Raw genomic sequence first — 57225 nt, forward strand, 5'->3', positions numbered from 1 at the left:
CTCTATTAATCTTTTCTTCTGCATGATTTTTTACACAAGACAAATCTCTTTGTGTGCAACTATTAGTTCTAAAAAAATCGATGATCTGTTCTTTGGGCCAGAATATAGCGAGTATACAACTTCTCATCGCATCCGTTATATCTTTAGGAAAGGTAGGGTTCATCGTTGCAACTCCTTAGAATTAATTGGCATAGCTAGAAACCAATTAGATTATATCATTCAATCCACCCTCAAACATACACTGAAGTAAAGTTGGTGATTCATCCTAAACCACAATGAACACCATCAGTGACTGTCACTGGTTACATCAACACCAATCGCTTCAATCCCTTATGTATCAAGCCTTTCTAACCGCAATGTACCCCTTAATCATCCACAAAACGCAGAAAAGACCGCCTTTTCAGGCGGTCTCACTGATCGTACATATGGAGGCGAGGGGAGTCGAACCCCTGTCCGAAGGCAACGCAGCATAGGCTTCTACGGGTGTAGTCACAGTTTTGATGTCACCCGAGTATCGCCCCGTAACCGGCTATACGTTGGGTCAGCCTGATTATCTTCTTCCGTTTACCCCCAGGCGGAGACTAAACGGCGTATCCCACTATAGGTTGGGCCCTCATCCCGGCACATGGGCGATGCTGAGCGAGAGCACGCATCACAGTTTCTTAGGCTGCGAAAGCGTAGTTGTTTTGTTGTTTGCCATTTAATAGGCTTTAGCGTTGATGAAGTAGCCGCGTCCCTACTACCCGCTACCCATGCCCGAACTACCCCCGTCGAATCCATAAACGCCCCCTGATGCGAAAAACGGGCAAGCTCCGAAGCGGAGAACAAGCATCCATTTTTCTAAAAGGGAACTTCCGGATTAAAGGATCGTCGCTGGGGAACCGCAAGGTTCCGGCACGAGCCGCAATTCTAAAGTTCATGCAGCGCCTTTCCCTCCATAAAAGAAAGGACTGCCCGCGATGATGCATCGCACTTCTCGCAGACTTAGATTATACCATAATCTGAGCCGCAATGGTAGATTACCCGGGTCGCCCCGAGACAAAACTTAGAAAATTCTTCCTACCTGACTGAGTCCATCCGAGCCGGCTGCAAGTCCCGTGCTTCTCTAGCGTTGACGAGACTTGAGCGCCCGCTGGATATCCCGCTGCGCGTCGCGCTTGGCGGCGGTATCGCGTTTGTCATGCTGTTTCTTGCCTCGGCCGAGGCCGATCAGCAGCTTGGCGTAGCCGTTGCGGACGTAGACTTTGAGCGGCACGATCGTGTAGCCTTCCTGCTTGGCTTGGCCGATCAGCTTGCGGATCTGCTGTTTGTGCAGCAGTAGCTTGCGCGTGCGCGTCGGGTCTTCCGGATTGCTGCGATTGCCCTGCTCGAACGGGCTGATATGCATGTTATGGATAAAAGCTTCGCCGTTTCGGATCGTCGCGAACGCGTCGCCGATATTGGCGCGGCCTTTACGCAGCGATTTGATCTCCGTGCCGGTGAGCACCAGTCCCGCCTCGTACGTATCCTCGATAAAATAATCGTGGGACGCCTTCTTGTTCTGCGCGAGTAGTTTGCCTTGTTCCGTGTTCTTCTTCATGTCTTGCACCTCCTTGCCGGACAGATCGGTCATCATTGAGGGATGGATCTTTCTAGATTGTAGCAAGCTTGATTCGGAAAAGGCAAGGCGGAGGACAGTCGGGCGTAAGCAGGAGCGTTTCCTGAGAAACCGAAACCGAATTTTCTCCGTCTTGTTGGCTTCTCCTTCGACCGTAGAGCGGCAGCGTTGAGCGCTAACGGATCGAGGTGACGCTTAGAGCGGAATTTTGGCGTTGTTCCGATTCTAACGGAACCAGATGACGCTTAGAAGGAAAAAGACGACGGATTTCGCTTGATTCGGCAGGTTTTCGGCTTCTAACGAATCTACGTTCCGTTACGCGCCGATCCCGAGCCGGAACGAACGCAAACGCCGCAAGCCAGAAGCTTGCGGCGCAACGTTATTGCCTAACCGACCGTTTCCGCCGCTTTACTTCTTTTTGCTGCCCGAAGGCGAGCTTTTCGCTCCGCCCTTCTTCGGCTTGCCGCTGCCGGACGCGCCGGAACCGGAACGGCTTCCGCCGGAGCGGCCGCCTTTGCCGCCGCTCGGGCGGTCGTTGCCGTTGCGCGAGAACGTCGCCGTCTCGCCGCCGTAGCCGCCCGTGCCGCTTCCGAAGCTGAAGCGGCCTTTACCCGGCTCGCGGTCGCTAGTCGCGCCGCTTCCGCCTCCGGCAGAGCCGCCGGCCCCGCCGCTGCCGCGGCTCGCCCGGCCCGTGCGCCCGCCCTTGCCCGGCGGGCGGTTGCTCCACTCGCCGCCTGCGTCCGGCGAGCCGTTGTAGACATCTCCGCCCGCTTGGCCGGCGGAGAGCTGGATGCCGCCGCCTTTGCCGCGGCGGCTGCCCTTATCCGGCTTCGCCGGATTCCCGGCCGCGCCCAGCTCGGCCGGCGGGCTCGTGAACGACCACTCGCCGTCGCCGCTGTTCGCTTTGCGCGAGCGGCCCGCTTCGCCGCTGACTGGCGCGGCTCCTGCCGCTCCGTTGTCGCCACGAACCGGAGCGCCGCTGTCTCCGCCGGCGCCTTTGCGCTTCCGCGAGCGCTTGCCTTTGCCTCCGGTTTCGCCGCTGCCCGATGCGGCCTCTACCGCTGCGCTTTCGCCCCGGAACGGAGCCGCGGACGCGTTCTCCGCCGCGGCTGCGCCTTTGCGTTTCCGCGAACGCTTGCCTTTGCCTCCGGTTTCGCCGCTGTTTGCCGCAGCGGACCCCGCTTGTTCGGCCGATCCTTTGCCTTTGCGCGGCGTGCTTCCTGCCGCCGGAGCCGTCGCTGCGCCGCTATCGTTCGGCCGGAACACGTCGCCTCGTTTGTTTTTCTTCTTGTCTTTTTTGCCCTTGCCTTTGCCTTTATCTTTGCCGAACTTTTCTTTGCCCGTCTTGTCGCCGCGTTTGAACGAATCGCCGCCTTCGCCCCGGCGTCCGCCGCCGCGATTGCCGCGGAAGTTGCTTTTTTTCATATCGACCAGTTCGAAATCGATCGTATGCTCTTCCATGCTGACCTTCGAGACGCGGATCTCGACCACGTCGCCGATCCGGAAGACGCGCGACGTGCGTTCGCCGACCAGCAGCATCTTGGCTTCGTCGAAGTGGTAATAATCGTCGGTCAGGTTGCTGATATGGATCAGGCCTTCGACCGTATTCTCCAGTTCCACGAACAGGCCGAAGCTGGTCACGCTGCCGATGACGCCTTCGAACGTCTCGCCGACCTTATCCAGCATGTATTCGGCTTTCTTGAGCTGCGCCGTGTCGCGTTCGGCATCCACCGCTACGCGTTCGCGGATCGAAGACTGCTGCGCGTAATCCGGCATGCGGATGCTGAGCTGCTCTTCGCGCTGCGGCGACAGTTTGCCGCCGCCCGACAGTACTTCCCCGATCACCCGGTGAATGACCAGATCGGGATAACGGCGGATCGGCGAAGTGAAATGGGTGTAGAACTCGGCAGCCAAGCCGAAGTGGCCGAGATTCGCCGAATCGTATTTCGCCTGCTTCATCGAACGGAGCAGCAGCGTGCTGATCGCTTTCTGTTCCGGCGTATCCTGCACTTCGTCCAGCAGCGACTGCAATTCGCTCGGTTGAATGCTGCCGCCGCGCGTGCCTTTGACCTGATAACCCAGATTGGCCGCGAACGCCGCGAACAGCTCCAGTCTTTCTTGGTCCGGGTCTTCGTGAATCCGGTACAGGAACGGCACTTTGGCTTTGCTGAAATGCTCGGCCACCGTCTCGTTCGCCGCCAGCATGAACTCTTCGATGATCCGTTCCGCGATGGAACGTTCCCGTTTGACGATATCGATCGCTTTGCCTTGGTCGTCCAGCAGGACTTTGGCTTCTTCGAAATCGAAGTCTACCGCTCCGCGCTTCATCCGGCGGGCGTTCAGTTTGAGCGCCAGTTCGCGCATCGTATGGAACGTGTCGACCAGATAGCCGTAACGCTCCAGCAGTTCCGGATCTTCTTCTTCCAGAATGCGGCGCACGTTCTTGTACGTCATGCGCTCGACGGTCTTGATCACGCTCTTGAAGATGTCGTAACGCACGACTTTCATCGAAGCGTCGAACTCCATCTCGCAGGAGAGCGTCAGCCGATCCACGCGCGGATTCAAACTGCAAATGCCGTTGGACAAACGCGGCGGCAGCATCGGGATGACCCGGTCGACCAGATACACGCTGCTGCCCCGGTTATAGGCTTCCTGATCGAGCGCGGAGCCTTCCCGCACATAATAGCCGACGTCCGCGATATGCACGCCCAACACGTAGTTGCCGTTCGGCAGTTTCTCCACGTTAACCGCGTCGTCGAGGTCTTTGGCGTCTTCGCCGTCGATCGTCACGATCTGCTTATCCCGCAGGTCGCGCCGTCCTTGACTGTGAATCTCTTCGTCGGTAATCGTCTCCGGCGCGGCTTCCGCTTCGGCCAGCACTTCTTCGGGGAACGATTCCGGCAGTTGGTGCTTGCGGATGATCGACAGGATATCGACGCCCGGATCGCTGTTGTAGCCGAGCACTTCGATCACCTGACCCTGAGCGGCCGAACGGCCTTCCGGATACGCGATGATCTCCACGACGACTTTCTGTCCGTTCAACGCGCCTCCGGCGCGGCCGGCAGGAATGAACACATCGCGCGTAATGCGTTTGTCGTCCGGCAGCACGAACCCGAACGATTCTTCGTCCTGATACGTCCCGACGATCTGCGTGATCGCGCGTTTGACGACCCGCACGACTTCGCCTTCCATCCGCGCGTTCGACGAACGACGCGACGCGATGCGAACCAGCACGGTGTCTCCGTTCATTGCGCTCAGCATATCGTTCGCATTGATATAGACGTCGGCATGCTCGCGGTCTTCAGGAATCAGGAACCCGAAGCCTTTGGCGTGCGTCTGCAGCCGTCCGCGCAGCAGGTCCATCCGTTCCGGCACCCCGTAGCGCTGGGTACGCGTCAATACCACTTCGCCCGCTTCTTCCAGCGCGTTCAGCATGTTCATAAATTCCCGGAATTCTTCCGCATCTTCGATGCCGAAATGCTGTTCCAGCTCTTGGTACGTCATCGGCTTATAAGCGTCTTCGCGCATAAAGCCCAACAGCGACTCTTTCGTTATCATTCTTATCACCTCTAAATGGCTCGGGCTGCCGGCAGACCGCCCGGTCGGCTGCAGATCGCGAACTGAATTTGTTATTCTGTCACAACTATCATTATACGCTAAAAGTACCCGTGTAGTGAGTTGACCAAACTTAATCGAAGGTTTGCGTTCATTGAAACGACGATACGCAAAAAAGCCTCCGTCTCCCTTGAAACCAAGGATTCACGAAGGCTTCCAGAGCGGACAGCCGCTCCGATCCGCTAGTCCCTTATCAACACTAAAGGTGAGGTCACCTTTGATTCAGAGTTGAAAGGGTACTCCATTAATTGGTCAAAGCCGTAGCCAAGATCGCCATGACGAAGAAACAAACGCCCAGCACGATCGTGATGCGTTCCAGAACCAAGTCCAGACCGCGCGCTTTCGTTTTGCCGAACAGATGCTCCGCGCCGCCCGAGATTGCACCGGCCAGACCCGCGCTCTTGCCCTTTTGCAGCAATACGACCGTAATCACGCCGACGGAGAAGATCAACAGCAGTACCTTCAGAAAGATTTCCATGTAGTTCCACCTCCTAAGCATAAACAGCATATCCTGTATATAAGTGGGTTAAACCAGTTGCTACGTCGTTGTCTCGTTTATCGTGCTTTTCTGATACTTTGAACAGAAAACAGCACTTTCATTCTATCACAGCCCCCGGTATTTGACAATCGAGCAAATTCGGCCGAAACCCGCTTTACGGAACGTTTATACGCTAAAAAGCCGCGCTGCGGCTGAAGCGCCGGGCGCGGCTTGTCGATTCGGGAATCGATGCGATGATAAACGATGACGTAAAGCGTCCAAGCGAACCTTAGTGGCGCTGCTGTTTGCCTTGGACGTTGTTGCGGTCGGTCCACAGAATGTATCCGGCGGATACGGCTGTAAGAACCAGAATGACCATGATGATCATGGCATCCGACATGCTCTCTTCCTCCTCTGCTGATCTGAATCTGGATGTGTGGGGCGCCTGCGCGCGAGTCGAAACCATAGCCTGCGGTTCGATCGGCGGACGCTCGGATGGAATTGCCTTTTTTCGAAATGAATGAATGCTGAAAGGAAAGGTCACCTCTCCTGTTTCTGCTTACGAGGTTAGCTGACGGATTAGGGCGCAAGAGTCGCCCTGCCTGACGCGACGTCCGAGACCGGACCGGCGTAAGGCTTCACCCCGCGAGAGCCATGATCGGCATCCCGTATTGGTTCCCCCGTTTTCGAGTACAAAATTCAGCAGTGAGTTCCGATTGCGAATGTTTGAATAGTGACGAATCCCATCATCCTTTCCGAAATGTAGGCGGCATGCCGGTACCTTCGATTCCTCTTCGGAAATCGGGTGCCGCGAAGCAGCGGTCCTTCTGCTTAAAATAGGCGATCGAAGCCCGTTCCCGTTAGGCTTAAGCAGATCGGTGCGGCTTTCATGAACCGTATCTTAACCCCTGCTGACACCTTATGTAAAGGTTGAACTTTACCTGTTTTTGGTGTTTAGAAGGCTAATCGTTGACATGTGAAACATACACGAAGCCGGATCTTTCATTATCGCGAAAAAGCTCGACTTTGCGACGTTTCTCGCGATTATCGCTGCCGGAAAGCCGCTTATTCGCAGCCCGACGATCCCTCGTACGCGCAAAAAGATAAAAGAACGGAAAAAGTTAACGTTTTCATCGTCCTTCCCTGCCTCGTTCGGGTCTTCGGCTTGTCGGCGTCTAGCCCCGCGGCTCGTTCAAAATGCGCCAAGCGCGCCGAAGTTTATCGTTGTACGCCGGATCGTCCGCCGAATTCATGAACCGGATCTTTCCGCTTCCTCCGCCGAGCGAACCTTGTTCGTCCAGAATGCGCGTCAACCTCCGAACCGTGCCCGCGCTTCCGTCGATGACCCGGATATGCGGCGGCAGCACGTCTTCCAACAGCTGCGTATAATACGGATAATGCGTACAGCCGAGTACAAGCGTGCCGTATTCGTCGAGGTCGAACGGTTCGAACTTGCGCCGGAAATAAGCGCCCAGTTCGTCCGGATCGAAATTCAGCCGCTCGCAATATTCCACCCATTCGGGCATCGGCAGCGAATCGACGATCCCGTGATCGTCCACGCGCGATACCAATTCGATGTATTTGGACTGGCTCAAGGTCAGTTCCGTCGCCAACACCAGCACGCGGCGGCCGCTGGCCCCGTTCATCTCGACGGCCGGCTTCACGGCCGGCTCCATGCCGATCACCGGAACCGGATAGCTCCGGCGCAGCTCCGCCGCAGCTACGCTGGTAGCCGTGTTGCAGGCGAGCACGAGCGCTTTGACGTCGCATCGCAAGATGCGTTCCGCCGCTTCGCGCACGTAACCCGCGACCTGCTCCTTCGTCTTGGGCCCGTACGGGACATGCAGCGTATCCGCGAAAAAGATAAAGTCTTCATTCGGCAATCTGCGAACCGCTTCGCGCAGAACGGTCAGCCCTCCGATTCCCGAATCGAAAAAAGCGATAGACATGCGTTTTCCCCTGCCGTTTCGTAATTTCGTCATGATGGCACGCCGACCGAATGACATCTGAGGTTCGCGTTCCGGCGGAGCGTAACCTCGCATGGTTATCGGTCGACGCAATGGTCTTACGATCTTTATTTAACCTTCTAAGATTATAGACCTCTCAAAGACAAAACGCCAAACGGAGCGGCCGCCTTAACGGAAAATCTTCTTCTGCCCTTCGGAGACCGCGAAGATCAGCACCGGACCGTCCCAATCGGGTTCGCGCGCCTCGACGAGACCCGATGCGGCTTCGCAGCCGGCGATCGCGCGCGTCCAGAAAGCAAGCGCGGGCGCGTTCTCCTCCATGATCTTCAGTTTCCATAAGCCCGGGAACCGCAGAAATAAACGCTTCGCCGCCTCGCGCCCCAACCCGGATCGCCGATATTTTTTCATGACGAAAAATTCGACGATCTCGTGCCCGGCTTGTTCGGAGCAGCCGGAATCGGCCGCGAATCGGCGAATCAAAGCGAATCCCGCCAACCTGCCGTCCGCGCGCAGCAGAAACGGATAATGGCCGGAACGGTTCCAATACGCGTCCAGATCCCGGTATTCGTACCGTCCTTCTTCGTTTACGTCTTCGGGATCGTAATCGGTAAAATCGTATTTGTACAATTCCAAAAGCTGCCGCAGCGCCGTTCGGTGTTCGTGACCGGCAGGCTCGCAGGTCAGCTCGAATATTCCTTCATGCGTCAAAGCCGTGTTCTCCTTTCTATCGCGTGAATCACCGGTTCGGATCTATGTCTCAGAATCGGGCCTCTTGTCCGCTTTGCGCTTCCGCGGCGATCCGCCCGAGCATCTCTTCGGCAAAATCGATCAGCGCATTCTCCGGCACGGACATCGGACCGGCGACCGCACCCGTGTACACATCAAGCGCCGCCTGCACGATGTGCCGCCGCTCAGGCAGAGCCGCCGCGCCCCACTCGCCGCCTTCTTTTTTCGACACGACATGGCCTTGCTGCATAAATAACAGAACCCGGCATAAATTCAAAACGACGTACATCGGATTGCGGACGATCGCTTCTCTCGCGTCTGCCACGTCATGTAGGATCGAACGTACGTAGACCTCTCGCGAAACGGCAGGCATGCGTTCGCGCAGCGGCCGTCCGTAAAGCGTAAATCCGCGCTCGTAAGCTACGACGATCTGGGAAGCCAAATCGGGATCTTCGTAGCGGGCGCACAAGTAACTCGAATCCGCTTCGTACCTCGGCCGGTGCAGCGAAGAATAATGGTAGACGGCCGGCGTCGGGTAGACGACGTCTTGCAAAGCCTTTTCTTCCGCTACGGTGTATTCGATGTTCCGCCCGGCTTGCAGCCTTGCGTGCAGTTCCAGCGTCAGCCTCGTCAGGTCGCGCAGCTTCTCCAAGCTCGGAGAGGCCTGCACGATGACCAGCAGATCGATATCGCTCGACGCCGGGTTAAACCCGCCCATCGCCAGCGAGCCGTGCAGATAAATGCAGGAGACGTCGTCGCCCAGCGCTTGCAGGCATCGGGCTGCCAGTTCTTCGGCCGTCTTCAGCGCTTCGCGAATTTCGCCGCCGAGGCGGCCGTCCGCGTCGCGCGAACGAAAATCCGGCAAAATAATCTTCGGTCGAGTCTTGTCCATATGGTTATTCCTCCTTGTGCGTTGGTTGTCCGCGTCTCGGTCATGATCCGCGTTCGGGTTCGGAACCTTCGTGCTTTCATTATAAAAGACCGCTTCTTCGCTCCATAGGCCGTATACGGTTCAACCTGTTCGCGACATAGATTCGGATTACGATCGACGAAAACTCCGCTCCCGGCTCGGTCGGCGCGGCCGAGGTTACGATGGAGGCCGGCGCCGAAGAAAGGCTCCGGCGATCGCTCGCGAAAAAGGCCCGAACTCCGCAGCGATACGGGTTTCGGGCCTTGATCGAGAATCGCCGACGATTATCTCCGGCGTTCTACGGTTTCTTCTTCTCGCTCGGCGCGCGAATAGCAGATGCGCCGAATCCGCTCGACGGACAGCGCATAACGATCCGCCAATTCGTCGATCGGCACGCCTTCGCGGTGCAGGGCGCGAATCTCGGCGTTGCGCGCCTGAAGTTCGGCGCGCAGGCCGGAGCGCTCGCCCCATCCGATCTTGCGATCGGCGGGAGCCGGCACGTAAAGCGTTTCTCCTCCGGCATAACGTTGAAGTTCGCGCAGCAATTCCGGCGGCAGGCAATCTGCCGCGTTGCGATAAGTACGCCGGACCGTTTGAGAGTCCGGCAGCCGATTGCGATGATCGGACATACGGCTTGCTCCTTCCCGAATCGAATAGTCGGTTGGAAACAAAGCCTGTCCGGGCGAGCCGCCGATCAATCCGGCGCGTCGACCGATCACCCTGTAAGGTTACGGTGATTGAACTCGGTCAACGCAGTCACTCCATGCAGAGGGCGGTTCGCGCCTTTACAGGCTTTGCATGGAGCCGGTCGGATGCGTGTCCCGTACCGTGTCGAGCTTCAATATCGCGAGTCTCATGGTCCGAACCCTCCTTCGATCATGTAGTGTTGGATCGGTTTATTCATGCGTTTGGGCATGAAGCGAAGCGAGGCCGACAGCCTTCTTCGGTTCTTCATTCTTCGACCGCTGCGTGCAGCGCGCCTATCGCGCCGCAGTAAGCCCCGCGTTCGGGCATCTCCGCTTCGCAGCCGAGCATCTCCGTAAAGCGCGCGGTCAAGTCGCGCAGCAGCGGATTGTTCTCGTAAGACGAGCCGACGTACACGATCCGGCTCGTGCCTTGCATTTTGGCGGCCTGCGCCGCGACCGTCACGACGATCTCCGCGACCATGCCGATCACGGCAGCCGCATAGTCCTGCGGCTGCGCGCCGGCGGCGGGCGGCACGGGCCGCGCGAAGTTCGCGGCCGTCAGGTCTCCGGCGATCGGCGGCTCCGCCGGGGCATAGATCTGCCCCACCGTCAGATCGACCGCTTCCCGGTCGCCCAGCGGCGCGATCCGCGCGATGGCTTCGTAATCGCGCAGCCCGCACAGCAGGCCCGTCAGGCCGACGATCGTGCCTCCGCCGAGGCCGATCCCGCCGAGCCGCGGCCGCTCGGCGCCTTGAACCAGATGCAGCGACGTCCCGGTGCCGACGTTCGCCAGCACGAACCGCTCCGCCGCCGCGACGGCTCCGCCCCGTTCGTAGGCCCGAATGCGGACGGCGCCTTCGGCCGTCGCCGCGAACTCCGGCACCATGACGGCGTTCGCGTACTGCGGAAGCAGGCGGCGCAGCCGCTCCGCCTGCCCGCCGGTATACCCGATCCGCGCATCTTCGGGCAGATTCGCCCGCACCCAGTCCGCCGCGTCTTCGAGGCGCGACGCGGCGAACTTCAAGAGCGTCGGCGCGCGCAGCCCGCCCACTGCTTCGCCCTGTGGGCGTTCCTGCCGCGACGCGTCCGCGCCCGTTCCGTCCGAGCGCGGAAGCCGGCTCTCCGCCTTTTCCCACGCTTCGCTTCCCGCATCGCTAAGATAAGCGATCTTGATCAACGTACCTCCCGCGTCGATTCCCGCCTGCATCGTCATGCCTTTCGTCCTCCCGACCGCGCCGCGAAGCAGCGCCGCTCCCGGCGGCTCGGCTTCCGAAGATGCCTGCGCGACCGATGCCGGGATTCTTTTTCTTCTATCATAGTCTCCTTTTCTCCGTCCGCCAAATTTTTTGCGGCTTACGCGTTTTCCCTCTTGATCTTTGCTTGACAATCCTTTACAGTAATACGAGTTGACATTGTATACCTCAATAAGACGGTTTGAGGGTATCTACCGGGGACCATATCTCCCGACTACAAGTCGCGCCATCGGCGCCCTTGGAGTCGGGAGTTTTTGCGTTCGCGCACCTCCCGCTCGACAAGGACGCGCCAAACTTGTACAGAAAAGGAGCTATGTCGCACCATGAATATCAAAGTTCTTGTTCTGACGCTCGCCGCCTTCACGGTCGGTCTCGTCGAACTCATTATCGGCGGCGTGCTGCCGCTCATCGCTTCCGATCTGGGCGTATCCGTCAGTACGGCCGGCCAACTGATCACCGCTTACGCGCTGGTCTACGCCGTATCCGGCCCGACGCTGCTGGCCCTGACCGCCAAGATCGAGCGCCGCAAGCTGTACCTCTTGTCGCTGGTCGTCTTTATCCTCGGCAGCCTGCTCGCGTTCTGGAGCCCGAACTTCGGCGTCCTGCTCGCTTCCCGGTTCGTGACCGCGGCCAGCGGATCGCTGATCACCACGCTGTCGCTGACCATCGCGGTCAAAGTCGTGCCGGAGAACTTCCGCGCGCGCGTCATCGGCATCGTATCGATGGGCATCAGTTCGGCGATCGTGCTCGGCGTGCCGCTGGGCGTGCTCGCCGCCAACCATTTCGGCTGGCGCATCCTGTTCCTGTTTATCGCGATCTTCGCCCTGCTGGCGATGTTCGTCATCTATAAGCTGATGGAGCCGATCGCCCCGCAGCAGGTCATGCCGCTTCGTCAGCAGTTGGCTTCCCTGAAGAACGTCCGTATCGCGGGCGCGCATCTGGTTACGCTGCTGCTGCTCGCGGGCCATTACACGCTGTATGCTTACTTTACGCCTTTCTTGGAAAACGTCATGCATCTGAGCGCTTCGTGGATCAGCGTCGTGTACTTCTTCTTCGGTCTCGCGGCCGTAGCGGGGGGCATGATCGGCGGCGTGATGTCGGATAGTCTCGGCGCCAAAAAAAGCATCCTGATCGTCGTCGGCGTATTCGCGCTGTCGCTGTTCATCCTGCCGTTCACGGCGAAGATGATTCCGCTGTTCGCGATTCTCGTTTTCGTCTGGGGCGCGCTGAGCTGGGCTTTGTCTCCGGCGCAGCAGAGCTATCTGATCCAAGTCGCTCCCGAGACGTCGGAGATCCAACAGAGCTTCAATTTCTCGGCGCTGCAAGTCGGGATCGCGGCAGGTTCCGCGATCGGCGGCGTCGTGATCGACCGCGCGCCTTCGGTAACGTACAACGCATGGGTAGGCGGATTTATCGTCGTTCTCGCTTTCGGCGTGGCTATTTATACGCTGTACCGCAAGACCTCGACCCGTCGTCCGCAGCAGGAGAAGCAGAGCGGTTCGAAACTCGAACCGAACTTCGGCGGAGATTGATCGAAAGCCAAAAAGAATTCGTCGGCAAAACGCCGCGAACGGCCAAACCGTTCGCGGCGTTTTTTTCTTTGGAACGGTAACGCTGCTCCCCTTCATTAAGCAGCCTGCACGCCTTCTCTTTCCCTATTGTCCGAATCTGCCGATAATTTAGATGCCGGCAGATTTTTTTCGGCCGGGTGAACTATTTGTCCTTCTTGTTCGTCTCTATTAACGAATGTTGACGAAAGGCGGATTCGGAGATGAGAAAGAAAACGATCTGTTGGCTGGCGGTCCTCGCGATCAGCCTTGCGGCGCTGCTGTCCGGCTGCGGAGAAAAAGGTCCTCCTCTGGTAAGAGTCGGGTTCCAAGGAACCAAAGATACGATCGAGTTCGACGAAAGCAAAGTCGTGGAAGACCCGCATTCGGTCAAAGAATTCAAAACGCTGATCGCGGGCGCCAAACCGGAAGCCGACAACCCGAAAACGGAAGAAACGGAGATCGACAAGCCGTATATCGCGATCATCGATGATCGGGACGGCATCACGCGCACGTTATGGTTGAATCTCTGGCCGCAGCGCGACGGTTCGATCGTGTTCAAAAAAAGACAAGGCGGCGACTCGCGTTATTTCCTGCTGGACCGCAAAGCCGGAGCGCGCGTCACGCAATTACTGTCGCTGAAAAGGTAGAACCCAAAGAAAAAGACGCCTTTTCAGGCGTCTTTTTCGGCTTTCTCAGACCGGTTCCAGTCCCTCCATGATCTCGCTCAAGCTCAATTCGGCGCACGCCGTCGAAGTATCCGCGGCTCCGTAATACAGCCTTACGGTGTCGCCGTCTACCGCCGCGCCGCAGGCGAACACCACTCCGCCGAAGAAACCGTCGGTCTCGTACGGCGCTTCCGGCTCCAGAATAGGCCGCGCCGAGCGGGCCAATACGCGCGACGGATCGTCGGCGTCCAGCAGCACCGCTCCCATGCAGTAGCGGTGTTCCCGGGTCGCGCCGTGATACAGCGCCAGCCATCCCTGATCGGTACGGATCGGCACCGCGCCGCCGCCGATGCGGCCGCTGTCCCAATGCTCCGGCCGCAGGCCGAGCAGATGCTTGTGATTGCCCCAATACAGCAGATTGTCCGATTCCGCCAACCAGATTTCCGGCCTGCCGGTGCTCGGCGTGGTCGGGCGATGCAGCGCGTAATATTTGCCGCCTACTTTTTCCGGGAAGATAATGACGTCTTTGTTGTCCGGCCCGAAGATCATCCCGTGATGCTCCGCATGCACGAAATCCGTCGTGGAGACGAGGCTCTCGCCGATGCCCGCGGGCGAGACGGCGGAGAAATAAATATAGTACGTATCGCCGATCCGCGTCACCCGCGGATCTTCGATCCCGAACGTCTCCAGCGTCCCCGAAGGATAAATGAACGGCCGATCGTCCACGGTAAAATGCCGGCCGTCCCGGCTGCGCGCGATCCGGATGTACGACAGCGAGGTCAGATAGGCAAGCGCGCCTTCCGGTCCCCGCTCGCGGATCGTCCGCGGATCGGAGAAATCGTAGCGCGGATCGTCCAGTCGCAGCTCTTTCACTTCGACTTTGCCGCTGACCGGATCGATCATCGGCGCGCCTACCGTGCCTTCCTCGCGCGGCAGCGGACGTTCCGCTACCCGGAGCAGCAGCAGCGTTTCGCCTTCGTGCACGGCGACGCCCGCGTTGAACGCGCCGATCACCTCGAATCCTTCGTGATAAGGCGCGACGTCCGCCGGCGCGATCAGCGGATTTTCTTCGTAACGGTTAACCTTCATTCCCTCAGTCCTCCTCGGCTTTCGAACGTCCCGAACGGATCGTCCACTTCCAACACCTGCGCTTCCGCATCGCTAACTCCCGCGTACAGCAGCGCTCTGCCGCCGCTCTGCCGAATCAGTCCGCCGCTGAACACGACGTCCCGCAGATCCGGCCGTTTGGACGGTCCCGGCAGAAAGTCCGCGCGCACGGCCAGCAGCCTGATCTCCGTATGCATTCCCGTTTCCGGATCGAACACGAACGTCATCGGATAATAATGCCGGTCGCCGTGATCGTCGAAGCAGGCGATATGCCCGAGCACGCCTAACCTCCCGTCCGCCAGCAGATGAATCTCGTTGGCTCCGCCCCATTCTTCGTCGTCGAACTGAGGCTCCAGCAGCGGCGCTTGCTCGATGTCGTCCGCGTTCAGCTCGTCCAGCGCCTCCAGACGCAGAAAGCCGATCTTGCCGCGTCCGCCTTTGTCGCCTTGAGGCCGCGTGAACACGCCGACTCCGCCGTCCGTAAGCCGCGTCAGCCGCAGATCTTTCATACGCTCCGGGCCGCGAAAAAAAGGCTTCAGATCGGCGATTTTCGTACCCCGATGCAGCACCGTACGCCACAGCAGCCCGCCCGGACGATCCGGATCAGGATACGTTTCCACGCCTCCGATCAGCAGCTCGCCGTCGATCTCCGCGCGGAACGGGTCTTGAAGCCGCAGGACCGGCGCGCCTTCGCGCGGCGTCCACACGCCCTCTTTTTCCGTAAAAAAGACGATCTCCGATTCTTCGCTGTCCCGCCGTTCGACTCGCCCGGCGATCACGGATTCTCCTTCGTCTTCGAACGGCGCGGCGATATTGTAGACATCCCGTCCGCCTACGCCGCCGAAGATCAACTTGCTAGCCGCGCCCGCCGAAGCGGCACGGCGCTCGTACGCTTCCAGCAGTTCGCGGCACTTTTTCGGCTTCGTTCCGTTCGCGAATTCCATCTGTTCCCGACACTCCTTTTTTCGCCGAGCGGCTTATTTGAGCGTAACCTGCATGCCTTCTTGAAACTTTTTCCCGAACACGATAAACAGCACGAGGATCGGCAGCGACAGCAGCACGGAACCCGCATACAGCGGACCCGGATAACTGCCGTACGGCCCGAACATCTGCGACAGCAGCACGTTGAGCGTCAGCATCCGATCGCTGCGCACCATGATCATGTCCCAGAGCAGCTCGGTCCACCGTTCCATCAGGATAAACAGGAAAATGACGCTGGTAATCGACTTCGACATCGGCAGCATGATCCGGTACAGAATCTGAAAGTCTCTCGCCCCGTCGAGTTTGGCCGCTTCGATAAAGACGTCCGGCACGGCGCGGAAAAAGTTCGTGTACATGAAGATCGCCCATAGACTGATCCCTTTGGGAATGATCAGCGCCCAGTACGTGTCGTACCAGCCGATCCGCTGAATGATCAGGAAGCTCGGAATCAGCAGGATGATGCCCGGGAAAAACATATGGAACAGCAGAAAGTTGTTGATCGTATCGCGTCCCCGGTAACGCAGTTTGGACAGCGAATACGCCACCATGACGCCGAACAGCATCATCAGCGCGGTCGACGCGATCGACACGATCACGCTGTTGGCGAACGCATGAATCCAAGGCCGCGCGACTCCCGCTTCTCCTCCGTTCAACAGCCAAGCATACGATTTGAGCGTGAACGAACTGGGAAGCAGCCTACGGTCCACCTGATTCCAGTCGGCGAACGAATTCAGCACCATGTAGAGATACGGATACACCATGATCAGCAGCAGCACGAACGCCAGCGCGTAGCGGACCGACAAGCGAAACCGCCGGCTGCTCCGCGTATGTTTAGACCCACCCATTGCGCTTCCCCCACAGTTCCAGCAGTTTGCGGATCAGGAAGATCGACGCGAACGTCGCCAGCGAAGCCAGCAGCGCGATCGCCGATGCGTATCCGGCCTGCAAATTTTTGAACGCTTGACTGAAAATCTCCATCTGCCACGTATTGGTCGCGAAGTTCGGTCCGCCGCCGGTCAACTGGTACACTTCGGTAAAAATGCTGAACGTGACGCCGAAAGCCAGAATCAGCGTCGTATACAGCGCGGGATAAAGCAGCGGCAGCGTGATGCGCCAGAAGCGCGCGGTGCTCGACACGCCGTCGATCGCCGCCGCTTCGTAGATTTCCCGGTCGATATTTTCGAGTCCGGACGTCAAGATCAGCGCGTAATACCCGGTGAATTTCCAAGCCATGATCAAGCCGACCACGAACAGCGCCGACCACGGGCCGCCGAGCCAATCGATGCCGATCCCGATCGCGCGCAGCCCTTCGTTCAGCGGGCTGTTATAAGACAGGAACCCTTTGACGATCAGCGCCGATACGACTCCGGAAGACAGATACGGCAGGAAAAAACCGATCAGGAACAAGCTTTTGAATCGCGGCAGGCCGTGGATCAACACCGACACCACCAGCGACATCGCGACGACGAGCGGCACGAACACCAGCATGAATTTGTACGTGACCCAGAACGCCGACTGCACGCCTTCGGAGCGGAACGCTTTGGCAAAGTTGTCGAAGACCACGAACTCGTAGGTCGGCGCGATCATGTCCCAGTTGGTGAACGCCAGATAAAACGACCAGAGCAGCGGTCCCAAGAAGAAGACCAGCGAATAAATCAGGTAAGGGCTGGCGAACGTCCAGCCCAATCTGTTGTTGTTCGAATTCATCGGCGAAGACTCCTTTGCAGAACTTCGTTGTCGTTACTGAAGCTCTCCTTCGATCGCTTTCTTCATATTGTCCCAAGCCGTCTGCGGATCGATCTCGCCGCGAACCACTTTGTTGAACGCTTCTTGGCCGATCAGCGTCTGGATTTCGTTGAACTTGGCGTTGTCCATCGACGGCACGGCGTTCGGCACGTTGGCCGCGTAAGGCTGGAGCTGAGGATTGGCTTCAAGGATTTTCTTGAACGCTTCGTTATCCGAGAGATCGTCGCGCGCCGGCGGAAGCATCGTTTTCTCGAACCATTTGGCGTCGTTCTGCGGGTCGGAGTAGACCCATTTCGCGAACGCCAGCGCCGCTTTCTGCGCTTCCGCGGGGGCTTGGGCATAGATGACGAGGCCTTTGGTATCGGCAAACGTTTTGGAGTCGGCCGGGTCCATGCCGTCCGGTACCGGAGGCATCGACAAGGTGTAATTGTCGCCGTATTTCATCTCCGGGAACTTCTCCGCCCAAGTGGTGAACATCCACGGTCCCAGATCGGTGAAGACGCCGACCCCGGTTTCGAAAGGATCGGTGACGTTCTGCGCGAGCAGGCCTTTGCTTTGGCGCAGTTGATCGACGAAAGTCAGCGTCTCGACGCCTGCTTTGTCGTCGCCGGTGAATTTGTCGCCTTCGACGAATTTATTGCCTCCCGACGCCGCGTCGTACAGCATGAAGAAGTCGAACCAGCGTTTCCAAGCCGTCGGGTCGACCAGATCGGCTTTGGCCCACAGATACTTGTCCGGATATTTTTCTTTGAGCTTCTTGGTCAATTCCAGCACTTCGCTGTACGTCTTCGGAGGCTCGTTATAACCCAGTTCTTTGAGCGTATCGATCCGCCAGCCGAACAGCATCGCGTTCGAGTAGATCGGCAGCACGTACTGATGGCCGTCGGAGAACTTCCAAGACTCGATCGTATTCGTCATGCTGCGGCTTTTGACCGCGTCGTCGAAGCCTTCGAGCGTATCGAGCGCGACCAGCGCTTTGCTGTTCGCAAGCTGCGCGGCGAAGCCGCGGTTGATGTTCTCCGACATCGTCGGCACGTCTTTGCCCGCGATCGCGGCCTGAATGCTGGCTTCCGACGTCGGCGATTCTTTGATCGCGCTCACGTTGATCGTAACGTTGGGATTTTCTTTCTTGTACGCTTCGGCCATCTCCTGCCAGAACGCCTGCTGCGTCGGATTCGGCGCGGCCCAGAATTCGACCGTGACTTTGCCGTCCGCGGACGGTGCCTGCGTATCCGTCTGCGCCGAAGGATTGCCGGTAGAGCACGCCGACAGCATAACCAGAGACAGCGGCAAAGCCCATAAAGCCGTCCATTTTCTTCTCATCGCTTTGTTCCTCCTCGAAGTTCAAAGATAAAAGATGAATGTCGCCTGCAAACCCCTTTTTGTAACGTGACAAAAACATGATTACAGATTATGAAAGCGCTTATATAACGTATTATTAAGGCGATATTCGGTTTTGTCAAGTGATTAAAGCGATACAATGAGCAAATTACTTTACATAGTAATTTTGTAACGTTACAATGAAGGAATAACGAAATGCCTCAGCCGACGAACGGCCGACTCGCAGAAAGGGTGTCAGGGGATGGACCAAACGAACAAAAATACGCCGACCTATACATCGAAAAGCAAAGTCACGATGCAGGATATCGCCGATCAGCTCGGGATTTCCAAAAACTCGGTCTCTCAAGCGTTGGCCGGAAAAGACGGGGTCAGCGAGGAAACGAGACGGACGATCGTGCGGACGGCGGCGGAAATGGGCTACGCTTATTCGGAGAACCGGGGACGGCGGCGCGAAGAGCCGCCGCAGGAAAGCGGCAGCATCGCGCTGATCGCTTCGGATTTCGCGTTTTCGCAGAAAGGCTTTTTCGGAGAGATTTATTTGACGATCGAAGACGAAGCCGCCAAGCGCGGCAAAACGCTGCTGATCCAATCGGTCAGCCGTCAGGCCGCGGACAGTCTGACGCTGCCTTCGTTTATCGAAAACGGCAGCGTGGAAGGCGTGCTGATTCTGTCGCATATCACGACGGATTATATTCGCAAAGTGCTCGATACCGGCATTCCGGCCGTGCTGATCGATCATCATCATCCGTTTATTCAAGCGGACTGCATCTTGACCAATAACCGTTTCAGCGCTTACGAAGCGGTGCATCATCTTGCGCGGCTCGGGCATAAACGATTGGGCTTTATCGGCAATACGGCGCTGTCGCCGAGCTACGACGAACGGCTCGACGGTTTTCGGCTGGCGCAGCGCGAACTGGGTCTGCCGGAAAGTCACGAAGCGTGGATCGTGCGCGATGCCGAAGAAGACAGCGAGTTCGTCGGACGACTGGTGCAGCGCTTGGCGGCAGCCGAAAATATGCCTACGGCTTGGTTCTGCGTCAACGACGGGTTCGGCTATTATCTGAATACCGCGCTTCAACAGGCGGGATTGCGCGTACCGCAGGACGTGTCGGTCGTCAGCTTCGACAACGGTTATCTGTCGAGGCTCGCGGTTCCGCCGATCACGACGCTCGACGTCGATCTGGCGCTGTACGGCCGCCGCGCGGTGGCTCGGCTGATCGAGCGAATCGAACAGCCCGACGAGCCGTTCACGGAGCTGCTGCTGCCGACGAAACTGTTGGTTCGCGGTTCGAGCGGTCCTGCCCCGGAATCGGGGCAAGCCGCGGAAGCTTCCGCCGCGCGCAGAACGCGGGGGTCCTGAAGAGTCGCCGCCCGAAAGGGCAGCACGCGCAGCAGCCGCTTAGGCGCTGTTTGGCTGCCGTCCGTACGGTCTCCGTACGGTCTTGAAACGCAAAAAAAGAGACGCCGCGTCCGGCGTCTCTTTTCTTTTGCCTCCCGCTTCTCGCCCTGGCGTCCCCGGGCGAAAGCGATCGGCGGACGATTCGCTTTGCGGCGAATCGTCTTCGTCCTATTCAAGTTTCAAGCGAAGCTTTGATCGGAACTCTTGCTGAAAGATCTTATTGGAATTTCTTTTGATCGAGGTTGTAGAACGATTTCAGGCCGTTGTATTGAGCCAGTTCGCCCAGTTGGTCTTCGATGCGAAGCAGTTGGTTGTATTTCGCAACGCGGTCCGTACGGGAAGGAGCACCCGTTTTGATTTGGCCGGCGTTGGTCGCAACCGCGATGTCCGCGATCGTGCTGTCTTCGGATTCGCCCGAACGGTGGGAAACGACAGCCGTGTAACCGGCGCGTTTAGCCATTTCGATCGCGTCGAAAGTCTCAGTCAGCGTACCGATTTGGTTGACTTTGATCAGGATCGAGTTACCGATGCCTTCTTCGATGCCGCGGCCCAGACGCTCGGTGTTCGTTACGAACAGGTCGTCGCCGACCAGTTGGACTTTGTCGCCCAGTTTTTCGGTGAGCAGTTTCCAACCTTCCCAGTCGTCTTCGGAGCAGCCGTCTTCGATCGTGATGATCGGGTATTTCTCGACCCACGAAGCCAGCAGGTCTACGAACTCGGCCGAAGTGAAGGATTTGCCTTCGCCTTCCAGTTCGTATTTGCCGTCTTTGAAGAACTCGGTCGAAGCCACGTCCATACCCAGGAATACGTCTTTACCTGGTGTGTAGCCGGCTTTTTCGATCGCTTCGATGATGGTCGACAGTGCTTCTTCGTTCGAACCGAAGTTCGGAGCGAAGCCGCCTTCGTCGCCTACTGCCGTAGCCAGGCCTTTGCTGCTCAGTACGGATTTCAGGCTGTGGAAGATCTCGGCGCCTGTACGCAGAGCTTCTTTGAATGTAGGAGCGCCTACCGGCAGAACCATGAATTCTTGAACGTCTACGTTGTTGTCGGCGTGCGCGCCGCCGTTTACGATGTTCATCATCGGAACCGGCAGTTGTTTCGCGTTGAATCCGCCCAGGTATACGTACAGCGGCAGGTCCAGAGCGTCAGCTGCTGCGCGAGCTACAGCCATCGATACGGCCAGGATCGCGTTAGCGCCCAGTTTGCCTTTGTTCGGCGTTCCGTCCAGAGCGATCATCGCTTTGTCGATGCCCAGTTGGTCCAGAGCGTCCATGCCGATGACTTCAGGAGCGATTGTTTCGTTTACGTTTTTAACGGCGTTTTCCACGCCTTTGCCGAGGTAACGGCCTTTGTCGCCGTCGCGAAGCTCAACAGCTTCGTGAACGCCGGTCGAAGCGCCCGAAGGTACGATCGCGCGGCCGATTGCGCCGGATTCGAGGTACACTTCAACTTCTACTGTAGGGTTACCGCGGGAGTCGAGGACTTCGCGTGCATAAACGTCAGAAATAATCGTCATTTTAAGTAATCTCCTTTGAGTTCGTTTTATTCAAGGGACGCCGAGAGTCTTCGCGCCTTGCGGAGAAAACTCTCGAAGCATCCCATGTTAACATGCCAAGATCAAGCTCCACCGTTAACTATGCCACATTCACGGCTTAATGAGAAGTTTTGCGTCCGGAAATCACGGAAGTACCCGTCATTTCGGCCGGCTGCGGAACCTGCATCAGATCGAGGATCGTCGGCGCGATGTCGGCCAGAATGCCACCTTCGCGCAGGCTTACGTCTTCGCTGGTCACGATGAACGGAACCGGGTTCGTGGTGTGCGCCGTTTGCGGGCGTCCGAACTCGTCGATTTCCGTTTCCGCGTTGCCGTGGTCCGCCGTGATGATCGCTACGCCGCCTTTGGCAAGAACCGCGTCAACGACGCGTCCTACGCACTCGTCGGTCGTTTCGACCGCTTTGATCGTCGGCTCCATCATGCCGGAGTGTCCGACCATGTCCGGATTCGCGAAGTTCAAGATGATGCAATCCTGTCTTTCGGCTTCGATCTCGGCCACGCAAGCGTCAGCCACTTCGCGAGCGCTCATCTCCGGCTGAAGGTCGTATGTGGCAACCTTCGGCGAGTTGATCAGGATACGCGTTTCGCCTTCCAGCTCCACGTCGCGTCCGCCGCTGAAGAAGAACGTCACGTGCGGATACTTTTCCGTCTCGGCGATGCGAAGCTGCGTCTTGTTGTTGCTGACGAGCACTTCGCCCAGCGTGTTGGTCAGGTTCTTCGGCGCGTAGGCCACGCTGCCCTGCACGTTGACGCTGTAAGTCGTGAACGATACGAAGCTCAGCGTTTCCGGTTGGCCTTCGCCGCGTTCGAAACCGGCGAAGCCCGGGCTGGTCAGCGCTTCGGAGATCTGAATCGCGCGGTCCGGACGGAAGTTGATGAAGATGATCGAATCGCCCGTTTGGATCTTCGCGGTCGGCTGTCCGTCTTTGGTGATGACCGTCGGCAGGACGAATTCGTCCATGACGTCTTTGGCATACGAAGCTTCAACCGCCTCGACTGCACTTGCGGCAAACTCGCCTTCGCCGTAGATCATCGCGCGGTACGCTTTCTCTACGCGCTCCCAACGTTTGTCGCGGTCCATGGCGTAGTAACGGCCTTGTACCGTCGCGATTTCGCCGACGCCGATCTCGGCGATCTTGTCGACGAGCTGCTGCATGTATTTCTTGCCGCTGTCCGGAGCGACGTCGCGTCCGTCCATGAAGGCATGAATGTATACGTTATGGAAGTCCATCTTTTTCGCCAGTTCGAGCGTCGCGAAGAGATGGTCGATATGGCTGTGCACGCCGCCGTCGGACAGCAGTCCGAGGATGTGCAGCGCTTTGCCGTTATCTTTGGCCGATTGAACGGCACCGACCAGCGTCGGGTTCTCGAAGAACTCGCCGTCGCGGATCGACTTGGTAATTTTGGTCAAGTCCTGATACACGATGCGGCCCGCGCCGATGTTCAAATGACCGACTTCGGAGTTGCCCATTTGGCCTTCCGGCAGACCTACGGCTTCGCCGCATGCCGTCAGCGTCGTGTGCGGGTATTTCGCCATGAAACGTTCGTAGTTCGGCTTTTTCGCTTGGGCTACCGCGTTGCCTTCTTGACCTTCGCGCAGACCGAAACCGTCCATGATAATGAGAGCTACAGGTTTTGGAGCCGTCATTACTTCGCCCCCTCAACCAGAGCTACGAAGGAGTCGGGCTGAAGGCTTGCACCGCCGACGAGCGCGCCGTCGATGTCGCTTTGGCCGAGATATTCGGTTACGTTCTCAGGTTTTACGCTGCCGCCGTATTGGATACGGATCACGTCGGCCGTCGCTTGATCGTACAGGTCCGCCAGAACGGTACGGATGTAAGCCGTCACTTCGTTCGCATCCGCGGAAGTGGACGATTTGCCTGTTCCGATTGCCCAGATCGGCTCGTAAGCCACGACGACTTGCGCCGCTTCTTCTTTGGACAAGCCTTGGAAAGCACCTTCGGTTTGGACTTTGCAGACGTCTTTCGTTTGGTCGGCTTCGCGCTCTTCGAGCTTTTCGCCTACGCATACGATCGGAGTCAGGCCGTTGCGGAACGCCGCCACGACTTTTTTGTTTACGATCTCGTCGGTTTCGCCGAAGTACTGACGGCGTTCCGAGTGACCGATGATGACGTAGTCCACGCCGAGTTCTTTCAGCATTACGCCGCTGATTTCGCCCGTGAACGCGCCGTTGTCTTCAAAGTGCAGGTTTTGCGCGCCCACTTTGATTCCGGTGCCTTTGACGGCTTCAGTCAGGGCAGGGAGGTTGGTGAAAGGTGCGCAGATGACGGTTTCCACGCCTTCTACGACAGCTTTGCCTTTTACCGCTTCGGCAAAGGCCAGCGTTTCGGATACGGTTTTGAACATTTTCCAGTTGCCGGCAATGATTGGCGTTCTCACGAAATATTCCACTCCTTTTGGTGACTTCTCCGTTTGCGGGAAAAAGGGACTTCGACGAATGCTGAGACGCTGCGAGTTGTAGGGAGCTTCGATCGCCGTCGAATCCCGATTTCTCTTATTTGAAGCATAACAGAGGTGGAAATCAGGATTCAAATGCGAGCGCTCCGCTTCTCTGCTTCCCTACAACTCTCCGCTGGGTCAGCGGTTGCGCCGACGTAACCCTTTAAGCCCTTCAACGGTTCGTTACGAAAACTCGTTCCACGGGGGAAGGCAGGATCGGTTAACGCGATCCTACGGCTCCCTAGGGTCGAGATTTAAAAGATTTTGAAGCGATCGTTCTATGTGACGATTCCGGAGGGGAATCTCGGTCGTTCGAGGCCCTCCGCCAGCCGCCAGGCGGCTCGGAATCGGATCTTACTTATCGTTCAGGGCTACGACGCCCGGGAGGGCTTTGCCTTCCATGAACTCCAAGGAAGCGCCGCCGCCTGTGGAGATATGGTCCATCTTGTCGGCCAAGCCGAATTTCTCGGTTGCCGCCGCGGAGTCGCCGCCGCCGATGATCGTGTAGCCTTCGGTTGCCGCGCAAGCTTCGCCTACGGCGCGAGTGCCGTGGGAGAAAGGCTCGATTTCGAATACGCCCATCGGTCCGTTCCAAACGACCAGTTTGGATTTCGCGATGACGTCGGCGTACAGTTCGCGAGTCTTAGGCCCGATGTCGATGCCTTCCCAATCGGACGGGATGCCTTCTTCGACGTTGATGATCTTCGTGTTGGCCGAAGCGCTGAAGTCGTCGGAGATCACGATGTCGACCGGCAGCATGAAGTTTTTGCCCAGTTTTTTCGCTTTTTCGATAAAGCCCAGCACGACGTCGAGTTTGCTTTCGTCGAGCAGGGATTGACCGATTTCATAGCCTTGGGCTTTGAAGAAGGTATAAGCCAGACCGCCGCCGATCAGCACGTTGTCGGCGATGTTCAGCAGGTTGTCGATGACGTCGATCTTGTCTTTGACTTTCGATCCGCCGACGATCGCCGTGAACGGGCGTTCCGGGTTCGACAGCGCTTTGCCGAGAACGTCGAGTTCTTTTTCCATCAGCAGGCCGGATACGGCCGGCAGGTGGTGAGCGATGCCTTCAGTGGAAGAATGGGCACGGTGAGCGGCGCCAAATGCGTCGTTTACGAACAGATCGGCGAGCGAAGCGAACTCTTTGGCGAGTTCCGGATCGTTTTTCTCTTCGCCTTTGTGGAAACGCACGTTTTCAAGTACCAGCACGTCTCCGTCTTTGAGCTCGGCGATTTTAGCCTTGACCGTCTCTCCGATCGACTCGTCCGTTTTAGCAACCGGTTTGCCCAGCAGCTCGGACAGGCGTTCCGCGGCAGGAGTCAGACGCATCGACTCGACCACTTCGCCTTTCGGACGTCCCAAATGGCTCGCCAGCAATACTTTCGCGCCTCTTTCGGTCAAATATTCGATCGTCGGAATCGTTGCACGGATCCGCGTATCGTCCGTAATTTTTCCGTCTTCGAGCGGAACGTTAAAATCGACGCGCACAAACACGACTTTGCCGCTTACTTCTACGTCACGTACACTTTTCTTATTCATAAATTAATCCCCCATGCCCTCAAATTTAGAATTCAGGAATCCAAGGAATACGAATCTCGCAATCTACGACGGCAACTTAGAAAAAGCGGAAACAAAGAACCTCTGTTTCCGCTTTGTCTGCATCGACCGGGCCGAACGATTCGAACGATTCGTTCGGCACAGCCGAGAAAGCTATGAATTTGCCGCTCTTTTGCGAAAATGTCCGGAATTACTGAGCTTTTTTCGCGAAGAATTCAAGCGTGCGAACGAGTTGTGCCGTGTAAGACATTTCGTTGTCGTACCAAGCTACCGTTTTAACCAGCTGCTTGTCGCCGACAGTCATCACGCGAGTTTGCGTAGCGTCGAACAGGGAACCGAAAGTCATGCCCTTGATGTCGGACGATACGATTTCGTCTTCTGTGTAACCGTAAGTTTCCGGGTCTGCAGCAGCTTTCATAGCCGCGTTGACTTCGTCAACCGTTACCGTTTTTTCCAGAACCGTTACCAGCTCTGTCAGGGAACCCGTAGCAACCGGTACGCGTTGAGCGCCGCCGTCGAGTTTGCCTTTCAGTTCCGGAATAACCAGACCGATTGCTTTTGCAGCGCCGGTCGAGTTAGGAATGATGTTTTCTGCTGCTGCGCGAGCGCGGCGGAAGTCGCCTTTCGCGTGCGGAGCGTCCAGCGTGTTTTGGTCGCCGGTGTAAGCGTGGATCGTAGTCATGAGACCTTGAACGATACCGAATTTGTCTTGCAGCGTTTTTGCCATAGGAGCCAGGCAGTTCGTTGTGCAAGATGCGCCGGAGATAACCGTTTCCGATCCGTCGAGGATTTCATGGTTAACGTTGTAAACAACGGTTTTCATGTCGCCTGTAGCCGGTGCGGAGATCACGACTTTTTTAGCGCCAGCCGTGATGTGCTTTTCAGCGCCTTCTTTAGTCGTGAAGAAGCCTGTGCATTCCAGAACGATGTCAACGCCGAGCTCTCCCCAAGGGAGTTCTTCAGGGTTGCGGTTCGCCAGAACCTTAACTTCTTTGCCGTTAACTTTGAAGAAGCCGTCGTGTACTTCGACTTCGCCGTTGAATTTGCCTTGAGTTGTATCATATTTCAACAGGTGAGCGAGCATTTTCGCATCGGTCAAGTCGTTGATTGCGACAACCTCGATACCTTGCACGTCTTGAATGCGGCGGAAAGCCAAACGTCCGATACGACCAAATCCGTTAATCCCTACTTTTACAGTCATTGAACAGTTCCTCCTAAGTAGATGGTTTTTGAAGAAATGTTTTCATTTATTCAAGGCGAGCTTTTCGAAAAAAGACTGCGCCATGAGTAACTATACCAGATTAGGCGCTCTCAAGCTCCCGCACGATCTCCAACGCGGCCGCTTCGTCGATCACCAGAATATCTTCCTGACCGAAACGCAGCACGGCGTGAATGGCTTTGGCTTTCGATTTGCCCCCCGCGATTCCAAGCACGACGTCCGCCGCCTTGATATCGTCGAGTCTGAGTCCCAGCGTCAGCATGTTATGCACGACGCTGCCGTCTTCGTCGAAGTAATAACCGAAAGATTCGGCTACCGCTCCTTTTTCCGCAAGCTCACGAGTCGTCGCCTCGTCGAGTTTGCGTCGTCTCGCCATATCCACCGCGTTCCCGATGCCGTGCACGATAATTCGCGCCGTTCGGATCTCGCGTACGATCTCCTGAATGTTGGGATCGTGGACCAGCGATTCGTAAGCGTCCCGACTGAGCAGGTCCGGTACGTGCAGCAGCCGGTAATCGGCGCCTACCCGTTTGGCCATGGTGGAGGCGATCGTGTTGGCTTGGATCTCCAGGCTCTCGCCCAGACCTCCGCGCGCAGGCACGAACCAGCTTCCTTTGAGCGGCGCGTTGACCGGATGGGTCAACTGTTCCGCCATCTCCGCCAATGTCGTTCCGCCCGTGACGGCCACGACGTCCCCGCCCCGCATGACGCTGAGCAGAGCCTTGGCTCCGGCCTTGCCGAGTTCCCGCTTGGACAACGGCGATTCTTCGCAATTGCCCGGTACTACGACGACTTTCGTCAGTCCGTAGCGACGGCGGATCTTCTCTTCCAAGTTGGACAATCCCACTAATTCCTTCAATACCGGTTCCAGACGCTCAAGAAGGATTTGTCCGGCATCGCTGATCCGCATGCCTGCCGTGTCCGTCTCGATCAAGCCTTGGGCTTTCAGCAGATCGGTCTCGGCCCGGAGCACGCGTTCGGTCATCTGCAAGGAGTTGGCCAGCGTTCGGCGCCCCGTCGTGCCCGTCAGCATGATCTGGTGAAGGATCGTGTACCTTTTCTTGAGAGTTTCCATGAGATCGGGAAGCAGCTGCTGCTGGATTTCAAGAATGTTCTGCATGCGTTCCACCTCTGCAAACTTCGTCTGCCCGTATATTTTAAATTAATGGACATTTATTGTCCCGGGAACACTTTTTATGTCCCACAGCTATCTTAACCAATTTGACGCCGCGATGCAAGCTTTGCAGGAAGGTAATTTTTCGACCCATGATCAAAAAAGAACCGCTACTAGATCTAGGTAAAAACCGGCACAGAGAGCGCATGATCTAGGGCCTTTCTTGTCCTCTTTTTCACAGCTCAAAGAGGGCTTGCAATTTTTCATGCAGCCTTATATAATCATAATTGCTGCTGTTTACGAATACGCGCCCGTGGTCCAATGGATATGACGTAGGCCTCCGAAGCCTGAGATCCAAGTTCGATTCTTGGCGGGCGCGCCATTTTATTTGCCAAATGCTTGCCAATACAGGCAGCCCGTTTATTATTTAACTGTATTTTTTGTTCATGACGCCGATAAGGCTATTTTTTTTGCAGAAAGTTTGACTTTCTTTGACTTTATGTTTGGAATTGTTTATCATATGGGTAATACCAGCTAGACGTTTACCGGACCGCCTTCTTACCGGGGTTCGGCAGGCCACCCAGCATGGCATCCATCCCAAATATTAGGACGGATCGCATCCGTTCACAAGGAGGTTTTTCACTATGGGTTATATTCCTATGGTCGTTGAACAAAGCAACCGCGGCGAGAGAGCGTATGATATTTACTCCCGTCTGCTGAAAGACCGGATCATCTTCCTCGGCACCGAAGTCAACGACGTCGTGGCCAATGCGATCATCGCGCAGCTCCTGTTCCTTGAAGCGGAAGATCCAGAGAAAGACATCTACCTCTACATTAACAGCCCAGGCGGTTCGATCACGGCCGGCATGGCGATTTTCGATACGATGCAGTTCATCAAAGCGGACGTGTCCACGATCTGCGTCGGCATGGCCGCTTCGATGGGCGCGTTCCTGCTGAACGCCGGCGCCAAAGGCAAACGTTTCGCTCTGCCGAACAGCGAGATCATGATTCACCAGCCGCTCGGCGGCGCTCAAGGTCAAGCTTCGGATATCGAGATCCGCGCCCGCCGCATCATCGCGCTGCGCGAGAAGCTGAACCGCATCATGTCCGAGCGTACCGGTCAACCGATCGAACGCATCAACAAAGACACCGATCGCGACTACTTCATGGACGCGGCGACGGCTGCCGAATACGGCATCATCGACAAAGTCATCGAGAAACCGGTTGCCGAGCTCGGCGCGAAGTAATCCGGATTTCGAACCGACGCGCAAACGCAATCGGGAAGCCGCCCCTCGGGCACGCTTCCGACCCGACCGTCCGGCTGATGCCGGGCGGTTTTTTGGTCCGTTTTCGCAACCGGAGGAGCCGCAACGCGTATATTCCGTCAAGACAGCATCCTACATACGCATCCTATTTCGCACATCCCCGAGGAGGACGACAGCATGCAGTTTCGCCATAACGACTTTCGGATTTTCAGCTCGGTCAAAAGAGACAACCTGATCATCGAGATCATGCAGGCGGGCGGTCTGCCGGAGAATTACAACGCCGAGCTCGCCAAAGCGATCAACCATCACGAGCACGACCGATTCAATTGGCAGCAGGTTCGCATCCTGATCGAAGACACGTCCGTCATTCTCGAAGCGGGCGCGCTTCAGTACATGTTCGGCAATATCGAGATCGAGAACAAGTCGGGCGGCGTAGGCGGGTTCGCCAAGAAATTCGTGGGCAGCGCGGTGACGGGCGAAACGGCGAGCAAACCGATCTACCGCGGATCGGGCGAGATCTATCTGGAGCCTAAGCGCGGAGAGTTTACGTTTATCGAACTGGCGGCCGGCGAAGAGATCATCGTCGACGACGGACTGTTCTACTGCGCGGAAAACACGGTCAAAGTGGGCGTGGCCAAGCAGGGCAACGTCTCGTCGGCGGTGTTCGGCGGCGAAGGGCTGTTCCAGACCAAGATCACGGCTTCGGCCAACAGCTACGTGGTCTTGGACCTGCCGGTTCCGGAATACGAGCTGGTACGCTACGAACTCAAAGGCGAGACGCTCAAAGTCGACGGCACGTTCGCCGTTCTGCGCAGCAGCACCATCGATTTTACCGTCGAAAAATCGACCAAGTCGCTGCTCGGCTCCGCTTCGTCCGGCGAAGGCATGCTTCAGACGTTCAGAGGACACGGCGAAGTCTGGCTCGCGCCGACGCTGCCGATCCGCAAACAGCCGTTCGGCATGTAAACGGACGCGGCCGCGACGAATCGGTGCATGCAAAAAGGCCCGTTTCCCCGGTGAGGGAAACGGGCCTTTCGCCGTCTGCCGCATGTCGTTCGGCGCGTCAAGCGACGAACAGGACCTTGCTTAGCGGCCGGCCGCCGCGAAGAAGTCGGGCAACTCCAGGCCTTCCAACTGCGAGATGTCGCCGGCGACGTCCGCCACGGTCGTCCGTTCGAGGACCTGCTCCATCGCGCGCTGCGCGGCGACGAAGATCGGATTCATCGCCGCCTGAATATTGCGCCCGACCTCGCAGTTCGGGTTCGGACTCTCGTGCACGGCGAACAGCTCGCCTTCGCCCATCGCGTTCACGGCCCGATAGACGTCGAGCAGCGTGATGTCGGCGAGCGCTTTCTTGAGCCGCGCGCCGGCGACTCCGGCCCGGGCTTCGACCAGTCCGGCGCGGCCGAGCATTCCGGTAATCCGGCGAATGACCACCGGATTCGTGTTCACGCTCGACGCGATCATTTCCGACGTCGCCGTGCCGGGCGGCGAGACGCTCAACAAAATCAGGGTGTGCACGGCGACCGGAAATTTGGTGCTGATATTCATGATGTCTCCCTCCCTTCCGGCCAGTGTCGTCGAATCGAATTCGGATAAGCTTAGTACCTTGTCAACACTAAAGGTAGGAATGCGTCCCCCTGAGAATTCGTACCTGACCCGTGTACGAATTCTCCGACGGAATCGCACCTAAAGCGTGTGCGTTTCAGTGAAACGTAAACCTCCGATTAAGAGTTGAAAGGATACTTGCTTTGTGAAACTATTCTAGTTACAAGTCCAGAAAATGTCAACCCTGCGACGTTTCTGCGCTGCATACCGTCTGCGTCCAACCGAACCGGTCTTCGATCTCGCCGCGCTGCAGAGCCGTCAGCTCGTTATACAACCGCTGCGTCCATTCGCCGGTCTCTCCGCTGCCGATCTTGTACGTCTTGCCGTTCCAGCCGATCTCGCCGATCGGGGAGACGACCGCCGCGGTTCCCGAACCGAAAGCTTCGAGCAGCGTGCCGTCTTCGGCATACGCACACAGTTCGTCGATCGTGATCGGACGCTCTTCGACTTCGATGCCGAAATCGCGCAGCATATGGATCGCCGAATCGCGCGTGATCCCGTTCAGGATGCTGCCGCTGAGCGAAGGCGTGACGACTTTATCCCCGATCCGGAAAAATACGTTCATGCTGCCGACTTCTTCGACGTATTTGCGATGCACGCCGTCCAGCCACAACACCTGCGAATAACCGGACGCATAAGCGTTCTCCTGCGCCTGCATGCTCGCCGCGTAGTTGCCGGCCGTCTTGGCTTCGCCGACGCCGCCCGCCACCGCGCGCACGTCGCGCGTCTCCACGTGGATGCGTACCGGGTTCAGGCCTTCGGCGTAATAAGCGCCCACCGGCGACAAGATGATCATCATCTTGTATTCCAGCGACGGGTTCGCGCCCAGATGGTGTTCCGTCGCGATCGCGAACGGACGGATGTAGAGCGACGTGCCCGGAGCGGAAGGCACCCAGCTCCGATCGATTTTGATCAGTTCTTTGAGCGCGTCCAGCACGAAAGCTTCGTCGATCTCCGGAATGCTCATCCGGCGGCAGGAGCGGTTGAAGCGCTCGAAGTTCTTCTCCGGACGGAACAGACGGATATCGCCGTCGGGACCGATATAGGCTTTCATACCTTCGAAGATGGTCTGGCCGTAATGGAACACTTTGGCGGCCGGGTCCATCGGGATCGGGCCGTAAGGCACGATCTTGGCGTCATGCCAACCTTCGCCCTTCTTATAGTCCATCGTGAACATATGGTCGGTCATATAAACGCCAAACGACAGATTGGCGGTGTCCGGTTTTGCTTTGCGCTGCGTCGTTTCTTCGATCTTCAGTCCCTGCATGATGCACGCTCCTCTTTTTTATTGAATCCTATCATTCTCTTCCCTATATTAATAATATCCTTTTCGTCGGTTCTGCATACCCCAAAAGTATGAAAGGAGCAGAAAAAAGATGGATCTTCGCCAGCTTCGCTACTTCGCGGCCGTCGTTCGGGAAGGCCAGATCACTTCGGCGGCCAAAAAATTGAATATGGAGCAGCCTCCGCTCAGCCGCCAGATGAAGATGCTCGAGGAAGAATTGGGCACGCCGCTGTTCGACCGGACAGGCCGGAAATTGGTGCCGACGGAAGCCGGACGGCGGCTGTACGAACGCTCCGAGCAGCTGCTGGTGCAGCTCGAGGAGGCGCTGCTCGAGATCCGCGAGCTGGGCGAAGGGGTCGGCGGCACGCTGGCGATCGGTGCCGTGGTCTCCTGCATCTCGCTGCTGCCGAGCGCGATCGAACGTTTCGGACGGGATTACCCCGCCGTCGCCTTCAAGATTCAGGAAGGCGACCATTTTCAGCTCGCCGAGCTGCTCCGCAAGCGGCAGATCGAGCTGATCGTCGCGCGCCTGCCGTTCGAGGCGCCGCCCGGCGCGGACGATTACGGCATCGCGCCGCTTCCGGCCGATCCGCTGGCGGCCGTCGTTCCGGCCGATTGGCCGGAATACGCCGGACGAGGCACGGTCCGGCTGAACGAGCTGTCCGAGCGTCCGTTCCTGACGCTCAAGACGGACCGGACGACCGGCATGCATGAACGCATCATGCACGAGTTCGCGGCGCGCGGAGCCGCGCCGCGCATCTTCTGCGAGTGCTCCAGCGTCGCGGTCATCTTGGCCCTCGTCGCGCAGGGCCTCGGCGCGTCGCTGCTGCCGCGGTCGGTCTTGTCTTCGTTCCGCTCCGAGGACTTCCGCGTCCTCGAACTGGAAGACGCCCTGCTGCAAGCCGACGTCGGCTTGATCTGGCTGCAAGGACGTTATCTGTCCCGCAGCGCGGAACGCTTCATTCGCGAGCTGTTCGGCGGCACGCCCGAAGGGATTCGCGGATAAGACCGCCGAGCCGGCCGCGGCCGGCTGGTACCTTGCCAACACTGAAGGTACTGGTTTCGATGGCTTTCCGGCCGGTCGACGCCCGTTCTTCGACGGGTCTTTTCGATCGAGAAAAACCCGGCTCCGGCGCGCAAGGTTTCTGCGCGATCGGATGCCGGGTTTTGAGTTGAAAAGCGTTCGTTTCGTATATCGGAGCCGCCGAACGATCGGCGATTACGCGATTACAATCCGCTGAACGGGTTCGTGCCTTTCGGCAGCAGGGAAGCGAAATCGAAATCGAAAGACGGGATGCCCGCCGCGTAAGGCGTGTATTCGTACTGTTGGAAGAAGATCGTGAAGCCGCCGTTTTTCACGTAGAAGCTCGGATCTTTGCCGATCGTTTTGAAGCCGTCCGGTTCGAGCAGCGAACCGTCCTTCTTGAACTGAGCGGCGATTTTTTTGTCGACCGCGCTCATATAGTTCGGGTTGGCTTTGAGCAGTTGATCCAGCGTGACTTCTTTGCCGGTCTTGATATTGAAGTTATAACCGGTCTGAAGCGTACCGCCGTGCGCGCCGCCGTAGAAGCTGTAATCTTGCGTGACGACGCTCAGCAGGCCGTCCCGGTTATAAGCGATCATGTAACCGCCGTCCGCTTCGTAATGCATGTCGCGGTCGTCGTCGAGCGGACCGAAGTCTTTGACCTGAGCTTTGAAGTCGTTCAGGAAGTCTTCCGCGTGTTTTTTCAACGCGGCGTTGATCGCCGGGATCCCTGCCGCGTCGCCGGAGAGTTGCGGATAACGGATATCGATCACCGTGCCGTTATCCGTGCTCTTGATCACCTTCTCGGCGACTTTGATTCCCTGTTTGGCGGACGGCTTCAAGGCTACCGTACGCGTCGAAGCGTTCCAGACCCCGTCGATGCCGGCATAGTCGCGCAGCACGGACAGAGGAACGTAAGTCGAACCTCCGACGACGCGGCCTTCGCTTTGCAGGCCGACGCCGTTGGCGCCGATCCAGACTTCGCTGCCGTAAGGCGACAACACCAAAGTGTTCGGGGAAGTGCCCAGCGTATACCAACCGCTCGTTTTATCGTAAGTCAGCGAGATGCCGGATACTTTCGACAGCGCTTTGACCGGTACGTACGTATCGCCTGCCGCTTGGAAAGCGTTCGCTCCCAGCGCTTTGCCGTTCCAAGTCACTTTGACGTTGGCGGCGGCTTTGGTGCTTGCGGTCGCGGAAGCGGCATAAACGCCGTGCGTGCCGACGACGGCGGCGCTCGGCAGCAGCAGTCCTGCCGTCAATACGGCGGCCGTGACCATTTTCGTTGTTTTGTTCCATGTTTGTTTGGCGTGTTGCATATCCATTCAGCTCCTTCGCGTCTTCGCGTTCTCTCGTATGTCTATCCATACGTGATTATATAAGCCGCGAAGAGAGAAAGTGTGACAATCCTCATTACAGTATTGCAACTCTCGGGAAGGCTTTTTTACAAAATTGTCAAAGTTGACAACCGGTACGCTCTTGAAAATCGATTTATAGTTCGGAAAGCGGCTTGGCCGCGCTCATCAGGCTGGACAGTCTTCCTCCGGGCGGAGCAGGACGCATCGGGAAGTCGAGTTCGAGCACCATCATCGGCAGTTTGCCGATCTCCAAGTCCCTGTCGGCGAAATAGCCGTAGAACGAATAGAGAGAGCCGCAAGGATAATTGTCCGCGTCGGACTCTTCGTAAATGCGGAACGCCGCGTCTCGGTCCAGATCGCCGAACTCCGGATTGAGCCGCATTTCATGGGCGTAATCGGTGCCCGCATTCAGTCCGGTTCCGATTTCGACGCGATCGGTGAACCATTCCAACATTTTCGCCAGCTCTTTGGCCGGCCGATGCGGCGACGCGATCAGAATTTCGGGATGCCCGAAGCTGTATTCCAATCCGATCGTGAACGCATAATTCATGCCTTCGTCCGACAAGACGATCGGCGCCCAACCGCGCTGCATCAACTCCGGAATGTACGAGAATCTTTTGCGCGTGAAATCGGTATATTCGGTGCAGAACAACGAGTACCGTTCGACCAAATTCCGGGCTGGATTTTCGTGAAGAAGTTTTCGGTAATATTGTTTTCGGCTTTCGGGAATGTTTAATGTTTCGATCAATGGAATCACCTCGCTTTCCGGTACCGAAGAATTTGTAACCGCGTTCGTTTCTTACTCCTTTTATAAACCTCACATTCGATTCCAAACAGTCAAAGCGGTATTTTTCGTAAAATATTCATGGACTGCATAAAGAAAAAATCCTGTTCTGTCGCACTTTTAAGCAAGAAAGCCGCCTTCGCGGGTTTGCGAAAGCGGCTTTCTCTTATTTTCCATTATTAACCTTTATTTGCATCGCGAAAACGCTTCGCTCTCCGCCGGTTTTACTTCATTTCGTACTGAACCGTCAGCTGCGCCGTAACCGTGATTTCTCCCGGTTCGATCGACGTTTGCGGCGCGGCGGCTTCGCTGCTCGCTTTGGCCATATTGCCGTCGTACTGCGCGTACACGATCGGCGTATCCGCTCCGTTCAAGCTGATCGATACGGCTCCGCCCAGCGTGCGGCCTGCGGCTTTGGCGATCGCGGCGGCTTTTTTGCCCGCGCTGGTCATCGCTTTGGCAATCGCTTGTTCTTCGTATTGTTCCGGATTCTCGGATGCGAAGCTTACGTTCTGGATTCGGTTGGCGCCCGCGTCGGAAGCGGCATCCAGCAGTTGGCCGATCTTATCGAGGTCGCGGTACGTTACTTTGAGCATGTGCGTCGAGCTGTAATCTTTGACTTTCTGTCCGTCTTTCTCGTTGTACGTATAGTTCGGCGTGACATAGAATTGATCCGTCGAGATGTCTTTGGCCGCGATCTTCCAATCGTTCTTGAGCAGAGCGTTGAGCTTGGTCATGACGGCAGCCGTTTGTTTCTGAGCGGCCGCTGCCGTACCCGCGGTCGATTCGACGCCGAGATACAGATAAGCGACGTCCGGCGTAACCTTGATTTCTCCGTTACCTACGACATTGATCGAATTCATCGCTACGACCTCCGCGGCATGTGCCTGATTGACTCCGAACGAAGCGGGCAGCGCCGCGCCTCCTACCAGCAATGTTCCGGCGAGCAGCAAACTTCCCATTGGCTTCATCCACATTTTCATGACCGATCCCTCCAGTTATTGTTGAATACTCTCTAAACGACAACGGTTCGCAAAAGGTTGCAGAGGCCGGATCGGAATTTTTTGCGCAAAAAAGCCTTCCCCGGCTCGTTCCCGATTTTCGGGTTCGAGCGCAAGGAAGGCTCGGGCGGAACTATCAAGACAGAAGATTCAACCGATCAAGCGGCAGGCTCTTCGCTTGCTTCGGCATCGTCCAAATGCATGGCTCCGGTCAGCGTGCTGGTCAGCAGCATATCGTTGATCGCCGCGTTCTCGGCGCGGGTCAGCACTTTTTTGGATTGGAAATCGGCCGCGCCGGACGCGTCGAATTTGACTTCCGGCCCGTGATAGCCCAGCATGACGGCCAATTTCACGGCAGGAACCGCCCATTTGTCGGTCTTGCCGGTCAGATCGACGACGTCGAGCAGTTCTTCCGGATACAGGGACGCGATCGAATTATAGATGATGACCGCCGCTTCTTGACGCGTGATCGGACGGTCCGATTGGAACATGCCTTTTTCGTTGCCCGAAATCAGTCCGTATTCGTAGGCCGTCTGGATAGCCGCGGCATACGGACTTCCGGCGACGTCTTTGAGTTCCGGCTCGTTCTCGGACAGCGGAATAGCCGAAGTGCGCATCAGCATGTCCACGTATTCGCCCCGGGTCACGGCTTGATCGGGTCCGAACGATTGATTCGGATCGTTCGGGTAATAGCCGAGCGATTGCAGATCGAGGATATACTGCGCGTACGGATGCGTCGACGGAATGTCGTTGAATCCGGCCGGCTTCAGCCCTTTCTGCTCGTAACCCGCAGGATTAAGATACGGTTCTTTGAGATACGATACGCTGCCGTCGGCTTCCGTCTTGAACGCGACGAACAGTCCGGTCGCGTCCACGAACAGTCCCGGCCCGACTTGGCGCAGCGCGCGTTCGCCGGTCAGCGGATCGGAGATGATGACCCGGCCGCGCGATTCCGGTCCGACTTTGGAGACGAGGCTCTCCACGCGCAGGTCTTTGTACAGTCCCGAATAGCGCGCGAGCTGCTCCGGCGATTCGCCGGCGTAATCCGGCAGCTTGGCCGCTTCCGCGTATTGCGGGAAGAAACGGTCAATGAACGCCGCATAGAGCTGTTCGCGCAGACCGCCGTTCTGGTTGTAGACGACGAAGACGCCGGTCTTGTGTTCCGGAATCAAGAACATGAGCGAGCTTGCGCCCGGCACGTCTCCGGCTTTGGTAATCACTTTGCTGCTGCTGCCCGCGCCCGGGAGCTGCGAAGGCGCTTCGAATCCGTACGTCGTGTCCGGAAGCAGCGGATGGATCATCGAGCGGTACTCTTCCATCGAAGCGACGGTATCGGCTTTGAGCAGCTGCGCGCCCGATGCGGACTTGCCGTCGTTCAGGAAAGCCAGCATGAACTTGGCGATATCGTCCGAAGTGGACAGCATGCCGCCCTGCGGCATCACCGTCGGACGCAGCGCGTACGGATCAAGCGGTTCGCCTCCGGCATAACCGGTCGCGGCGCGCGCTTTGAGCACGTCGGTCGTCAAGAAGCTGCTGCTGTCCATGCCGAGCGGAGCGAATACCTGCTGGTTCATGTAGGTCTCGAACGGCGTGCCGCTGACCTGCTGAACGATGTAGCCGAGCAGCAGGAAAGCGAAATTGTCGTACATGTAAGCGGTCCCCGGTTCGCGCACGACGTCCGGCATATGTTTGCCGATGTAATCTTTCATGCTGACGTATTCGCTCAGATCGGGACTGATGTCTTCGGCCAGCACGTCTTGAATCTGAAAACCGCTGCGATGCGTAAGCAGGTCGGCGACGGTAACCGGCTCCGCGAACGGGTTCTTGAAAGTAATATCGCCGAGATATGTACGAATATCCGCGTCCAAGCTCAGTTTGCCTTGTTCGACAAGCTGCATGATCGCTACCGAAGTAAACGTCTTGGAAACGGAAGCCATGCGGAATACGTCTTTTTTCGGATCGACGGCGCGTTTGCCGGCGACGTCGGCGTATCCGTATCCTTTTTGCGCGAGGATCTGACCGTTCTTGACGACGACCACGGCCGCTCCCGGAGCCAATTCCTTAATGCTGTCCTGAGCGAAAAAGTCATCCAAAAACTTGACGGCCGACGAAGCGGTCAAGTCCGTGCTTACGCCGGCTGCCGAAGCCGCCGAAGGCGCGGTCGGGTTCTCCGCCGCGAACGAAGCCGCCGGAGGGAGCAGCGTCAGCGCAAGCGCCGCGGCCATAGCGGCTTTGGTCCATTTGACCGATGCCGTTTTCCATATGTTCGTTTTTCTCAAACTGTATTTCCCCTTCCTTTTGTCGAATGGTCGTGCGCCGATTTTCTAAGGGGAACCCGGCTGTGCTCCGAGAAGGAACACCGGGCATGCGTAGCGAGCGTGTCGGCACTCTTTTTTAACCTTGCCGCCTTGCGCCTCAAACGTCATAAAGGTGCGGAAGAAAAAATTATTTTTGCGCAAAATGGAATATTATGTATGAATTTATTTTTCCGCTAAAAAACGTAAAGCCCTCTGAGAATTCAGAGGGCTTCGTGTGCGAATAAAAAGGATGCGCCGGACAAGAAAAATTATTGGTTCTCGAGTTCTTCTTTGCTGACCAGACTGATTAAAGCGTTTACAGCCTGTTCTGCGTCCGCGCCTTCCGCGCTGATGTGGATTTCGGTGCCGGAACTGATGGCCAGGCTCATGATCCCCATGATGCTTTTGGCGTTTACTTTCTTATCTTCCTTCTCTACGAAAATCTCGGAAGAATATTTATTTGCTTCCTGAACGAACAAAGCCGCAGGTCTGGCGTGCAGCCCCGTCTTCAGTCGAACGACTACCGGGTGCTTGGTCATGAGCAATCTTACCCCCTATGCGAAATGAAGTTCCTGACGAAACGCATTATTATACTCAGTATAACATAACTTCGGTTGCGCACACTAGTATAAAACCCTTTGCGTCATTTGCCAACAAAAAAAGGGGCAGCGTCAACCGCCCCGTATTTTCTCTGCCATAATGTCGAGTTTGCGAAGCCGATGGTTCACGCCCGACTTGCTGACGGTCCCTTTCAGCATCTCGCCGACTTCTTTGAGGTTGATCTCGGGATGCGCGAGCCGGATTTCCGCGACTTCGCGCAGTTTCTCCGGCAGATTCTCCAGCCCGATCTCTTTCTGGAGGAAACGGATGTTGTCGATCTGCCGAACGGCAGCGCCGATGGTCTTGTTGAGGTTGGCCGTCTCGCAGTTCACGATCCGGTTGACCGAATTGCGCATATCGCGCATGATGCGGACATCTTCGAATTTGAACAGAGCCTGATGGGCTCCGATAATGTTCAGCAGTTCGATAATCTTTTCGCCCTCTTTGAGATAGAAGATAAAGCCTTTCTTCCGTTCGATGCAGCGGGCGTTCAAGTTGAATTCGTTCGCCAGATCGACGAGCGATTGGCAGTGTTCTTCGTACATGGAGGCGATCTCCAGATGGTAAGACGAGCCTTCCGGATTGTTGACCGAACCGCCGGCCATGAAAGCCCCGCGCAGGTACGCGCGCTTGCAGCAGTTCTTCTCGACGATCTCCGGACTGATCCCCGGCAGGAATTGGAATCCTTCGGACGTGATCTTGAGCGCGGCCAGCAGTTCCTGCACGCCGGCCGGAATCCGAACGATATAGACGTTATTTTTTTTGAGCCGCATTTTTTTGCGCACCAACAATTCGGTATGCACCTTGAAATGCTTTTTGATCAAGGAATAGATTCGACGAGCGATTGCCGCGTTTTCCGTCGAAATATCGAGCGTGACTTTCTTGTTGGACAGCTGGACCGAACCGTTCATTCGGATCAGCGCCGACAGTTCCGCATTTTCGCAGCAGGCGTCCGCCTCCACCATCGTCAATTCCTTTTTGGTTTGAGCCGCGAACGACATGGACCGTTCACCCCTTTCGCATCATCCAATCTTCGACCAGCCGATTGATGTGTTCGCTTAATTTATCCGCGTCGTGGCGCAGGTAAGTTCCGTATTTGACAAACGTATCCGCGATGACCGTGCAGTTCGTGCCGGCCATCTCTTCCAGATCCAGACGGACCGGGGTCGCGCCTTCTTCCGCGTACCGCTGCTGCACTTCTTCGGGAATATGCCCGCTGTTGACCAGCACGTAGTCGAACAGATGGCTGCCGACATGGTCGTGCACGGCTTGCAGATGGTCCGCCACGCTGAATCCGTCGGTCTCGCCCGGCTGCGTCATCACGTTGCAGATGAACATCTTGACCGCGCAGGAAGCGACGAACGCTTCGGACAACTGCGGCACGAGCAAGTTCGGCAGCAGGCTCGTATAGAGACTGCCCGGCCCGAGCAGAATGGCGTCGGCGCGCTGGATCGCCAGCACGGCTTCCGGCAGCGCTTCGACTTCCGCGGGTTCCAAGAAGATGCGTTTGACCCGGCCGCCGTATTCCGGAATGTTGGATTCGCCGGTCACGATCGTGCCGTCTTCCATTTCCGCATGCAGGATGACGCCTTCTTTCGCCGCCGGATAGACGCGTCCGCGAACGGCGAATACCCGCCCCAATTCGCGGACGGCCGTCACGAAGTCTCCCGAGATGTCGGTCATCGCGGCTAAGATCAGGTTGCCCAGACTATGCCCGGCCAAGCCGTTGCCGGTCTTGAACCGGTAGCTTAACATCTCCGAGAGCAGCGGCTCCACGTCGGCGAGAGCGGTTAATACGTTTCGAATATCGCCCGGAGGCGGCATCTGGAGTTCGTTTCTCAAGATGCCGGAGCTTCCGCCGTCGTCGGCCACCGTCACGATGGCGGTGATATCGAGCGGCTGCTCTTTGAGCCCCCGCAGCATGACGGACAGACCCGTCCCGCCGCCCATCACGACGATGCGCGGACGCCTAACGGGCCGCTGCGCCGGTTGTTTCGTATTCATGATCATTCAACTCCTCAGTGGCGGTCCCGATCGGCATCGCGGTGATTGACGCGGACTTTCTCCGTTTCGCTTGCTCCCAGCATCCGTCCCAAATATTCGGAGATCGCGACCGAGCGATGTTTGCCGCCCGTGCAGCCGATCCCGATAATCACCTGGCTTTTGCCTTCTTTCCGATACTGCGGAATCAGGAAATGCAGCATATCGAGCAGCTTGGTCAAAAAGGTCTGCGTTTCCGGCCATTTCATGACATAGTCGTACACGTCGCTGTTCTGTCCGGTCAGCGGCCGAAGCGTATCGACGTAATGCGGGTTCGGCAGGAAGCGCACGTCGAAGATCAGATCCGCGTCTATCGGCACGCCGTATTTGAACCCGAACGACGTTACGTTGACGGACAAGCGGTTGCTCTCCATATGCGCGAAGCGGGAAATGATCTTCTCTTTGAGCACCGCGGGCTTCATGTTGGTCGTATCAATGATTTGCGTCGCCGAATTCTTGAGTTCTTCCAGCATTTTGCGTTCGAGGCGGATGCCGTCGAGCGGCATGCCGTCCGGCGCGAGCGGATGGCGTCGGCGCGTTTCTTTGTAACGCTGCACGAGCACCGCGTCGCTGGCGTCGAAGAACAGGATTTCGCTGTGGATGGTGAAATGATCTTTCATATAAGCCAACGATTCGGACAGCGCCGCGAAAAATTCGCGTCCGCGCAGGTCGATCACCAGCGCGACTTTGGCGATCTTGCCGTTCGACTGTTCGATCAGCTCCGCGAACTTGGGAATCAGCACCGGCGGCAGATTGTCGACGCAGAAGAAACCCAGATCTTCCAGGCTCTGCACGGCGATCGTTTTACCGGCTCCCGACATTCCCGTGATGATCATCAGCGTCGCGGCCGAAGCCGACGTATTCTCGTTTGGAAGCTCGGACATGAGGGATTCCTCCTTAACTGGCTTGACTGGCCGAAGGGCCGACATTCAGGCAAACGGCCCGTCCGCCCGAAGTAATCGGACGGACGAGCCCGTCGTAAGCCTTAGCGAATCATGAGTCCGGCCGCGCCGATCATGCCGGCATCGTTGCCGAGCATGGCCGGTACGATCGTAACGCCTTGCTGGAGCGGAGCCGGGGTCGACTGCACGAACGTCTCGCGAATCAGATCGAACAAGAGGTCGCCCGCTTTCGATACGCCGCCGCCGACGATGAAGCTCTGCGGATTCAAGACCGCCGCGACGGTCGCCATCGATTTGCCGAGATAGAACGCGGCGCGTTTCACGATGCGCAGCGCCACTTCGTCGCCCGCTTTCGCCGCGTCGAACACGGTCTTCGCCGTGATCTCGCTCGCATCGGCGATAAAGGTACGCTCGCCGCGCTCTACCGCTTCTTTCGCCATGCGGATGATGCCGGTCGCCGAGGAGACGGTCTCCAGGCACCCCATCTTGCCGCAGCCGCATTGAATCGCTTCGAGATCCGGCACTACGGAGATATGGCCCACTTCTCCGGCCATGCCCGCGAAGCCTTGATAGATGCGGCCGTTAATGATGATGCCGCCGCCGACCCCGGTTCCCAGCGTATAGCATACGCAGTTCTCCATGCCCGCTCCGGCACCGCTCCAAGCTTCGCCGAGGGCCGCGACGTTGGCATCGTTATCGATCCGTACGGGCTTGCCGAGCCGCTCCTCGAGAATGGCGCGAATCGGAACGTCCTTGAAGCCTATGTTCGGTGCCATGACGATGATGCCGTCACGAACGTTCGTGAATCCGGCGACTCCGGCGCCGACTCCGGCCAGTTGCTCCCAAGAATAGGAGGACTCTTCGACGACCCGGCGAACGTAGTCCGCCATGTTGGAGATGACCGCTTCCGTACCTTCGGCTACTCCCGTGGGCCCTTCGTAAGTATGCAGCAGAACGCCGCTCTCGCTGCACAGACCGACCTTGATCGTGGTGCCGCCCAGATCCATCCCGACGTAGACATTTTCAGACATAATACAAGCCACCTTTTTTCTTTTGTGTAAGTCCAAAAGCGTTTCCTTCGTCTCCCACTATAAGCGAACACCCCCGTTCGGTCAAGCGAGCGCGGCGGCGCGCAAAGCCTTGCCCCGCAAGGGTCGAAAGCCCTTTCCGGCCTCGGCCCGTTCTCTGCTTGGCCGTTCGCAAGCCACGCGGCACGCCCGGGGGCGTGGAAACCCCTTGCGGGGCGCGGGTTCGCGCTCGGCCTCTCCCTTTTCCGCTTCGGAAAAAGGCAGCGAATTTCCGACGAACGACCCCTCCTCGCCGCCCGCCGTTCTTTTTCCGTACGCTTCCGTCGCTTCGTTCGTTCCCGTTCAGTCGTCGTCTTGCAGGAGCTGCTCCAACATCTGCTCCCGGCGGTTCAGAAACTCGCGCGTCACGATATAATGCTCCGTGTCCTCCACGCCGCATTCCCGGATTCCGCCAGCGGTGAGATTGTACAACCGACAGTGCGGATACGACATTAGCAGCGGAGAGTGGGTCGAGACGATAAACTGCCCGCCGCTTCGCGCCAGCTCGTGGATCCGAGTCAGCATCGCCAACTGCCGTACCGGAGACAGCGCCGCTTCCGGCTCGTCGAGAATATACAGGCCGTTCGGCCCGAAGCGCTGCATGAACGTAGCGAAAAAAGCTTCCCCGTGCGATTGTTCGTGCAGCGAGCGCCCGCCGTAACTGTCGATGATCCTCGGAGCTTTGGAGACTTCGCGGTCCAACTCGTCGATGGTGGTCGCCACGTTATAATAACTCTCCGCGCGAAAAAAGAACCCGTCTTTCGGCCGCGAAGTCCCCCGGATCAAACGGACATGCTTATGAAGTTCGGAATGCGTTTCCGCCGTCGCGAAATTGAAGTTCAGCGTGCCGCCTTCCGGATTGAATCCCCATGCGGCCGCGATCGCTTCGAGCAGCGTGGATTTGCCGACGCCGTTCTCCCCGACCAGATAAGTCACGCGTTCGTGAAAGTCGAGGCTCTCCAACTCCCGCACCGCCGGCAGATCGAACGGATAGCGGTCCGGATGCTCGATCTTCTCGCGCAGCAGCTCCGCCCGCCGCAGGTAACGACGATCCTTTCCGCCTGAAATGCCGCTGTTCATCTGCTGTCCTCCTTTCTCCGTCTTCAAAAAAGAACGCGCCGACAAGAGACTCCGTGATCGGATTCCTGTCTGCGCGTTCTGCCGTTGATTTGCTTATGCGGTTCTGTCAAACCAAAACTTAACGGTCGAGCGTCTCGCTCCAATCGTGCACGACGCTGCCTTCGAGATATTTCTCGCAGTCCATCGCCGCCATGCAGCCGCTGCCCGCAGCCGTAATCGCTTGACGGTATTTCGTATCCTGCACGTCGCCGCAGGCGAATACGCCCGGGATCTCGGTCTCGGTCGTTCCCGGCTTCACGATCACGTAACCGTGTCCGTCCAGCTCGAGATGCCCTTGCAGGAACGTCGTGTTCGGCGTATGGCCGATCGCCACGAACACGCCGTCCGCTTCGATCAGCTCTTCTTGACCGGTCTCGTTGTTCAGCACTTTCAGCCCTTTGAGCCCGGTATCGCCCGCCACGACTTCCAGCGGTTTGCGGTTGAGCGCCCACGAGACTTTCTCGTTCTCTCTCGCGCGGTCCTGCATGATCTTCGAAGCGCGCAGCTCTTCGCGGCGGTTCACCACCGTCACTTCGGTCGCGAAACGCGTCAGGAAGCTGGCTTCTTCCATCGCGGAGTCGCCGCCGCCGATGACGATCAGCTTTTTGCCGCGGAAAAAGAATCCGTCGCACGTCGCGCAGGTGCTGACGCCGCGTCCGATATTATCCTGCTCTCCCGGAATGCCCAAATAACGGGCCGAAGCGCCGGTCGAGATAATGACCGAATCCGCTTCGATCGTGCCGGAGCCTTCGACCGTGATCTTGAACGGACGCTGCGAGAAATCGACCGCGTCTACCCAGCCGTTCATGAACTCCGCGCCGAAGCGTTCCGCTTGTTTGCGCATATTATCCATCAATTCCGGTCCCATGATGCCGTCGGGGAAGCCCGGGAAATTCTCGATATCGGTGGTCGTCGTCAATTGCCCGCCCGGTTGAAGCCCTTCGATGACGAGCGGGCTCAGATTGGCGCGGGCCAGATAGATGGCCGCGGTCAGACCGGACGGTCCCGTTCCGATTACTACGGTTTTGTGTTTCTGCATGCAGGCATCCTCCTCGGGTTCTGTGGTTTATTGCTGTAATCCTTTGCGATGATTCTGGCGTTCCTTGATCTGGCAGACTTGATCCATGCGCTTGACATAGCGGCCGATCGTCGAAGACGATACGCCGTAACGGCGGCCGAGCTCTTCGTAAGTCGAATCGCCTCGGCGCAGCTTGTCGGTCAGGTAATCGAGCGCCGCCGCCCAGCCTTCGACATGCGAGAGCGCCGGCACGTCCGGATACAGACGGCGCAGGAAATCGGTCCAGAGCGCCTCCAGATCGCGGCGCAGACCGAAATCGCTCGGCGTGCACGACGCGCGGATCGCCGTGTCGAGCACGTCCTGCCAGCGCTTCTCCCAGACCGGCAGCTCCGCCGGATCGCGGGAGAACGGCGGCGCGGGAGATTCTTCGCCCTCGAACGAATCCGAGCGTTCGGATTCGTTCTCGCCCAGCGCCTCGCGCGCGAGTCCGCGCAGTTCCGAATCTTCGCTTTCGTCGCCGGCCAGCGCCCGCAGCGCGTCGGCCACTTCGTCGTCGCCCTGCGGACGACAGGCTTGAATCGCGCTTCGCTTATCTTCGTCGCTGCCGGAACGCAGCGTCCGCAGCAGACCGGCGCGGATCGCCGGCGACTCCTCCGGCGGCCGTTCTTCCCAGCGCCGGTCCGATTCGGCGCGGCGCGATACGTCCAGCCGGTATTGGTAATTCACCGGTTCGCCGACTCCGTTCTCGCGCCATTCCGGCAGGCGTTCGAGATAATAAGCCGCCGCGTCGGCTTCCGGATCGAGCTTCAACGTCTGCTTCCACAGACGTTCCGCCGCGTCGAACCGGCCGCTGTGCAGAGCGGCCACGGCTCCGTAATGGTGAACCGAAGCATCGCCCGCCTCGTCTCCCCCGCCGGCCAGAAGCCGGCGAAAATGCCCGTAAGCCGCTTCGTGCTCGCCGAGAATCCCCAGCGTCGTCGCCAATTTGAACGCGTGTTCCTGATGGAACGGCATGACCGTCGCGAGCCGGCGCGCGAGCCGCACGGATTCTTCGAGACCGTTCAGCCCGGAATACCGGCGGAAGATCGCCAGATTGCATAGTCCGTGCAGATTGCCCGGATCGCGGCGAAGCACTTCTTCGACCGTTTCCAGCGCGCGCTCCGTCAGTCCCATGTAATAATAAGCCAACGCCAGATTATTGGCCGCCGCCGCGAAATCCGGATATTCGCCGAGCACCTGTTCCAGCATCTCCGCCGCTTCCGCGAACCGGCCTTCTTCGAGCATGGCCCGAGCGCGGTCATGACGGTCCGTTCCGCGGCGCGCCAGCACGTTATGGTCGCGAATCTTGCGTTTGAGTTCGTTTTGCAGCAGCGAGATCATCTCTTCGGCCTCGTGCAGGAACTGCCCCGACTCGTCTTGTTCGAGATAAGCCAGCAGCGCTTCTTCAGCTTCTTCGAACCGCTCCATATTGGCAAAGTTGTTCGCCATGTAGAACCGACACTCGATCATGGTCGGATCGACCTGTTCGAGCACATGGATCAGCACGGCGTTCGATGCTTCGTAATCGCCCATCTCTGATAATATACCCGCCATGTTGCAATGGTTCACCGGATTATTCGGTTTCAGTTCCACCGCTTTGCGAAAATATTTTAACGCCTTGTCATATTGGTAGCGATCCAGCGCGCGGACGGCTCTCTCGAAGAAAAAGCTTTCGTCCATCGACAAAGAAACCACGTCGTTGAGCCTCGGACTCTCTTCACGCTGATAGTTCCCGTTCACCTGAGCAAGGCCCCCTTTTTTCTCTGCTTGAAATGTGAATCCCACCCAGTATAGCATACTTCCATTCCGTCGACTTCCCGGCCGATCGTCCCGCGCTTTTTGCGTCTGCGCTCCTCCGCTCGCGGACATGCGCCCGACCGCAACAGCGGCAAGTACAGAAAGGCGGCGGCTGCCCGGAGGCTTCCGCCGCTTCTTTCGGCATCGTTTTGCGAAGCTCGGCATCCGAACGTCGCCGAATGTCGAGACAGGCGTAACGCGCGGATCAGATCCCCGAGTCGCTGAACAGCGTCGCGAGCGATCCGCCTTCCAAGATGATATGGATCGCGCGCGCCAGCATCGGCGCGACCGGAAGCACCGTAAAGCGGGAGGAATGGTCCTCCGGCAGCGCGATCGAATCGGTAATCACGACTTCCGCGATGCTCGGATGATCGAGACGCTGAACCGCCCCGTCCGAGAATACGCCGTGGGTGGCGCATACGATCGGATCTTTGGCGTTGCGTTCTTTCAGTCCTTCGACGACTTTGAGAATCGTGGAGCCGGTGTCGATCAAGTCTTCCATGATGATCGGCGTCCGCCCTTCGACCTCGCCGATCACGTGCGTGATCATCGCTTCGTTATGCGACGGACGCTTCTTGAGCATGATGGCTACCGGCGAGTCGAGCCGGTTCGCCAGCTTCTCCGCCAGTTTGGCGCGTCCCGCGTCCGGCGATACGACGACCGGATCGACGATGTTTTTGCTGCGCAAATAATTGGCGATCAGATCGAGCGTAGTCAGATGATCGACCGGAATATTGAAGAATCCTTGGATCGCCGCCGCGTGCAGCTCGATCGTCACGACGCGGGTCGCGCCCGCCGTCGTCAGCACGTCCGCGACCATCTTGGCCGAGATCGGCTCGCGCGGCGCCGCTTTGCGTTCTTGACGCGCATAACCGTAATACGGGATCACCACGTTTATGGTACGCGCCGAGGCCCGCTTGGCTGCGTCGATCATGACGAGCAGCTCCACGAAATGTTCGTTGATCGGATGGGAAAGCGACTGCACGATAAAGACATCCAGATTGCGGATGCTCTCCTCGTAATGAACGTAGCTTTCTCCGCTCTTGAATTTGGTCAACTTGACCTTGCCCGGCGTAACGCCCAGACTGTCGCAGATCCGGTCCACCAGGCCCGGATTGGACGATCCCGAAAATACACGCATCCTGTGCTGCATGGCACCCTCCCGCATCTCTTGATTAAAAATCGCTTCGGAACCGACGAACGCAGCGTTTCGGAAGCTTTCCTTCCGCTTCTTTGCCGCATCCGTCCGTTCCGTCATCAACCGGCCGACCCGCCTCGTGCGGGTCGGCAAACTTAACCTGCTTTTGATTATACCCCAATCGCCTGTAGCGCAAAAGTAAAGGCTTGAGGATTTCGGCATCTATCGATCGGGACGAACGTCCATATCGCTTGACCGCGCCGTTTCGCGTCCTGCCGAACGGCCGGGCTTCGCTTGGCGCACGACGCCAAACAAGGCTGACGGGGTTATCCCCGCAGCCTGCTTGGCTTGGTTCAGACGTCGCACCGCTCGCCTGCCTGAACGTTCCGGCCCTCGGCGGCGATTCGCGCGGTTCCGAACGGACCGTCGCGATTCGTCCGCCGTGCCGGTCCGAACCCGTAAGGCCTACTCGCTCAGCGGCACCATCGTCCGTACCCGGCGATCGAACGTCGCGACTTCGCTGACTCCGAGCGAAACGAGCTGCGAACGGGCGACGTCCAGATTCTCCGACAGCTTCGCCGGATCGTGCGCGTCGGACCCGAGCGTCAGCGGAACGCCCAGCGTCAGCGCCCGGCGCAGCAGCGTTTCCGATGGGAACATTTCCGCGCAGGGCTTGGTCAGTCCCGACGCGTTCAGTTCCATCGCGATGCCGCTTGCGGCAATCTTCCGCAGCGCGGCTTCTTCCATCGCTTCTTTTTCGGCCGCTTCTTCCGGCGCGGGCGCGAAGCCGAAACGTTTGATCACGTCGAAATGGCCGACGATATCGTAGAAGCCGGTACCCGACGCGCGTCCGATCGCGTCGTAGTAAGCCCGGTAGACGTCGAGCGGATTCCGTCCTTCCCATCCGGCCGTCTGACGGAAGTCCGTAATGTCCCATTCCCCGAGAAAATGCACCGAGCCGATCACGTAATCCCACGGATACGCGTTGACGATCTCTTCGATCTTATCTTCGTACCCTTCGATATAATCGCCTTCCAGACCGAGTTTGATCTGAATCTGCCCTTTGTATTTCTCTTTGAGCGCCAATACTTCTTCGACGTACCGCGGCAGCTCGTCCATCGGCATCGCCATCTCCGGATAATACGCCGCCGGATCGACATGGATCAGCGGCATATGGTCCGATAAGCCGAGCTGGTCCAAGCCGAGTTCGATGCCCCGCCGAACATACTGTTCGAGCTTGCCGACCGCGTGACCGCAGCGTTCATGGTGGGTATGGTAATCGATCAACATGCGGAACCTTCTCCTTCCTCTGGCAAAAAATGATACAAAAAGCGGCGGAATCTCCGGTTATGCCGGGTCTCCGCCGCAGATCGGTCCTTTTCCTTAATACTGATCCCGGCGCGGACGTTCGTGACGGCCGGCCAGCTCCCGCATGATCTCGTTCAGCGGCAGCTTGCGCTCTTCGAGCAGCACCAGCAGGTGATAGATCAGATCGCTGACTTCGAGCCGCAGCTCGTCGTTGTCGCCGTTTTTGGCCGCGATGATCGATTCCGCCGCTTCTTCGCCGACTTTTTTGAGAATCTTGTCGATGCCTTTGGTAAACAGGTAGGTCGTATACGCGCCTTCCGGCCGTTCGACGAAACGCTCGGCGATGACGCGTTCCAGTTCGCCCAGCACGTCGAACCGTCCGCTGGCGTCCGCTTCCTGTCCGAGCACGCGCTCGCTTTCCGCTCCGGCTTCGGCTGCGGAAGATGCCGCGATATCCGAGACGCCTTCATCCAGCGCCGCCTTGTTGAAGAAGCAGCTTACCCGCCCCGTATGGCAGGCCGGTCCCGCAGGCCGCACGCCGACGAGAAGCGCGTCTCCGTCGCAATCGTAGCTCAGCGAGACGATTTTCTGCACGTTGCCCGACGTCGCGCCTTTATGCCAGAATTCCTGCCGCGAGCGGCTCCAGAACCAAGTCTCGCCCGACTCGATCGAACGGCGGAGCGATTCTTCGTTCATGTAGGCCAGCGTCAACACTTCTTTGCTCTCGGCATCCTGCACGATCGCGGGAGCCAATCCTTGCGCGTCCCATTTGACGTTCGCCGCGAATTGTTCGGGCGACACCGTCATATCCGTATCTCGGTTCATCTGATTTCGACTCCTTTTTGCTTCAATTGATTCTTCAAATCCGGAATCGCGATCTCCTTATAGTGGAAGATCGTCGCCGCGAGTCCCGCGTCCGCCGTCCCTTCCGTGAATACGTCGTAGAAATGTTCCGGCTTGCCCGCCCCGCCCGAAGCGATGACCGGCACCGACACTTCGCGGCAGACCGCGCGGGTGAGATCCAGATCGAATCCGTCTTTGGTGCCGTCGGCGTCCATGCTGGTCAGCAGAATTTCTCCGGCTCCGAGCCGTTCGGCGCGGCGTACCCATTCCAAAGCTTTGATCCCCGTCGGCTTGCGCCCTCCGTGCGTGTACACTTCCCATTCTTGCCATTCGGGATTGTATTTGGCGTCCACCGCCAGCACGATACACTGCGAACCGAAACGCAGCGCGCCTTCGGAGATCAGCTCCGGACGCAGTACCGCCGCCGTGTTCACCGCCGTCTTGTCGGCTCCGGCGCGCAGGATGCGCTTCATGTCGTCCACCTGCGAGATGCCCCCGCCGACCGTAAACGGGATCGTGATCTCCCCGGCCGTCTGGCGCACGACTTCGACCATCGTCGCCCGGCCTTCCACCGAAGCGGAAATATCGAGGAACACCAATTCGTCGGCGCCTTCGCGGTCGTAGACCGAAGCCAGTTCCACCGGATCGCCGGCATCGCGCAGATTGACGAAGTTGACTCCTTTGACCACGCGTCCGTCTTTGACGTCCAGACACGGAATAATTCGTTTCGCGAGCATGCGGCTCCTCCTTTTCCCGTCTTTCCTTTAACGATTGACCGCGGCCAGCGCGGACGCCAGATCGATGCTGCCGGTATACAGCGCTTTGCCGACGATCGCTCCGCCGATGCCGTCGTTCGCATGCGCCGCCAGACGCTCCAGATCTTCCTGCACGCTGACGCCGCCGGAAGCGATGACCGTTTTGCCGGAAGCTTTCGCCAGACTCAGAATCGCTTCGACGTTCGGGCCCTGCATCATGCCGTCGCGCGAGATGTCCGTGAAGATGAACGTCTCGGCTCCTTTGCCCGCCAGTTCTTTCGCCAGATCTTCCGCGCGCACTTCCGACGTTTCCAGCCAGCCGCGCGTCGCCACGAAGCCGTTACGCGCATCGATGCCGATCGCCGCTTTGTCGCCGTATTCCGCCAGTACTTTTTCCGTAAACGCTTTGTCTTCGATCGCCGCCGTACCCAGAATCACCCGGCTTACGCCGAGCGACAGCAGCAGCTTCACGTCTTCGAACGTCCGCAGCCCGCCGCCGACCTGTACCGGCACGTTCAGGGCCGACGCGATGCTGCCGATCAGCTCGTGGTTGACCGGACGGCCGGCTTTGGCTCCGTCGAGATCGACCAAGTGGACAAATTGTCCGCCGAGCGCTTCCCATTGTTTGGCCGCATCGAGCGGGCTTTCGTTGAACACCGTTTCCTGCGCGTAATCGCCTTGCAGCAGCCGCACGCATTTGCCGCCGCGAATATCGATTGCCGGATAGATCGTGAATGCCGTCATATCTATTCTCCTTTTTCCTTGTCAAAATGGATAGAATTCGCTTCGCGCGTCAGGCCTGTCCTTCGGACAGCTTCAAGAAATTGCGCAGCAGGCTCATGCCCAGCTCCCCGCTCTTCTCCGGGTGGAACTGCATGCCGTAGACGTTCTTGCGTCCGACGATCGCCGTCACGGGCAGCCCGTAATCGGCCGAGGCGATCAGATCGCCCGGTTCGCCCAGTTCGACATGATACGAATGGACGAAGTAGACATGCCCTTCTTCCAGTCCGTTCAGCAGCGGCTCGTCTTTGCGGGTAAAATCGAGCTTGTTCCAGCCCATATGCGGAACCTTGAGCGCTCCGGCTTCGAAACGCTTGGCGCGTCCCGGCAGCAGCCCCAATCCTTGATGGTCGCCGTGCTCCTCGCTGCCGTCGAACAGAAGCTGCATGCCGAGACAGATGCCGAGCAGCGGCTTGCCGTCATAGGCGGCGCGACGCGTCACCAGATCGAGCCCCGTGTCCCGCAGATGGCTCATCGCGTCGCCGAAAGCGCCCACGCCGGGCAGCAGCACGCCGGACGCTTCCATGATCTCGCGTTCGTCGCCGGTGATGAGGTATTCGTAGCCGAGCCGCTCCACCGCCTTGCTGACGCTGTGCAGGTTGCCCATGCCGTAGTCGACGATGGCGATGGTCATGCTACAGCACTCCTTTCGTGGACGGGATGCCCGTCACGCGCGGATCGATCGACGTCGCTTCGTCGAGCGCGCGGCCGAGCGCTTTGAACACCGCTTCGATCATGTGGTGCGTGTTGCGTCCGTAGTGCACGATGACGTGCAGCGTGATCCGCGACTCCAGCGCGAATTTCCACAAGAACTCGTGCACCATCTCCGTAGAGAAAGTCCCGACCAGATTCGACGGGTATTCCGCGCGATATTCGAAATGCGGCCGTCCGCTCACGTCGATGACGACCTGCGCCAGCGCTTCGTCCATCGGGATAAACACGTTGGCGTAACGCTTGATGCCGCGTTTGTCGCCGAGCGATTGCAGCAGCGCATTGCCGAGGCAGATGCCGATGTCTTCGACCGTGTGGTGGTCGTCGATGTCGATATCGCCGTCCGCGTCCACTTTCAGATCGAACTGCCCGTGTTTCGTGAACAGGTCGAGCATATGGTTGAGAAAAGGAACTCCTGTCGAAATCTCCGATACTCCGCTGCCGTCCACGCCGAACGCGAGCTTGATATCCGTTTCGTTCGTTTTGCGTGCGATCTCCGCGCTGCGCGCGCTTCCCTGATTGGCTTCCGTCATGATTGCCGCCCCCGTTCGTTTTTTCTTCGGTCGATTCGCGACCTTGCGGCGTTCGCCGCTGCGCTATACCTTATACGCTATTCGTTGCTCGTTTATGGTTATCGGGCCGCAGACTCAACCCTCGGTTTCGTTCGTTTCGAAACGGCCTTCCTTCTTCACGCGCACCTCGATCGCCCGCGCGTGGCCTTCCAGACCTTCGCGCCGCGCCAGCTCCATGATCGTCGCCGCGTTCTTCAGCAGCGCCTGCTTGCTGTACTGGATCAGGCTCGACTTCTTGATAAAATCGTCCACGTCCACCGGCGAAGCGAAGCGCGCCGTGCCGTTGGTCGGAATGATATGGTTCGGACCGGCGAAATAATCGCCGACCGGCTCGGAACTGTAAGGACCGAGGAAGATCGCGCCCGCGTTCTCGATCAGGCCGAGGTAATCGACGGCGTTCTGTACCATAACCTCGAGGTGTTCCGGAGCCAGCCGATTCACGACGTCGATGCCTTCCTCGATCGTGCCCGTCACGATGATCGCGCCGTAGTTCTCGATCGAAGCGCGCGCGATCGTCTCGCGCGGCAGCAGCGAGAGCTGCCGCTCGACTTCGGCGGAGACGTACTGCGCGAGCCGCTCGGACGTGGTCACCAGAATCGCCGAAGCCAATTCGTCGTGTTCGGCCTGCGACAGCAGGTCGGCCGCCACGTATTCCGGATCGGCCGTCTCGTCGGCCAAGACCACGATCTCGCTCGGACCGGCCAAGCTGTCGATATCGACCAGCCCGTACACTTCGCGCTTCGCCAGCGCGACGTAGATATTGCCCGGCCCGCAGATCTTGTCGACCCGGTCGATGCTCGCCGTGCCGTAAGCCAGCGCCGCGATCGCCTGCGCGCCGCCGACCCGGTAGATCTCGGTCACGCCCGCTTCGGCCGCAGCGACCAGAATGTACGGGTCGATGCCTTCCCGGCCGCCCGTCGCCGGCGGCGTCACCATCACGATCTCCGGCACGCCCGCGACTTGGGCGGGAATCACGTTCATCAAGACGGAGGACGGGTAGGCGGCTTTGCCGCCCGGCACGTACACCCCGACCCGGCGCAGCGGGCGGATGATCTGTCCGAGCAGCCCGCCGTCCGGCTGAAGCTCCATCCACGAATTGCGCTTCTGGCGCTCGTGGAACGCGCGGATATTCGCCGCGGCCGCCGCGATCGCTTCGACGAACGAAGCTTCGACGCGGCCGTACGCTTCCTGAAGTTCCGTTTCGGTCACGCGAAGCTGCGAAGACGACAAGGTCGTCCGGTCGAGCTGCTCCGTGTACCGCAGCAGCGCCGCGTCGCCTTCCGATTTGATATCGCCGACGATTCGTTTGACCGTGGCGATCTGCTCCTCCGAACCGTATTCCACGTCCCGGCGCAGATCGAACTCCGCCGCCTGTACAATCTTCATGTTCGTTCCTCCCGCTTTTGATCGGCGGCGATCACGAACCTCACGCCCTGCCGCCGTCTATTTTCGTTCGATGCCCGGTTCTCGGACATGCATTTTTTCCCGCTTCCTCGCTCTTTCGGGATTGTCGGCCCTACATCGCCGACCGTCTATCTCCGTGCACAGAGCCGGTGAAGATTCAAGATCTCGCCGCGCTCGGGCTCGGCATCACTTTCTCCAACCGATCGCACAGCTGTTGAATCTCGTCGTTTTTCATCCGGTAGCTGACGCGGTTCGCGATCAGGCGGCTCGTAATGCCGAAGATGCTTTCCCGTTCCACCAATCCGTTATCTTTGAGCGTCTGCCCCGTTTCGACCATATCGACGATACGGTCGGCCAGACCGATCAGCGGCGCCAATTCGATCGAGCCGTTCAGCTTGATGACTTCGACCTGCTCGCCTTGTTCGCGGAAATAGCGCGCCGCCACGTTCGGATATTTGGTCGCGACCCGCAGATGAATGCCCGGTTTCCAATCCGGCAGCGCGATTACCGACATCCGGCATCTGGCGATGCCCAGATCCAGCAGTTCGTATACGTCCCGATTCTCTTCGAGCAGCACGTCTTTGCCGACGATCCCGATATCCGCTACGCCGTATTCCACGTAAGTCGGCACGTCGACCGGCTTCGCCATGATGAATTCCATGTTCGCTTCCGGAATGGGAATCACGAGTTTGCGCGAATCGTCCACGTCGTCCGGAATAAAGATGCCCGCTTCGCGGAACAGCTCGGCCGCTTTCTTATAGATTCGCCCTTTCGGCATCGCGACCTTCAGCACTTCTCCCATCACGCTCTCCTCCTTTTGCTTATGTTCGGCTTTCTTCTATAAAAATACCTCTTCATTATGATCTTCTATTCGGATCTGACGGCCGAACCCGTATACCGCAGCACGCGGCTGTATCTGCCGCTGTCCGCGGCCGCCTGCTCCGCGCCGAAGCCGTCCGCTTCGGCCAGCCGCGTCACCGCGGCCGCGCCGGCGCTGCGCAGCCGGCCGGCTTCCGCCAGGGCTTCCGCCCGCCCTTCGGCGTCGTAGAGCACCAGCACCGGAAGCTGTTCTTCCGGCGCGGGATCTTTGAGACCGTCGAGAATCCGACTCGTCTTGAGCGCGAAGCCCGTAGCCGGTTCGTCGCGGCCGAACTGCCGCAGCAGATTATCGTAGCGGCCGCCGCTGCAGACCGGGAAACCCAATTCGGCGGCATAGCCTTCGAATACCATGCCCGTATAGTACGAGAAGTCCCCGATCATCGTCAGATCGATCAGCACATGTTCCGACACGCCGTAGTCGGCCAGCACTTCCCAGACGCGGCGAAGATGATCCAGCGATTCCAGCGCCAACGGATTCTGCGTCAACGCCCCCGCCTGCTCGCAGACTTCGCGGCCGCCGCGCAGCCGCAGGATGCCTTCGAGCTCTTCCTGCTGCTCTCGGTTGAGGCCCAGCGCTTCCGCATGTTCGCGGAAGCCGACGTAATCGCGGTGCAGCAGGCGCTCCTTCAGCGCCTGCTGGTCCTCCGAGCGTTCCGGCAGCGCCTCGTCGAACAATCCGTTCAAGAACCCGACATGCCCGAGCGCGAATTTGAACGTCTTCACGCCGGCGGCCTGAAGCGAAGCGATCGCGAGCGCCACGACCTCGGCGTCCGCCTCCGGCGAGCGGTCGCCGATCAGCTCGACTCCCGTCTGGAAGAATTCCGCTTCGCGTCCCGCTTCTTCTTCGATGGCGCGGAACACGTTCGCGTGGTACGAGAGCCGCAGCGGCAGCGGCTCTTCCCGCAGCAGCGAAGAAGCGACGCGCGCGATCGGCGCGGTCAGATCGGAGCGCAGCACCAACGTTTGCCCCCTGTTATTGAGCAGCTTGAACAATTTGCGGTCCGAGGTCGAGCTGGCGATCCCGACCGTATCGTAATATTCGATCGTCGGCGTCTTGATCGGCTCGTAGCCCCAATTCGACATGCAGTCCAGCACGCTGCGTTCGATGCGGCGCAGACCTTTGGTCGCGCGCGGCAGATAATCCCGAACGCCGATCGGCTTTTCGAATCCTTTCGGTTTGGACATTGATTTCACCTCTGAATTATTGTCTGATTTCGGCTCCAGATCTCTATTTATACCACCATATCGGAAAGGCGAGCGCCGGGCAACCCGCGTCCGAACGGATAACGTTCATTAATTGCTTTAATATGGTACAGTGATAACATGGTAGTAAAATAAAGCGTACGGTTATCTTAGCATTTTGTCCGCGTCGCAGTCAATGCGCAGCCTCTTTCTTCAAAGAAAAAGAGAGCCTTTCGGCTCCCAGTTTTCCGTAGATTTTTCCGTTACGCGATTTCGATTTAGGCGCTAGGCTGAGACTGAGATCGGCTTACCGCCTTTTCCGATTTCTTCTTTTTTTTTCGCAGAGAATACGGAACGCTTCCCATCAGTATCCAAGATCCCGGAATCCAGCGCATAACCGCCTGCGCGAAAATCCAAGAGACGGCCAGCGAAACGACCGTTCCTCCGCAAACCCACGCGAAATACGTCACGGAACCTATTTGAACATGATCGAAGAACCAGCCTTTCGTTTCCCGATAGAAAC

At 58.1% G+C, this 57225-nt stretch carries 51 protein-coding genes, 1 tRNA gene, 1 other RNA gene and 2 riboswitches (2 of these 55 only partly in view); of the genes, 7 read left to right on the forward strand and 46 right to left on the reverse strand.

The features are described from left to right. From CDO73_RS18375 to CDO73_RS18420, 10 genes are all read right to left on the reverse strand, one after another. Window positions 1-163: the 5' portion of a restriction endonuclease gene (locus CDO73_RS18375; protein ID WP_088489991.1), read on the reverse strand. Its footprint begins 758 nt before the window's first position; the window shows 163 of its 921 coding nt (coding positions 1-163); it begins with the start codon at window positions 161-163; its stop codon lies beyond the left edge, outside the window. 260 nt (window positions 164-423) lie between these two features. After that, window positions 424-790, reverse strand: a transfer-messenger RNA (tmRNA) gene (gene ssrA, locus CDO73_RS18380). A 315-nt stretch (window positions 791-1105) separates the two neighbouring features. Beyond that, window positions 1106-1579 (reverse strand): SsrA-binding protein SmpB, encoded by a 474-nt coding sequence (gene smpB, locus CDO73_RS18385; RefSeq protein ID WP_088489992.1) that lies wholly within the window; start codon window positions 1577-1579, stop codon window positions 1106-1108. A gap of 426 nt (window positions 1580-2005) precedes the next feature. Then, a complete protein-coding gene (gene rnr, locus CDO73_RS18390; RefSeq protein WP_088489993.1) occupies window positions 2006-5155 on the reverse strand; it encodes a ribonuclease R in 3150 nt (1049 codons plus the stop codon). A gap of 301 nt (window positions 5156-5456) precedes the next feature. Continuing rightward, window positions 5457-5690: a preprotein translocase subunit SecG gene (gene secG / locus CDO73_RS18395; RefSeq protein WP_088489994.1), complete on the reverse strand. Its 234-nt coding sequence runs from the start codon at window positions 5688-5690 to the stop codon at window positions 5457-5459. A gap of 541 nt (window positions 5691-6231) precedes the next feature. Further along, a riboswitch (cyclic di-AMP (ydaO/yuaA leader) is annotated at window positions 6232-6405 on the reverse strand. 460 nt (window positions 6406-6865) lie between these two features. Next, the gene (gene murI / locus CDO73_RS18400; protein ID WP_088489995.1) at window positions 6866-7639 is read right to left on the reverse strand and encodes a glutamate racemase; all 774 of its coding nucleotides are present in this window, start codon (window positions 7637-7639) and stop codon (window positions 6866-6868) included. A 186-nt stretch (window positions 7640-7825) separates the two neighbouring features. Continuing rightward, window positions 7826-8365, reverse strand: a complete 540-nt coding sequence (locus CDO73_RS18405; protein ID WP_256972757.1) for a GNAT family N-acetyltransferase — start codon at window positions 8363-8365, stop codon at window positions 7826-7828. Window positions 8366-8414: 49 nt separating this feature from the next. After that, entirely contained in the window at window positions 8415-9275 is an 861-nt protein-coding gene (locus CDO73_RS18410) for an aminoglycoside adenylyltransferase domain-containing protein (RefSeq protein WP_088489996.1), read from the reverse strand. Between the two features lie 302 nt (window positions 9276-9577). Then, window positions 9578-9922, reverse strand: a complete 345-nt coding sequence (locus CDO73_RS18415; protein ID WP_179218744.1) for a CD3324 family protein — start codon at window positions 9920-9922, stop codon at window positions 9578-9580. A gap of 322 nt (window positions 9923-10244) precedes the next feature. Next, window positions 10245-11192 carry an acetate and sugar kinases/Hsc70/actin family protein gene (locus CDO73_RS18420; protein WP_088490047.1) on the reverse strand — a complete coding sequence of 316 codons (948 nt, stop codon included), beginning with the start codon at window positions 11190-11192 and terminating at the stop codon, window positions 10245-10247. 178 nt (window positions 11193-11370) lie between these two features. Continuing rightward, a riboswitch (purine riboswitch) is annotated at window positions 11371-11469 on the forward strand. Between the two features lie 86 nt (window positions 11470-11555). Here CDO73_RS18420 and CDO73_RS18425 point away from each other — a divergent pair. Both CDO73_RS18425 and CDO73_RS18430 read left to right on the forward strand, forming a co-directional pair. Next, window positions 11556-12764, forward strand: coding sequence for an MFS transporter (locus CDO73_RS18425; RefSeq protein ID WP_088489997.1), 1209 nt, complete (start codon window positions 11556-11558; stop codon window positions 12762-12764). A gap of 239 nt (window positions 12765-13003) precedes the next feature. Then, window positions 13004-13429, forward strand: a complete 426-nt coding sequence (locus CDO73_RS18430) for an LptM family lipoprotein (RefSeq protein WP_088489998.1) — start codon at window positions 13004-13006, stop codon at window positions 13427-13429. Window positions 13430-13474: 45 nt separating this feature from the next. On the opposite strand, the gene CDO73_RS18435 is transcribed toward CDO73_RS18430, so the two are convergent. The 5 genes from CDO73_RS18435 to CDO73_RS18455 are packed head-to-tail and all read right to left on the reverse strand — an operon-like array spanning window position 13475 to window position 18604. Further along, window positions 13475-14536: a BtaManbiosPhlase gene (locus CDO73_RS18435; protein ID WP_088489999.1), complete on the reverse strand. Its 1062-nt coding sequence runs from the start codon at window positions 14534-14536 to the stop codon at window positions 13475-13477. After that, window positions 14533-15498, reverse strand: coding sequence for a DUF1861 family protein (locus CDO73_RS18440; protein WP_088490000.1), 966 nt, complete (start codon window positions 15496-15498; stop codon window positions 14533-14535). The genes CDO73_RS18435 and CDO73_RS18440 overlap by 4 nt, the downstream gene beginning before the upstream one ends. Before the next feature lie 33 nt (window positions 15499-15531). After that, window positions 15532-16380 carry a carbohydrate ABC transporter permease gene (locus CDO73_RS18445; protein ID WP_088490001.1) on the reverse strand — a complete coding sequence of 283 codons (849 nt, stop codon included), beginning with the start codon at window positions 16378-16380 and terminating at the stop codon, window positions 15532-15534. Beyond that, window positions 16367-17242: a carbohydrate ABC transporter permease gene (locus tag CDO73_RS18450; protein ID WP_088490002.1), complete on the reverse strand. Its 876-nt coding sequence runs from the start codon at window positions 17240-17242 to the stop codon at window positions 16367-16369. The genes CDO73_RS18445 and CDO73_RS18450 overlap by 14 nt, the downstream gene beginning before the upstream one ends. Before the next feature lie 33 nt (window positions 17243-17275). Continuing rightward, on the reverse strand, window positions 17276-18604 hold the full coding sequence (locus CDO73_RS18455) for an ABC transporter substrate-binding protein (protein ID WP_088490003.1): 1329 nt from the start codon (window positions 18602-18604) through the stop codon (window positions 17276-17278). A 259-nt stretch (window positions 18605-18863) separates the two neighbouring features. Between CDO73_RS18455 and CDO73_RS18460 the strand changes: the two genes are divergently transcribed. Beyond that, entirely contained in the window at window positions 18864-19982 is a 1119-nt protein-coding gene (locus tag CDO73_RS18460) for a LacI family DNA-binding transcriptional regulator (RefSeq protein ID WP_088490004.1), read from the forward strand. A 256-nt stretch (window positions 19983-20238) separates the two neighbouring features. Here CDO73_RS18460 and eno read toward each other — a convergent pair whose 3' ends face one another. The 6 genes from eno to CDO73_RS18490 form a co-directional block, all read right to left on the reverse strand. Continuing rightward, window positions 20239-21537: a phosphopyruvate hydratase gene (eno, locus tag CDO73_RS18465; RefSeq protein ID WP_087799417.1), complete on the reverse strand. Its 1299-nt coding sequence runs from the start codon at window positions 21535-21537 to the stop codon at window positions 20239-20241. 136 nt (window positions 21538-21673) lie between these two features. Beyond that, window positions 21674-23224, reverse strand: coding sequence for a 2,3-bisphosphoglycerate-independent phosphoglycerate mutase (gpmI, locus tag CDO73_RS18470; RefSeq protein WP_088490005.1), 1551 nt, complete (start codon window positions 23222-23224; stop codon window positions 21674-21676). Then, entirely contained in the window at window positions 23224-23976 is a 753-nt protein-coding gene (tpiA, locus tag CDO73_RS18475) for a triose-phosphate isomerase (RefSeq protein ID WP_088490006.1), read from the reverse strand. Before tpiA ends, gpmI begins: the two co-directional genes overlap by 1 nt. Before the next feature lie 414 nt (window positions 23977-24390). Beyond that, window positions 24391-25575, reverse strand: a complete 1185-nt coding sequence (locus CDO73_RS18480) for a phosphoglycerate kinase (protein ID WP_088490007.1) — start codon at window positions 25573-25575, stop codon at window positions 24391-24393. Between the two features lie 208 nt (window positions 25576-25783). Continuing rightward, on the reverse strand, window positions 25784-26794 hold the full coding sequence (gap, locus tag CDO73_RS18485) for a type I glyceraldehyde-3-phosphate dehydrogenase (protein WP_087799421.1): 1011 nt from the start codon (window positions 26792-26794) through the stop codon (window positions 25784-25786). 100 nt (window positions 26795-26894) lie between these two features. Further along, window positions 26895-27932, reverse strand: coding sequence for a sugar-binding transcriptional regulator (locus CDO73_RS18490; protein ID WP_088490048.1), 1038 nt, complete (start codon window positions 27930-27932; stop codon window positions 26895-26897). A gap of 301 nt (window positions 27933-28233) precedes the next feature. Here CDO73_RS18490 and CDO73_RS18495 point away from each other — a divergent pair. The 3 genes from CDO73_RS18495 (at window position 28234) to CDO73_RS18505 (ending at window position 30157) form a co-directional block, all read left to right on the forward strand. Continuing rightward, window positions 28234-28308, forward strand: a tRNA-Arg gene (locus CDO73_RS18495). A gap of 262 nt (window positions 28309-28570) precedes the next feature. Beyond that, a complete protein-coding gene (clpP, locus tag CDO73_RS18500) occupies window positions 28571-29173 on the forward strand; it encodes an ATP-dependent Clp endopeptidase proteolytic subunit ClpP (protein ID WP_088490008.1) in 603 nt (200 codons plus the stop codon). Between the two features lie 195 nt (window positions 29174-29368). Beyond that, window positions 29369-30157: an AIM24 family protein gene (locus tag CDO73_RS18505; protein ID WP_088490009.1), complete on the forward strand. Its 789-nt coding sequence runs from the start codon at window positions 29369-29371 to the stop codon at window positions 30155-30157. Between the two features lie 120 nt (window positions 30158-30277). Here the strand turns inward: CDO73_RS18505 and CDO73_RS18510 are convergent, their stop codons facing one another. Together CDO73_RS18510 and CDO73_RS18515 are read right to left on the reverse strand one after the other, a co-directional pair. Beyond that, window positions 30278-30742, reverse strand: coding sequence for an Rrf2 family transcriptional regulator (locus CDO73_RS18510; protein WP_088490010.1), 465 nt, complete (start codon window positions 30740-30742; stop codon window positions 30278-30280). A 235-nt stretch (window positions 30743-30977) separates the two neighbouring features. Then, window positions 30978-32066, reverse strand: a complete 1089-nt coding sequence (locus tag CDO73_RS18515; protein ID WP_088490011.1) for a branched-chain amino acid aminotransferase — start codon at window positions 32064-32066, stop codon at window positions 30978-30980. A gap of 109 nt (window positions 32067-32175) precedes the next feature. On the opposite strand from CDO73_RS18515, the gene CDO73_RS18520 reads away from it, so the two are divergent. Further along, the gene (locus CDO73_RS18520) at window positions 32176-33090 is read left to right on the forward strand and encodes a LysR family transcriptional regulator (protein ID WP_088490012.1); all 915 of its coding nucleotides are present in this window, start codon (window positions 32176-32178) and stop codon (window positions 33088-33090) included. 221 nt (window positions 33091-33311) lie between these two features. Here CDO73_RS18520 and CDO73_RS18525 read toward each other — a convergent pair whose 3' ends face one another. The 23 genes from CDO73_RS18525 to CDO73_RS18635 all read right to left on the reverse strand — a co-directional run. After that, window positions 33312-34427 (reverse strand): PdaC/SigV domain-containing protein, encoded by a 1116-nt coding sequence (locus CDO73_RS18525; RefSeq protein ID WP_179218745.1) that lies wholly within the window; start codon window positions 34425-34427, stop codon window positions 33312-33314. Window positions 34428-34599: 172 nt separating this feature from the next. Beyond that, entirely contained in the window at window positions 34600-35214 is a 615-nt protein-coding gene (locus tag CDO73_RS18530) for a hypothetical protein (RefSeq protein ID WP_088490014.1), read from the reverse strand. A 260-nt stretch (window positions 35215-35474) separates the two neighbouring features. Beyond that, window positions 35475-36233 (reverse strand): SIMPL domain-containing protein, encoded by a 759-nt coding sequence (locus tag CDO73_RS18535; protein WP_088490015.1) that lies wholly within the window; start codon window positions 36231-36233, stop codon window positions 35475-35477. A 176-nt stretch (window positions 36234-36409) separates the two neighbouring features. Next, entirely contained in the window at window positions 36410-38530 is a 2121-nt protein-coding gene (locus CDO73_RS18540; protein WP_256972759.1) for a serine hydrolase domain-containing protein, read from the reverse strand. Between the two features lie 287 nt (window positions 38531-38817). After that, the gene (locus CDO73_RS18545; protein ID WP_018978064.1) at window positions 38818-39087 is read right to left on the reverse strand and encodes an HPr family phosphocarrier protein; all 270 of its coding nucleotides are present in this window, start codon (window positions 39085-39087) and stop codon (window positions 38818-38820) included. Between the two features lie 132 nt (window positions 39088-39219). Next, window positions 39220-40149, reverse strand: a complete 930-nt coding sequence (gene whiA / locus CDO73_RS18550; RefSeq protein ID WP_088490016.1) for a DNA-binding protein WhiA — start codon at window positions 40147-40149, stop codon at window positions 39220-39222. A 7-nt stretch (window positions 40150-40156) separates the two neighbouring features. Then, a complete protein-coding gene (locus tag CDO73_RS18555; RefSeq protein WP_088490017.1) occupies window positions 40157-41152 on the reverse strand; it encodes a gluconeogenesis factor YvcK family protein in 996 nt (331 codons plus the stop codon). A gap of 14 nt (window positions 41153-41166) precedes the next feature. After that, entirely contained in the window at window positions 41167-42072 is a 906-nt protein-coding gene (gene rapZ / locus CDO73_RS18560; RefSeq protein ID WP_088490018.1) for an RNase adapter RapZ, read from the reverse strand. 101 nt (window positions 42073-42173) lie between these two features. Next, window positions 42174-43121 carry an ROK family glucokinase gene (locus tag CDO73_RS18565; RefSeq protein WP_088490019.1) on the reverse strand — a complete coding sequence of 316 codons (948 nt, stop codon included), beginning with the start codon at window positions 43119-43121 and terminating at the stop codon, window positions 42174-42176. Between the two features lie 339 nt (window positions 43122-43460). After that, window positions 43461-44237, reverse strand: coding sequence for an AAA family ATPase (locus CDO73_RS18570; RefSeq protein ID WP_088490050.1), 777 nt, complete (start codon window positions 44235-44237; stop codon window positions 43461-43463). Window positions 44238-44355: 118 nt separating this feature from the next. Then, complete coding sequence (gene trxB, locus CDO73_RS18575) at window positions 44356-45315, reverse strand: thioredoxin-disulfide reductase (RefSeq protein ID WP_088490020.1); 960 nt, start codon at window positions 45313-45315, stop codon at window positions 44356-44358. Window positions 45316-45342: 27 nt separating this feature from the next. Beyond that, window positions 45343-47073, reverse strand: coding sequence for a tetratricopeptide repeat protein (locus CDO73_RS18580; protein WP_088490021.1), 1731 nt, complete (start codon window positions 47071-47073; stop codon window positions 45343-45345). A 262-nt stretch (window positions 47074-47335) separates the two neighbouring features. Further along, window positions 47336-48283 carry a ribose-phosphate diphosphokinase gene (locus tag CDO73_RS18585; protein ID WP_088490051.1) on the reverse strand — a complete coding sequence of 316 codons (948 nt, stop codon included), beginning with the start codon at window positions 48281-48283 and terminating at the stop codon, window positions 47336-47338. Between the two features lie 450 nt (window positions 48284-48733). Further along, window positions 48734-49558 carry a histidinol-phosphatase HisJ gene (gene hisJ / locus CDO73_RS18590; RefSeq protein ID WP_088490022.1) on the reverse strand — a complete coding sequence of 275 codons (825 nt, stop codon included), beginning with the start codon at window positions 49556-49558 and terminating at the stop codon, window positions 48734-48736. A 93-nt stretch (window positions 49559-49651) separates the two neighbouring features. Further along, the gene (gene hisIE / locus CDO73_RS18595) at window positions 49652-50401 is read right to left on the reverse strand and encodes a bifunctional phosphoribosyl-AMP cyclohydrolase/phosphoribosyl-ATP diphosphatase HisIE (RefSeq protein WP_088490023.1); all 750 of its coding nucleotides are present in this window, start codon (window positions 50399-50401) and stop codon (window positions 49652-49654) included. Beyond that, window positions 50398-51156 carry an imidazole glycerol phosphate synthase subunit HisF gene (hisF, locus tag CDO73_RS18600; RefSeq protein ID WP_088490024.1) on the reverse strand — a complete coding sequence of 253 codons (759 nt, stop codon included), beginning with the start codon at window positions 51154-51156 and terminating at the stop codon, window positions 50398-50400. The genes hisIE and hisF overlap by 4 nt, the downstream gene beginning before the upstream one ends. Window positions 51157-51183: 27 nt before the next feature. Beyond that, window positions 51184-51918 (reverse strand): 1-(5-phosphoribosyl)-5-[(5-phosphoribosylamino)methylideneamino]imidazole-4-carboxamide isomerase, encoded by a 735-nt coding sequence (hisA, locus tag CDO73_RS18605; protein ID WP_088490025.1) that lies wholly within the window; start codon window positions 51916-51918, stop codon window positions 51184-51186. 49 nt (window positions 51919-51967) lie between these two features. After that, a complete protein-coding gene (gene hisH, locus CDO73_RS18610) occupies window positions 51968-52588 on the reverse strand; it encodes an imidazole glycerol phosphate synthase subunit HisH (protein ID WP_088490026.1) in 621 nt (206 codons plus the stop codon). 1 nt (window position 52589) lies between these two features. Continuing rightward, window positions 52590-53198 carry an imidazoleglycerol-phosphate dehydratase HisB gene (gene hisB, locus CDO73_RS18615; protein WP_179218746.1) on the reverse strand — a complete coding sequence of 203 codons (609 nt, stop codon included), beginning with the start codon at window positions 53196-53198 and terminating at the stop codon, window positions 52590-52592. A 114-nt stretch (window positions 53199-53312) separates the two neighbouring features. Then, window positions 53313-54623, reverse strand: a complete 1311-nt coding sequence (gene hisD / locus CDO73_RS18620) for a histidinol dehydrogenase (protein WP_088490028.1) — start codon at window positions 54621-54623, stop codon at window positions 53313-53315. Window positions 54624-54798: 175 nt separating this feature from the next. Further along, entirely contained in the window at window positions 54799-55443 is a 645-nt protein-coding gene (hisG, locus tag CDO73_RS18625; protein WP_088490029.1) for an ATP phosphoribosyltransferase, read from the reverse strand. Between the two features lie 65 nt (window positions 55444-55508). After that, window positions 55509-56705: an ATP phosphoribosyltransferase regulatory subunit gene (locus CDO73_RS18630; RefSeq protein WP_088490030.1), complete on the reverse strand. Its 1197-nt coding sequence runs from the start codon at window positions 56703-56705 to the stop codon at window positions 55509-55511. 275 nt (window positions 56706-56980) lie between these two features. Then, window positions 56981-57225 carry the 3' end of an acyltransferase gene (locus CDO73_RS18635; protein WP_088490031.1) on the reverse strand. The gene runs 970 nt beyond the window's last position, so the window shows 245 of its 1215 coding nt (coding positions 971-1215); its start codon lies off the right edge, out of view; the stop codon is at window positions 56981-56983.

Origin of the sequence: Saccharibacillus sp. O23 (assembly GCF_002205895.1) — a bacterium.
In the GTDB taxonomy this organism is placed as follows: domain Bacteria; phylum Bacillota; class Bacilli; order Paenibacillales; family Paenibacillaceae; genus Saccharibacillus.

What these genes read in the sequence shown, in the direction of transcription:
- whiA (WP_088490016.1), bottom strand. Translation starts at nt 40,149, where the DNA reads ATGTCGTTCGCGGCTCAAACCAAAAAGGAATTGACGATGGTGGAGGCG.
- hisG (WP_088490029.1), bottom strand. Translation starts at nt 55,443, where the DNA reads ATGGGAGAAGTGCTGAAGGTCGCGATGCCGAAAGGGCGAATCTATAAG.
- secG (WP_088489994.1), bottom strand. Translation starts at nt 5,690, where the DNA reads ATGGAAATCTTTCTGAAGGTACTGCTGTTGATCTTCTCCGTCGGCGTG.
- CDO73_RS18630 (WP_088490030.1), bottom strand. Translation starts at nt 56,705, where the DNA reads ATGTCCAAACCGAAAGGATTCGAAAAGCCGATCGGCGTTCGGGATTAT.
- CDO73_RS18410 (WP_088489996.1), bottom strand. Translation starts at nt 9,275, where the DNA reads ATGGACAAGACTCGACCGAAGATTATTTTGCCGGATTTTCGTTCGCGC.
- CDO73_RS18505 (WP_088490009.1), top strand. Translation starts at nt 29,369, where the DNA reads ATGCAGTTTCGCCATAACGACTTTCGGATTTTCAGCTCGGTCAAAAGA.
- hisB (WP_179218746.1), bottom strand. Translation starts at nt 53,198, where the DNA reads ATGACGGAAGCCAATCAGGGAAGCGCGCGCAGCGCGGAGATCGCACGC.
- CDO73_RS18490 (WP_088490048.1), bottom strand. Translation starts at nt 27,932, where the DNA reads ATGCAGAACATTCTTGAAATCCAGCAGCAGCTGCTTCCCGATCTCATG.
- CDO73_RS18545 (WP_018978064.1), bottom strand. Translation starts at nt 39,087, where the DNA reads ATGACCAAGCACCCGGTAGTCGTTCGACTGAAGACGGGGCTGCACGCC.
- eno (WP_087799417.1), bottom strand. Translation starts at nt 21,537, where the DNA reads ATGACGATTATTTCTGACGTTTATGCACGCGAAGTCCTCGACTCCCGC.
- CDO73_RS18420 (WP_088490047.1), bottom strand. Translation starts at nt 11,192, where the DNA reads ATGACGATGCAGGCGGGAATCGACGCGGGAGGTACGTTGATCAAGATC.
- CDO73_RS18535 (WP_088490015.1), bottom strand. Translation starts at nt 36,233, where the DNA reads ATGAAAATGTGGATGAAGCCAATGGGAAGTTTGCTGCTCGCCGGAACA.
- CDO73_RS18450 (WP_088490002.1), bottom strand. Translation starts at nt 17,242, where the DNA reads ATGAATTCGAACAACAACAGATTGGGCTGGACGTTCGCCAGCCCTTAC.
- rnr (WP_088489993.1), bottom strand. Translation starts at nt 5,155, where the DNA reads ATGATAACGAAAGAGTCGCTGTTGGGCTTTATGCGCGAAGACGCTTAT.
- hisJ (WP_088490022.1), bottom strand. Translation starts at nt 49,558, where the DNA reads ATGTTGATCGATTACCATACCCACCATGAACGCTGCGGTCACGCGGTC.
- clpP (WP_088490008.1), top strand. Translation starts at nt 28,571, where the DNA reads ATGGGTTATATTCCTATGGTCGTTGAACAAAGCAACCGCGGCGAGAGA.
- hisA (WP_088490025.1), bottom strand. Translation starts at nt 51,918, where the DNA reads ATGACGGCATTCACGATCTATCCGGCAATCGATATTCGCGGCGGCAAA.
- CDO73_RS18460 (WP_088490004.1), top strand. Translation starts at nt 18,864, where the DNA reads ATGGACCAAACGAACAAAAATACGCCGACCTATACATCGAAAAGCAAA.
- CDO73_RS18555 (WP_088490017.1), bottom strand. Translation starts at nt 41,152, where the DNA reads ATGAATACGAAACAACCGGCGCAGCGGCCCGTTAGGCGTCCGCGCATC.
- CDO73_RS18430 (WP_088489998.1), top strand. Translation starts at nt 13,004, where the DNA reads ATGAGAAAGAAAACGATCTGTTGGCTGGCGGTCCTCGCGATCAGCCTT.
- CDO73_RS18510 (WP_088490010.1), bottom strand. Translation starts at nt 30,742, where the DNA reads ATGAATATCAGCACCAAATTTCCGGTCGCCGTGCACACCCTGATTTTG.
- CDO73_RS18525 (WP_179218745.1), bottom strand. Translation starts at nt 34,427, where the DNA reads ATGCAACACGCCAAACAAACATGGAACAAAACAACGAAAATGGTCACG.
- CDO73_RS18515 (WP_088490011.1), bottom strand. Translation starts at nt 32,066, where the DNA reads ATGCAGGGACTGAAGATCGAAGAAACGACGCAGCGCAAAGCAAAACCG.
- gpmI (WP_088490005.1), bottom strand. Translation starts at nt 23,224, where the DNA reads ATGACGGCTCCAAAACCTGTAGCTCTCATTATCATGGACGGTTTCGGT.
- CDO73_RS18565 (WP_088490019.1), bottom strand. Translation starts at nt 43,121, where the DNA reads ATGTCTGAAAATGTCTACGTCGGGATGGATCTGGGCGGCACCACGATC.
- CDO73_RS18435 (WP_088489999.1), bottom strand. Translation starts at nt 14,536, where the DNA reads ATGAAGGTTAACCGTTACGAAGAAAATCCGCTGATCGCGCCGGCGGAC.
- CDO73_RS18520 (WP_088490012.1), top strand. Translation starts at nt 32,176, where the DNA reads ATGGATCTTCGCCAGCTTCGCTACTTCGCGGCCGTCGTTCGGGAAGGC.
- gap (WP_087799421.1), bottom strand. Translation starts at nt 26,794, where the DNA reads ATGACTGTAAAAGTAGGGATTAACGGATTTGGTCGTATCGGACGTTTG.
- murI (WP_088489995.1), bottom strand. Translation starts at nt 7,639, where the DNA reads ATGTCTATCGCTTTTTTCGATTCGGGAATCGGAGGGCTGACCGTTCTG.
- trxB (WP_088490020.1), bottom strand. Translation starts at nt 45,315, where the DNA reads ATGCAGAAACACAAAACCGTAGTAATCGGAACGGGACCGTCCGGTCTG.
- CDO73_RS18585 (WP_088490051.1), bottom strand. Translation starts at nt 48,283, where the DNA reads ATGCAGCACAGGATGCGTGTATTTTCGGGATCGTCCAATCCGGGCCTG.
- hisH (WP_088490026.1), bottom strand. Translation starts at nt 52,588, where the DNA reads ATGACCATCGCCATCGTCGACTACGGCATGGGCAACCTGCACAGCGTC.
- rapZ (WP_088490018.1), bottom strand. Translation starts at nt 42,072, where the DNA reads ATGTCCGAGCTTCCAAACGAGAATACGTCGGCTTCGGCCGCGACGCTG.
- CDO73_RS18570 (WP_088490050.1), bottom strand. Translation starts at nt 44,237, where the DNA reads ATGAACAGCGGCATTTCAGGCGGAAAGGATCGTCGTTACCTGCGGCGG.
- hisIE (WP_088490023.1), bottom strand. Translation starts at nt 50,401, where the DNA reads ATGAACCGAGATACGGATATGACGGTGTCGCCCGAACAATTCGCGGCG.
- CDO73_RS18445 (WP_088490001.1), bottom strand. Translation starts at nt 16,380, where the DNA reads ATGGGTGGGTCTAAACATACGCGGAGCAGCCGGCGGTTTCGCTTGTCG.
- CDO73_RS18415 (WP_179218744.1), bottom strand. Translation starts at nt 9,922, where the DNA reads ATGTCCGATCATCGCAATCGGCTGCCGGACTCTCAAACGGTCCGGCGT.
- CDO73_RS18480 (WP_088490007.1), bottom strand. Translation starts at nt 25,575, where the DNA reads ATGAATAAGAAAAGTGTACGTGACGTAGAAGTAAGCGGCAAAGTCGTG.
- hisD (WP_088490028.1), bottom strand. Translation starts at nt 54,623, where the DNA reads ATGAAGATTGTACAGGCGGCGGAGTTCGATCTGCGCCGGGACGTGGAA.
- hisF (WP_088490024.1), bottom strand. Translation starts at nt 51,156, where the DNA reads ATGCTCGCGAAACGAATTATTCCGTGTCTGGACGTCAAAGACGGACGC.
- CDO73_RS18455 (WP_088490003.1), bottom strand. Translation starts at nt 18,604, where the DNA reads ATGAGAAGAAAATGGACGGCTTTATGGGCTTTGCCGCTGTCTCTGGTT.
- smpB (WP_088489992.1), bottom strand. Translation starts at nt 1,579, where the DNA reads ATGAAGAAGAACACGGAACAAGGCAAACTACTCGCGCAGAACAAGAAG.
- CDO73_RS18425 (WP_088489997.1), top strand. Translation starts at nt 11,556, where the DNA reads ATGAATATCAAAGTTCTTGTTCTGACGCTCGCCGCCTTCACGGTCGGT.
- CDO73_RS18440 (WP_088490000.1), bottom strand. Translation starts at nt 15,498, where the DNA reads ATGGAATTCGCGAACGGAACGAAGCCGAAAAAGTGCCGCGAACTGCTG.